The sequence below is a fragment of the Psychrobacillus sp. NPDC096426 genome, from assembly GCF_044762745.1.
Taxonomy (GTDB): Bacteria; Bacillota; Bacilli; order Bacillales_A; family Planococcaceae; genus Psychrobacillus.
Genome location: NZ_JBIWEX010000029.1, coordinates 1 through 52,920, shown reverse-complemented (window position 1 = coordinate 52,920; position 52,920 = coordinate 1). Strand labels below are relative to the sequence as shown.

General features: G+C 37.7%; 53 protein-coding genes, 2 tRNA genes and 1 rRNA gene. 53 read left to right on the top strand and 3 right to left on the bottom strand.

The window, feature by feature from the left end; genetic code table 11:
* The 11 genes from rrf to rsmI form a co-directional block, all read left to right on the top strand.
* Positions 1 to 73, top strand: a 5S ribosomal RNA gene (gene rrf / locus ACIQYS_RS22435); the annotation flags it as partial.
* 383 nt (positions 74 to 456) lie between these two features.
* The gene (locus tag ACIQYS_RS19540; RefSeq protein ID WP_402983774.1) at positions 457 to 1,878 is read left to right on the top strand and encodes an aminotransferase class I/II-fold pyridoxal phosphate-dependent enzyme; all 1,422 of its coding nucleotides are present in this window, start codon (positions 457 to 459) and stop codon (positions 1,876 to 1,878) included.
* A gap of 2 nt (positions 1,879 to 1,880) precedes the next feature.
* Positions 1,881 to 2,522 carry a dTMP kinase gene (tmk, locus tag ACIQYS_RS19535; RefSeq protein WP_402983771.1) on the top strand — a complete coding sequence of 214 codons (642 nt, stop codon included), beginning with the start codon at positions 1,881 to 1,883 and terminating at the stop codon, positions 2,520 to 2,522.
* Between the two features lie 48 nt (positions 2,523 to 2,570).
* Complete coding sequence (locus ACIQYS_RS19530; protein ID WP_093276576.1) at positions 2,571 to 2,900, top strand: cyclic-di-AMP receptor; 330 nt, start codon at positions 2,571 to 2,573, stop codon at positions 2,898 to 2,900.
* Positions 2,901 to 2,924: 24 nt separating this feature from the next.
* Complete coding sequence (locus tag ACIQYS_RS19525) at positions 2,925 to 3,365, top strand: YaaR family protein (RefSeq protein WP_402983768.1); 441 nt, start codon at positions 2,925 to 2,927, stop codon at positions 3,363 to 3,365.
* Positions 3,366 to 3,459: 94 nt separating this feature from the next.
* Entirely contained in the window at positions 3,460 to 4,467 is a 1,008-nt protein-coding gene (holB, locus tag ACIQYS_RS19520; protein ID WP_402983765.1) for a DNA polymerase III subunit delta', read from the top strand.
* The gene (locus tag ACIQYS_RS19515) at positions 4,460 to 5,287 is read left to right on the top strand and encodes a PSP1 domain-containing protein (protein WP_402983762.1); all 828 of its coding nucleotides are present in this window, start codon (positions 4,460 to 4,462) and stop codon (positions 5,285 to 5,287) included. The genes holB and ACIQYS_RS19515 overlap by 8 nt, the downstream gene beginning before the upstream one ends.
* Before the next feature lie 15 nt (positions 5,288 to 5,302).
* Positions 5,303 to 5,656 carry a DNA replication initiation control protein YabA gene (gene yabA / locus ACIQYS_RS19510; protein ID WP_402983759.1) on the top strand — a complete coding sequence of 118 codons (354 nt, stop codon included), beginning with the start codon at positions 5,303 to 5,305 and terminating at the stop codon, positions 5,654 to 5,656.
* Between the two features lie 336 nt (positions 5,657 to 5,992).
* Positions 5,993 to 6,739: a tRNA1(Val) (adenine(37)-N6)-methyltransferase gene (locus ACIQYS_RS19505; protein ID WP_402983756.1), complete on the top strand. Its 747-nt coding sequence runs from the start codon at positions 5,993 to 5,995 to the stop codon at positions 6,737 to 6,739.
* Positions 6,726 to 7,028, top strand: coding sequence for a GIY-YIG nuclease family protein (locus ACIQYS_RS19500; RefSeq protein ID WP_402983753.1), 303 nt, complete (start codon positions 6,726 to 6,728; stop codon positions 7,026 to 7,028). The genes ACIQYS_RS19505 and ACIQYS_RS19500 overlap by 14 nt, the downstream gene beginning before the upstream one ends.
* The gene (gene rsmI, locus ACIQYS_RS19495) at positions 6,991 to 7,869 is read left to right on the top strand and encodes a 16S rRNA (cytidine(1402)-2'-O)-methyltransferase (RefSeq protein ID WP_402983781.1); all 879 of its coding nucleotides are present in this window, start codon (positions 6,991 to 6,993) and stop codon (positions 7,867 to 7,869) included. The genes ACIQYS_RS19500 and rsmI overlap by 38 nt, the downstream gene beginning before the upstream one ends.
* A 41-nt stretch (positions 7,870 to 7,910) precedes the next feature.
* On the opposite strand, the gene ACIQYS_RS19490 is transcribed toward rsmI, so the two are convergent.
* Positions 7,911 to 8,186 carry a transition state genes transcriptional regulator AbrB gene (locus ACIQYS_RS19490; RefSeq protein ID WP_093276543.1) on the bottom strand — a complete coding sequence of 92 codons (276 nt, stop codon included), beginning with the start codon at positions 8,184 to 8,186 and terminating at the stop codon, positions 7,911 to 7,913.
* A 350-nt stretch (positions 8,187 to 8,536) separates the two neighbouring features.
* Between ACIQYS_RS19490 and metG the strand changes: the two genes are divergently transcribed.
* The 26 genes from metG (at position 8,537) to ACIQYS_RS19360 (ending at position 33,213) form a co-directional block, all read left to right on the top strand.
* Entirely contained in the window at positions 8,537 to 10,489 is a 1,953-nt protein-coding gene (gene metG / locus ACIQYS_RS19485) for a methionine--tRNA ligase (protein ID WP_402983749.1), read from the top strand.
* 127 nt (positions 10,490 to 10,616) lie between these two features.
* On the top strand, positions 10,617 to 11,396 hold the full coding sequence (locus tag ACIQYS_RS19480; RefSeq protein WP_402983746.1) for a TatD family hydrolase: 780 nt from the start codon (positions 10,617 to 10,619) through the stop codon (positions 11,394 to 11,396).
* Between the two features lie 123 nt (positions 11,397 to 11,519).
* A complete protein-coding gene (locus tag ACIQYS_RS19475; RefSeq protein ID WP_402983743.1) occupies positions 11,520 to 12,719 on the top strand; it encodes a resuscitation-promoting factor in 1,200 nt (399 codons plus the stop codon).
* A gap of 84 nt (positions 12,720 to 12,803) precedes the next feature.
* Positions 12,804 to 13,364 (top strand): ribonuclease M5, encoded by a 561-nt coding sequence (gene rnmV, locus ACIQYS_RS19470; protein ID WP_402983741.1) that lies wholly within the window; start codon positions 12,804 to 12,806, stop codon positions 13,362 to 13,364.
* 3 nt (positions 13,365 to 13,367) lie between these two features.
* On the top strand, positions 13,368 to 14,246 hold the full coding sequence (rsmA, locus tag ACIQYS_RS19465) for a 16S rRNA (adenine(1518)-N(6)/adenine(1519)-N(6))-dimethyltransferase RsmA (RefSeq protein ID WP_402983738.1): 879 nt from the start codon (positions 13,368 to 13,370) through the stop codon (positions 14,244 to 14,246).
* Positions 14,247 to 14,400: 154 nt separating this feature from the next.
* The gene (gene veg, locus ACIQYS_RS19460; RefSeq protein ID WP_053591096.1) at positions 14,401 to 14,664 is read left to right on the top strand and encodes a biofilm formation stimulator Veg; all 264 of its coding nucleotides are present in this window, start codon (positions 14,401 to 14,403) and stop codon (positions 14,662 to 14,664) included.
* Between the two features lie 133 nt (positions 14,665 to 14,797).
* Entirely contained in the window at positions 14,798 to 14,971 is a 174-nt protein-coding gene (locus ACIQYS_RS19455; protein ID WP_082461123.1) for a small, acid-soluble spore protein, alpha/beta type, read from the top strand.
* A gap of 288 nt (positions 14,972 to 15,259) precedes the next feature.
* A complete protein-coding gene (gene ispE, locus ACIQYS_RS19450) occupies positions 15,260 to 16,126 on the top strand; it encodes a 4-(cytidine 5'-diphospho)-2-C-methyl-D-erythritol kinase (RefSeq protein ID WP_402983733.1) in 867 nt (288 codons plus the stop codon).
* Positions 16,127 to 16,181: 55 nt separating this feature from the next.
* Positions 16,182 to 17,033 (top strand): pur operon repressor, encoded by an 852-nt coding sequence (gene purR, locus ACIQYS_RS19445; protein ID WP_402983730.1) that lies wholly within the window; start codon positions 16,182 to 16,184, stop codon positions 17,031 to 17,033.
* Positions 17,011 to 17,382 (top strand): RidA family protein, encoded by a 372-nt coding sequence (locus ACIQYS_RS19440; protein ID WP_402983728.1) that lies wholly within the window; start codon positions 17,011 to 17,013, stop codon positions 17,380 to 17,382. Before purR ends, ACIQYS_RS19440 begins: the two co-directional genes overlap by 23 nt.
* Before the next feature lie 640 nt (positions 17,383 to 18,022).
* The gene (spoVG, locus tag ACIQYS_RS19435; protein WP_402983725.1) at positions 18,023 to 18,313 is read left to right on the top strand and encodes a septation regulator SpoVG; all 291 of its coding nucleotides are present in this window, start codon (positions 18,023 to 18,025) and stop codon (positions 18,311 to 18,313) included.
* Positions 18,314 to 18,490: 177 nt separating this feature from the next.
* Positions 18,491 to 19,861, top strand: a complete 1,371-nt coding sequence (gene glmU / locus ACIQYS_RS19430; protein WP_402983722.1) for a bifunctional UDP-N-acetylglucosamine diphosphorylase/glucosamine-1-phosphate N-acetyltransferase GlmU — start codon at positions 18,491 to 18,493, stop codon at positions 19,859 to 19,861.
* A 22-nt stretch (positions 19,862 to 19,883) separates the two neighbouring features.
* Complete coding sequence (locus tag ACIQYS_RS19425) at positions 19,884 to 20,843, top strand: ribose-phosphate diphosphokinase (protein ID WP_402983720.1); 960 nt, start codon at positions 19,884 to 19,886, stop codon at positions 20,841 to 20,843.
* A 130-nt stretch (positions 20,844 to 20,973) separates the two neighbouring features.
* The gene (locus tag ACIQYS_RS19420; protein ID WP_402983717.1) at positions 20,974 to 21,576 is read left to right on the top strand and encodes a 50S ribosomal protein L25/general stress protein Ctc; all 603 of its coding nucleotides are present in this window, start codon (positions 20,974 to 20,976) and stop codon (positions 21,574 to 21,576) included.
* A gap of 204 nt (positions 21,577 to 21,780) precedes the next feature.
* Positions 21,781 to 22,344, top strand: coding sequence for an aminoacyl-tRNA hydrolase (gene pth, locus ACIQYS_RS19415; RefSeq protein ID WP_402983714.1), 564 nt, complete (start codon positions 21,781 to 21,783; stop codon positions 22,342 to 22,344).
* A 45-nt stretch (positions 22,345 to 22,389) separates the two neighbouring features.
* The gene (locus ACIQYS_RS19410; RefSeq protein ID WP_402983711.1) at positions 22,390 to 22,620 is read left to right on the top strand and encodes an anti-sigma-F factor Fin; all 231 of its coding nucleotides are present in this window, start codon (positions 22,390 to 22,392) and stop codon (positions 22,618 to 22,620) included.
* An 88-nt stretch (positions 22,621 to 22,708) separates the two neighbouring features.
* Entirely contained in the window at positions 22,709 to 26,233 is a 3,525-nt protein-coding gene (gene mfd, locus ACIQYS_RS19405; protein ID WP_402983708.1) for a transcription-repair coupling factor, read from the top strand.
* A 95-nt stretch (positions 26,234 to 26,328) separates the two neighbouring features.
* On the top strand, positions 26,329 to 26,865 hold the full coding sequence (gene spoVT / locus ACIQYS_RS19400) for a stage V sporulation protein T (RefSeq protein ID WP_142540949.1): 537 nt from the start codon (positions 26,329 to 26,331) through the stop codon (positions 26,863 to 26,865).
* A 468-nt stretch (positions 26,866 to 27,333) separates the two neighbouring features.
* Positions 27,334 to 28,944 carry a putative polysaccharide biosynthesis protein gene (locus ACIQYS_RS19395; protein ID WP_402983705.1) on the top strand — a complete coding sequence of 537 codons (1,611 nt, stop codon included), beginning with the start codon at positions 27,334 to 27,336 and terminating at the stop codon, positions 28,942 to 28,944.
* A gap of 12 nt (positions 28,945 to 28,956) precedes the next feature.
* The gene (gene yabN, locus ACIQYS_RS19390; RefSeq protein WP_402983702.1) at positions 28,957 to 30,414 is read left to right on the top strand and encodes a bifunctional methyltransferase/pyrophosphohydrolase YabN; all 1,458 of its coding nucleotides are present in this window, start codon (positions 28,957 to 28,959) and stop codon (positions 30,412 to 30,414) included.
* A 7-nt stretch (positions 30,415 to 30,421) separates the two neighbouring features.
* Positions 30,422 to 30,712, top strand: coding sequence for an RNA-binding S4 domain-containing protein (locus ACIQYS_RS19385; protein ID WP_402983699.1), 291 nt, complete (start codon positions 30,422 to 30,424; stop codon positions 30,710 to 30,712).
* A 94-nt stretch (positions 30,713 to 30,806) separates the two neighbouring features.
* Positions 30,807 to 31,109, top strand: a complete 303-nt coding sequence (yabP, locus tag ACIQYS_RS19380) for a sporulation protein YabP (protein WP_402983684.1) — start codon at positions 30,807 to 30,809, stop codon at positions 31,107 to 31,109.
* A complete protein-coding gene (yabQ, locus tag ACIQYS_RS19375; protein ID WP_402983680.1) occupies positions 31,106 to 31,603 on the top strand; it encodes a spore cortex biosynthesis protein YabQ in 498 nt (165 codons plus the stop codon). Before yabP ends, yabQ begins: the two co-directional genes overlap by 4 nt.
* Before the next feature lie 24 nt (positions 31,604 to 31,627).
* The gene (locus ACIQYS_RS19370) at positions 31,628 to 32,023 is read left to right on the top strand and encodes an FtsB family cell division protein (RefSeq protein ID WP_402983677.1); all 396 of its coding nucleotides are present in this window, start codon (positions 31,628 to 31,630) and stop codon (positions 32,021 to 32,023) included.
* Between the two features lie 138 nt (positions 32,024 to 32,161).
* Positions 32,162 to 32,593 (top strand): S1 domain-containing RNA-binding protein, encoded by a 432-nt coding sequence (locus tag ACIQYS_RS19365; protein WP_142540929.1) that lies wholly within the window; start codon positions 32,162 to 32,164, stop codon positions 32,591 to 32,593.
* Positions 32,594 to 32,763: 170 nt separating this feature from the next.
* Positions 32,764 to 33,213, top strand: coding sequence for a DinB family protein (locus ACIQYS_RS19360; RefSeq protein ID WP_402983673.1), 450 nt, complete (start codon positions 32,764 to 32,766; stop codon positions 33,211 to 33,213).
* A gap of 160 nt (positions 33,214 to 33,373) precedes the next feature.
* Here ACIQYS_RS19360 and ACIQYS_RS19355 read toward each other — a convergent pair.
* Positions 33,374 to 33,445 (bottom strand) — tRNA-Glu (locus ACIQYS_RS19355).
* 91 nt (positions 33,446 to 33,536) lie between these two features.
* A tRNA-Met gene (locus ACIQYS_RS19350) sits at positions 33,537 to 33,610 on the bottom strand.
* A 393-nt stretch (positions 33,611 to 34,003) separates the two neighbouring features.
* Here ACIQYS_RS19350 and ACIQYS_RS19345 point away from each other — a divergent pair.
* From ACIQYS_RS19345 to lysS, 16 genes are all read left to right on the top strand, one after another.
* Entirely contained in the window at positions 34,004 to 36,370 is a 2,367-nt protein-coding gene (locus ACIQYS_RS19345) for a SpoIIE family protein phosphatase (protein ID WP_402983777.1), read from the top strand.
* 106 nt (positions 36,371 to 36,476) lie between these two features.
* Positions 36,477 to 37,862 carry a tRNA lysidine(34) synthetase TilS gene (tilS, locus tag ACIQYS_RS19340; protein WP_402983671.1) on the top strand — a complete coding sequence of 462 codons (1,386 nt, stop codon included), beginning with the start codon at positions 36,477 to 36,479 and terminating at the stop codon, positions 37,860 to 37,862.
* Positions 37,863 to 37,881: 19 nt separating this feature from the next.
* On the top strand, positions 37,882 to 38,424 hold the full coding sequence (gene hpt, locus ACIQYS_RS19335) for a hypoxanthine phosphoribosyltransferase (RefSeq protein ID WP_402983668.1): 543 nt from the start codon (positions 37,882 to 37,884) through the stop codon (positions 38,422 to 38,424).
* Positions 38,425 to 38,522: 98 nt separating this feature from the next.
* The gene (gene ftsH, locus ACIQYS_RS19330; RefSeq protein ID WP_402983665.1) at positions 38,523 to 40,523 is read left to right on the top strand and encodes an ATP-dependent zinc metalloprotease FtsH; all 2,001 of its coding nucleotides are present in this window, start codon (positions 38,523 to 38,525) and stop codon (positions 40,521 to 40,523) included.
* 815 nt (positions 40,524 to 41,338) lie between these two features.
* On the top strand, positions 41,339 to 42,121 hold the full coding sequence (locus ACIQYS_RS19325; protein WP_402983662.1) for a type III pantothenate kinase: 783 nt from the start codon (positions 41,339 to 41,341) through the stop codon (positions 42,119 to 42,121).
* Complete coding sequence (hslO, locus tag ACIQYS_RS19320; protein WP_402983659.1) at positions 42,122 to 43,003, top strand: Hsp33 family molecular chaperone HslO; 882 nt, start codon at positions 42,122 to 42,124, stop codon at positions 43,001 to 43,003.
* Positions 42,987 to 43,916, top strand: a complete 930-nt coding sequence (locus ACIQYS_RS19315) for a peptidyl-prolyl cis-trans isomerase (protein WP_402983656.1) — start codon at positions 42,987 to 42,989, stop codon at positions 43,914 to 43,916. Before hslO ends, ACIQYS_RS19315 begins: the two co-directional genes overlap by 17 nt.
* Before the next feature lie 239 nt (positions 43,917 to 44,155).
* On the top strand, positions 44,156 to 45,079 hold the full coding sequence (cysK, locus tag ACIQYS_RS19310; RefSeq protein ID WP_402983653.1) for a cysteine synthase A: 924 nt from the start codon (positions 44,156 to 44,158) through the stop codon (positions 45,077 to 45,079).
* 110 nt (positions 45,080 to 45,189) lie between these two features.
* Complete coding sequence (locus ACIQYS_RS19305) at positions 45,190 to 46,602, top strand: anthranilate synthase component I family protein (RefSeq protein WP_402983650.1); 1,413 nt, start codon at positions 45,190 to 45,192, stop codon at positions 46,600 to 46,602.
* Positions 46,599 to 47,189, top strand: coding sequence for an aminodeoxychorismate/anthranilate synthase component II (gene pabA / locus ACIQYS_RS19300; RefSeq protein WP_402983648.1), 591 nt, complete (start codon positions 46,599 to 46,601; stop codon positions 47,187 to 47,189). Before ACIQYS_RS19305 ends, pabA begins: the two co-directional genes overlap by 4 nt.
* Complete coding sequence (pabC, locus tag ACIQYS_RS19295) at positions 47,190 to 48,026, top strand: aminodeoxychorismate lyase (protein WP_402983645.1); 837 nt, start codon at positions 47,190 to 47,192, stop codon at positions 48,024 to 48,026. It begins immediately after the preceding gene.
* Positions 48,023 to 48,880 carry a dihydropteroate synthase gene (gene folP / locus ACIQYS_RS19290; protein WP_402983643.1) on the top strand — a complete coding sequence of 286 codons (858 nt, stop codon included), beginning with the start codon at positions 48,023 to 48,025 and terminating at the stop codon, positions 48,878 to 48,880. Before pabC ends, folP begins: the two co-directional genes overlap by 4 nt.
* A gap of 5 nt (positions 48,881 to 48,885) precedes the next feature.
* A complete protein-coding gene (gene folB, locus ACIQYS_RS19285) occupies positions 48,886 to 49,251 on the top strand; it encodes a dihydroneopterin aldolase (RefSeq protein WP_402983640.1) in 366 nt (121 codons plus the stop codon).
* Positions 49,248 to 49,760, top strand: coding sequence for a 2-amino-4-hydroxy-6-hydroxymethyldihydropteridine diphosphokinase (gene folK, locus ACIQYS_RS19280; protein ID WP_402983637.1), 513 nt, complete (start codon positions 49,248 to 49,250; stop codon positions 49,758 to 49,760). Before folB ends, folK begins: the two co-directional genes overlap by 4 nt.
* 35 nt (positions 49,761 to 49,795) lie before the next feature.
* Positions 49,796 to 50,821 (top strand): tRNA dihydrouridine synthase DusB, encoded by a 1,026-nt coding sequence (dusB, locus tag ACIQYS_RS19275; RefSeq protein ID WP_402983634.1) that lies wholly within the window; start codon positions 49,796 to 49,798, stop codon positions 50,819 to 50,821.
* A gap of 186 nt (positions 50,822 to 51,007) precedes the next feature.
* Positions 51,008 to 52,498 (top strand): lysine--tRNA ligase, encoded by a 1,491-nt coding sequence (gene lysS, locus ACIQYS_RS19270; protein WP_402983631.1) that lies wholly within the window; start codon positions 51,008 to 51,010, stop codon positions 52,496 to 52,498.
* Positions 52,499 to 52,920 lie beyond the last annotated feature (422 nt).

Below are 52,920 nucleotides of genomic sequence, written 5' to 3'. Positions count from 1 at the left end.
ACACGGAAGTTAAGCTCTTTTGCGCCGATGGTAGTTGGGGGTTTCCCCCTGTGAGAGTAGGACGTCGCTGGGCACAAATAAGAAGTCGTTACCGAGTAATCGGTAGCGACTTCTTTTTATTTGTAGAATAATTAATCATTGGTGAGAATAATCACTATTAAAAATAAGCCATCTCTATTTGATTACTACCATAGGGAGTCCGGTTGCTCTCAACATAAATCAGTGGCTTATAAGGTCGGTTTGATTGCCCTAAACTGTTTATTTCCAAACTAGCCCCTATTTTATTAGATAATTGACTTGGATAGTAGTCTAATCTCATTTCGTTGCTAAAATCTATTATCCATGCAATATTTTATAAAGGAGTTTCATCATATAAGAAAGAGGGAAACATAAAAAAGCTCGATTCATGTATAATAAAAGAAGAGAATTAGAAACAATATTGTGAGGTAGTATAACATGCTGGAAAAAAGGCCGTTAGTCGAGGCATTAGAGAACTTTCATAAACAGAGAAGTATTTCTTTTCATGTACCAGGACATAAAAACGGACTCTTATCAAACTTGCCAAAAGTAATGAAAGAAACCATGCGATATGACTTAACCGAGCTATGTGGATTAGATGACTATCATCATCCAGAAGATGCAATCAAAGAAGCAGAGCGGCTACTTTCAGATACATATGAAACGCAGAAAAGCTTTTTTTTAGTAAACGGAACGACTGTAGGAAACTTGGCTATGATTTATGCTACTTGCCAGTTTGGCGAGCAAATTATTGTACAAAGAAATGCTCATAAGTCTATTTTTCATGCGATCGAATTAGTCGGAGCGGAGCCTATCTTTGTATCACCAGAATGGGACGAGCGAACGAAAACCGCATCTTATGTTCCATTGGAAGTGATAAGTAAAGCAATACATCAATATCCTATGGCTAAAGCTGTTATACTCACCTATCCTAGTTATTATGGTGTTGCATCTTCTGAATTAAAAGATATTATTGACTTGTGTCACGTGAATAATATACCGGTATTAGTCGATGAAGCTCATGGAGCACATTTCCGTGCGAATAAGGGATATCCGAAATCTGCATTAATGTACGGAGCAGACGTAGTTGTTCAATCGGCTCATAAAACATTACCTGCATTAACGATGGGCTCTTTTTTACATTTTAATTCGAACTTTCTCGAAGTGAGTACGATAAATAAGTACCTGAGAATGCTACAATCTAGTAGCCCCTCCTATCTTTTACTTGCTTCACTAGATGATGCAAGAAGTTATGTGGACAGCTACAATGAAGTAGATTTTAAATATTTTATGGATAGAAGAACGTTATTTATGAATTCGTTGGAAACCATTCCTTGTCTGGAAGTAGTACAAGTAGATGATCCACTTAAACTGTTAATACGAGTAGGAAAGTATGCCGGTTTTCAAGTACAAAAAGCATTTGAAGCGCAGAATATTTATGTAGAATTAGCCGATACACATCAAGTATTATTTATTTTGCCTTTATTGAAGGGAGAGCATGAATACCCTTTTGCAGATATTAGGAAGCGTATAAAGTACGCAGTAGATGAATTACGAAAAGAAGAACCAAATAGTCCAAGTGAAGTCCAACCAATTATTCAACACTCTATTTCAACATTACATATGAGTGTAGGCGTATTAAGTGGAAAGCGAGGAGAATGGATTCCTTATGTCCGTTCAATCGGAAGAATAGCAAAAGCGATGGTGATTCCCTACCCGCCTGGAATTCCGCTTATAATAGCAGGAGAGAAAATTACTGTTTCCATGCTAACTGAATTAGAAGAATGGTTAGAAAAGGGTGCGGTATTTCAAGGAGAACATCGACTTGCGGAAAAGTTAATATATGTAGTGGAGGATTGATTGTGCAAAAAAGAGGGTATTTTATAACTAGTGAAGGTCCTGAGGGTGCTGGAAAAACAACAGTAATGAATTTACTTGGAGATAAATTAACAGAAGAAGGCTATGATGTTGTGATGACAAGAGAGCCAGGTGGGATTATGATTTCTGAAAAGATTAGAAACATAATTTTAGATAACGAGCATACAATGATGGAGAGTCGTACGGAGGCTTTACTATATGCTGCAGCTAGGCGACAGCTTTTAGTTGAAAAAGTACAGCCTGCTATTGAGGCTGGTAAAATAGTTATATGTGATCGTTTTATAGATAGTTCACTTGCTTATCAAGGTTTTGCAAGAGGGATCGGTGTAGAACAAATACTAGCTATAAATAAATTTGCAATTGGTGATACAATGCCAAACAAAACGATTCTTTTCGATATTGAACCAAGCGAGGGACTCGCCAGAATTAATGCGCATAAAGCTCGCGAAAAAAATCGTTTAGATGTAGAAAGTCTATCGTTCCATGAAAAAGTGAGAGAAGGGTATTTATCGTTAGTTGATCAGTTTCCAGAACGTATTGAAGTAGTTGACGCTTCCCGTTCTGTGGACGAAGTATTAGAAGATGTCTACAAATTAATAAAAAGTGAATTAGAAATAATTAGATAATTAGTGTTATAATAAAAAGAATAAAATATAAAATAGGAGTGAGTATCGATGAAATTGATAGTAGCGGTAGTACAGGATCAAGATAGTAATCGGTTGTCTAATGCTTTAACGAAAGCGAAGTTTAGAGCGACAAAACTGGCGAGTACAGGTGGTTTTTTACGATCTGGAAATACTACATTTTTAATCGGTACAGATGACTCATTAGTGGCTTCAGCTTTAGAATTGATCAGAGATAATTGTCGAGCACGAGAACAAATGGTTGCGCCAGTCTCTCCAATGGGAGGAAATGCAGATTCATATATTCCATACCCTGTTGAGGTTGAAGTAGGAGGAGCTACAGTATTTGTTCTACCGATTGAACAATTCCATCATTTTTAATAATGAAGGAAGGGGTAGAAACAGTTGAAGATAAACCAAGATTTACGAGTAGGGATAGATAAAGTTAGAAAAGATTCTATACAAAATGGCCCACGCTCTGCAAACTTCGGACAAATGGTTTCTAGGCATGAGCAAAGAATGCAGACTGAAACAATAACTAAACTACTAGGAGATATTTCGACGGCAGGAGATCGTCTTGCACGATCTAGAAATTTACGGGATATGGCAAAGTTTAAAATGCTAATTCGAAAGTTTCTACAAGAAGCCGTAGATTTTGGGATGGGATTAAAACAATCTCATACATGGAATCGTTATGGTGAAGGTAGAAAGTTGAAGATTGTTGAAACAATCGATGAGAAGTTAGTGGAACTAGCCGAAGAGATTTTAGACCAAGAGAAAAACTCTATTGATCTTTTAGACAAAATTGGAGAGATAAAAGGTCTACTTATTAATCTTTACACGTAAATTACCCGTGTTTTCGCCACCCGCGAGACACGGGATTTTTTAGAGGAAGATAAAGAAAAGATAAAAGCATTTGATAATAGAGAAGGTGAGATTTATGGAAAACTGGTCAATTGATGGAGTGGATAAATTACAACCCGTGGCAATTAAGCAGATACAATCAATTGTTCAGAAAAACCGTATTGGGCACGCATATATTATTGAAGGGGCAAAAGGTACTGGAAAAGTAAAGGTGATGCAATTTTTTGTCCAACTCATATTATGTGAAAACCCGATCGAAAATGTTCCATGTGAAACATGTCGAAGTTGTAAAAGATTAAAATCAAATAATCATCTTAACTTTAAGGAACTCGAGCCAGATGGACAATTCATTAAGCGAGGTCAAATAGATGATTTAATTCATGAAATGAGTAAAACTGCCATTGAAACTGGACGTAAAATATACGTTATTCATCAAGCAGATCAACTGAATGCTAGTGCTGCCAATACATTACTGAAGTTTTTAGAAGAACCGCAAAGCGAAATAACGGCAATACTTTTAACTGATAGAATGCATGCACTAATTCCAACCATTCGTTCTAGATGTCAGCATATAAGCTTAGCAGCCATGCCGCAATCGCTTTTAAAACAAAGGCTTGTAGAAGAGGGGATTACCGATTCAATGGCTTCAACTGTTTGTCGGATGACGAATCAAGTCGAAGAAGCGATTAGATTAGCGAAGGATGAGCATTTTGGACTTGCGAGGAAATCAGTGTTAAAATTGGTTGAAGCGAGTGGAAAAAGTGTTCAAGATGCATTAATGTGTATTCATGAAGATTTTGGACCATTGTTAAAAGAGAAGGAACATGCAGAACAAGCATTAGATTTACTACTATTCGCTTATCGTGATATAGTAGCTATAAAAGCAAGTAACGTCGCAGTCTGTACTTATCCGGATATGATACATTATTGGAAACAAATTGCTTTACATACTACGTATGAACAATTATCCAAGCAATTAGAAATAATTTTACATGCAAAACAAAACTTGCATAAGAACATGAACCGGACACTGATGATGGAGCAGTTAATGCTAAACTTGCAGGAGGTATTTACTTTTGTATAATGTTGTAGGAGTTCGCTTTAAAAAAGCGGGTAAAATATATTATTTTGATCCAGTTGATTTTGCGTTAAAGAAGGACGATTACGTTATTGTAGAAACTGCTAGAGGGGTCGAGTACGGTAAAGTTGTTGTGCCAATCAAACAAGTAGGCGAGCATGATGTTGTTCTTCCTTTGAAACAAGTAGTAAGACCTTCTACGGAGAAGGATCGTATCCAAGTAGAAGAAAATCGCTTAGAATCTGTACAAGCCCTAGCTTTAGGAACGGAGAAAATCTTAGAAAGAGCTTTAGAGATGAAACTGGTGGATGTTGAATATACATTTGACAGAAACAAAATTATTTTTTACTTTACTGCGGAAGGTCGGGTAGATTTCCGCGATTTAGTAAAGGACTTAGCTTCTGTATTTAGAACTCGTATTGAACTTAGGCAAATTGGAGTTCGCGACGAAGCTAAAATGCTAGGGGGCATTGGTCCATGTGGACGTATGCTCTGTTGTTCTACGTTTTTAGGTGACTTTGAACCAGTATCTATTAAAATGGCAAAGGACCAAAATTTATCGTTGAACCCTTCTAAGATATCAGGTTTATGTGGACGTTTGATGTGCTGTTTAAAGTATGAAAATGATGAATATGAAGAAGCAAGAGAACAGATGCCGGATATCGGAGATAAGATCGAAACGCCGGATGGTCTTGGAAGAGTAGTAAGTATGAATATTTTAGAGCGGGTTTTGCGTATAGAGTTAAATGATCCCCAAAGAGTATTAGATTACACGTTAGAAGAAATTATTAGCCATACGGAAAATCCGGTACAATGGTCGAGGTAATGAGGTGAATGTGTGATGGACCGAAATTTTTTAGATACAATTATAGAATTTGAAAAACAATTAGAGTCCACGCAGCTGCAATTTCGAGCTTTAAAAGAATTTGTGGCGATAATGGTAGAGGAACGTCAAACGCTACAACAAGAGAATAGCCATTTGAGACAGAGACTCGATGAAATGCATGAAAAAGAAGCATTAAATGAGAAAGTTCGAGAAGAAAGATTAAACAAAGCAGATATCGGAGAAGGTCATGATAATTTAGCGCGACTTTATCAAGAAGGCTATCATGTTTGTCATGTGCATTTTGGAAGTTCTCGTAAAGAGGAAGATTGTCTATTTTGCTTATCATTTTTAAATAAACAAAACGTATGATCAATTGACTGATGCCACTCCAAAAGTGGGTGTCAGTCTTTTGTTTTGATAGAAGAAAGTATAAACTTTTTTTACTCAGTATCGATCTAGATTCAGCGCCTTGCTCCTGCGCAAAGCTCGTCGCAGAAAAACCGTTGCTCCTGCGCAAAGCTCGTCGCAGAAGAATGCAACCCCTCGGGGGCAAATGTGATAAGGTTGCCTTCTAGGCCTGCACGATGCGGGTCATGTCTGCTTTGCCACAGGATGTGGCGCACTTTGCAGACCTACCCCTTCCCCATTTACCGGAAGGAGCAGACATAGGCGCTTACGCTTTTCTAATGCTTGGAGGAATCAATTATGGAACAATGGTTAAAGGATGACGAACGACTCGATTATTTATTGGCAGAGGATTTACGGATTATTCAAAGTCCTTCTGTATTTTCTTTTTCATTGGATGCTGTTTTATTAGCAAGATTTACATATGTACCGATTAAAAAGGGAAAAATTATGGACTTATGCACAGGAAATGGGGCAATCCCATTATTTTTAAGTGCAAGAACGAAAGCGGAAATAATAGGGATAGAATTGCAAGAAAGACTAGCCGATATGGCCACAAGAAGCGTGGAATACAATCAGCTTTCAGAACAAATTACGATTAAGCAAGGCGATGTAAAAGGAATTGCTGCACAAATTGGATCGGAGAAACATGATGTTGTCACTTGTAATCCCCCTTATTTTCCAGCTCATGAAGCAAGTGAACGCAATTTAAAAGAGCATTTGGCTATTGCAAGGCATGAGATCCACCTTACGCTAGAAGAAGCAGTCGTTTCTGCAAGTGAATTGTTAAAACAAGGTGGGAAAGCTGCATTTGTTCATCGACCTGGAAGATTACTTGATATCGTAACGGCGATGAGAGCAAATCGACTAGAGCCTAAGCGTATTCGATTCGTCTATCCGAAAGAAGGGAAAGAAGCAAATACACTTTTAATAGAAGGAATTAAAGATGGAAAGCCTGATTTAAAAATTTTACCGCCTTTATATGTATATGGAGCAGATGGACAATATACAGAAGAAGTAAAAGAGATGCTTTATGGAAAAGAATGAAAAAGCTCATACTTTTTACGTTTTAGAATGTAATGATGGTTCATATTATGCAGGTTATACGAATGATTTAGCAAATAGAATTAAGGTGCATAATGAAGGAAAAGGGGCAAAATATACACGAGCAAGACGCCCAGTTGCCTGTATATATAATGAAATATTTGAAACAAAACGTGAGGCAATGCAGGCAGAGTATGCTTTTAAGCAGTTATCGAGGAAGCAAAAAATTTATTATATGGGAGTACAAATAAATGATGAAATCTCAGAAATCGACGGAACACGAACAAAGTAGTTGTCTGTACTTAGTCGCAACGCCAATTGGTAACTTAGAAGATATGACGATGCGTGCGATTCGAATATTAAAAGAAGTAGATATAATAGCAGCGGAAGATACGCGCAATACGAAAAAGCTTTGTAATTACTTTGAGATATCAACGCCACTAATGAGCTACCATGAACACAATCAGCTAGCTGGGGGCGAAAAGATATTAGATTTATTAAGGGGGGGAAAACGTATTGCTTTAGTGAGTGATGCCGGACTTCCTTGCATTTCAGATCCTGGAGCAGATATTGCAGCAAAAGCAGTCGGTGAAGGGTTTGCAGTCATTCCAATCCCCGGAGCAAACGCAGCACTAAGTGCATTAATCGCATCAGGATTAACAACACAGCCTTTTTTCTTTTATGGATTTTTAAGTAGAAATAAAAAAGAAAGAAAAGCAGAGATTACACAACTCCAAAAAAGACAGGAGACTATTATTTTTTATGAATCTCCACATCGGTTAAAGGATTCCTTAAAAGATATGCAAGCAATTATGTATGGCACTCGTCAAATTGTATTAGCTAGAGAGCTGACGAAAAAGTTTGAAGAGTTTATTAGAGGGACAATTGATGAAGCAGTAAGCTGGGTAGAGCAAAATGAAATTCGTGGTGAATTTTGTATCGTATTAAATGGGAATGATGAAGCGCCATTAGATGAATTAGATGCTCCGTGGTGGGAAAAACTAAGTATAGAAGAACATGTGAATAATATTATAGAAGAAAAACAATGTACCACGAAGGAAGCTATTAAAGAAGTGGCGATCCAAAGAGGTTTACCAAAAAGAGACGTTTATCAAAACTATCATGTAGAATAAGTAAAAACATCCATATTCTAAAAAGAATACGGATGTTTTTATTATTTTAAGTTATTTTGTATCTCTTTAATTAGTAATTCTGCACCTTCAGCGCTTAGAATTAATTTACCACCAACAAGACGAAGATTGTCATCTGACACTTCACCAGTAACAGCGCAAGTCATGTTAGGCATGTATTTTTTCAGGATGATTTTGTCGTCATCTACATAGATTTCTAGTGCATCCTTTTCTGCAATACCTAATGTGCGACGAAGTTCAATCGGAATAACTACGCGTCCTAATTCATCAACTTTACGAACAATACCTGTAGATTTCATAATAGTTTTTCTCCTCTCAAGAGTAAAAATTTTTCATCAATATTCGACATAAATCACTTTCATACATATAATTATACCAAGTACTACCATTTTCGTCAATAATTAAATCATAAAAATAGTTGCGCTATATATTAAAAATTTGATTATTTAATAGGTAAATAGATAAAAAAGTGATTAATAAAATTAAAAATAGTTATTATTTTGAAATATTAACCGTTTTATTTAATAATTTAGTTAGTTAAATAATATTGGATAACTTATGCATTGGATTTATTAATTATTTGAAACAAATACTTTGTTTAGATAGAATAGAATATAAAGCAGATTTTCGCATTGGAGGCAATTTTACATTGAAAGATCAACAAAAAACATTTTATTTAACAACGCCTATTTACTACCCAAGTGGCAAGTTTCATATTGGTACTGCATACACAACAGTAGCATCCGATGCAATGGCACGTTACAAAAGACTAAGAGGCTATGATGTCAGGTTCCTTACGGGAATGGACGAGCATGGTCAAAAAATTCAAGAAAAAGCACAAGAAGCTGGTATGGAGCCCCAAGCATATGTAAATGAAATTGCGGATACAGCGAAAAAAGTATGGGCTTTAATGGACATTTCGTATGATGATTTTATCCAAACAACAGAGGAGCGTCATACAAAAACGGTAGAAAAAATATTTCAACGTTTTTTAGATAATGGAGATATTTACAAAGGCGAGTACGAAGGTTGGTATTGTACACCTTGTGAATCGTTTTTTACAGAAAGTCAGTTAGTAGATGGAAACTGTCCAGACTGTGGCCGACCTGTTCATAAAGTAAAAGAAGAGTCATATTTCTTTAATATGAAGAAATATGCAGATCGTCTATTAGCTTATTATGAAGATAATCTAGAATTTATTGAACCAGAGTCTAGAAAAAATGAAATGATTAATAATTTTATCAAGCCTGGTTTAGAAGATTTATCTGTTTCCAGAACATCATTCGATTGGGGAATTCGTGTACCTGGCGATCCGAAGCATGTTATTTACGTATGGGTAGATGCTTTAACGAATTACATTACTTCACTTGGTTATTTATCAGAAGACGATACGTTATTTAAAAAGTATTGGCCAGCAGATGTACATGTTGTAGGAAAGGATATTGTAAGGTTCCATACAATTTATTGGCCAATTTTCTTGATGGCATTAGATTTACCACTTCCTAAAAAGGTATTTGCACATGGCTTTATCATGATGAAAGACGGCAAAATGTCTAAATCTAAAGGAAACGTTGTTTACCCGGAAATGTTAGTAGAACGATACGGGTTAGATGCAACGCGCTATTTCTTACTACGTGAGCTACCATTTGGACAAGATGGCGTATTTTCTCCTGAATCGTTTGTGGAACGTACAAACTTCGATTTGGCAAATGATTTAGGTAACTTGTTAAATAGATCGGTTTCGATGGTTAATAAATATTTCAATGGAAAAATTCCAGCAAATCAAAGTGAGCCTACGGAATTCGATGCAGCTCTTCAGGAATTTGCAAAAGAAACAATAGAAAAGTATGAAGCGAGCATGGAGAAAATGCAGTTTAGCGTTGTATTAAGCGATTTATGGGCTTTCATCTCTCGTACGAATAAGTACATTGACGAAACACAACCATGGGTACTTGCAAAAGAAGAGGCACTTCGAGGTCAGTTGGCAGCGGTAATGACCAATTTAGCAGAAAGTTTGCGTCAAATTGCAACACTAATCCAACCTTTTATGACGAACAGTCCAAAAGAAATGATGAACCAGCTTGGATTGACAGAAGAATATTTGGAATGGGATAAGCTAGGGGATTTCCATGTAATTGGAGATGGAATAGAAGTAATCCAAACGGGCGTGCCAATATTCCCTCGTCTAGATGTAGATGTGGAAGTAGCATATATTCGTGATCAAATGCGCGGATCAGTACAAACACCACAAGAAGAAGTAGAAGAGGAAGTTCAATCGGAAGAGATTACAATCGATGATTTCTTTAAAGTTGATTTGCGAGTAGCTACTGTTATGGAATGTGAACAGATTCCAAAGGCAGATAAATTATTAAAGCTTCAACTGGACATGGGCTATGAAAAACGTCAAGTTGTATCAGGAATAGCGAAGCACTACAAGCCAGAAGATCTTATTGGAAAGAAAGTAATTGTAGTTGCCAATTTAAAACCAGTTAAACTTAGAGGAGAGCTATCCCAAGGGATGATTCTCGCAGGTGAAAAAGATGGTTATTTGACATTAGCAACAGTAGACGAAAAGCTTGAAAATGGCGCACAAGTGAAATAACTAGTTAAAATAAACCTGTCGCTTAAAAGTGACAGGTTTATTTAAGTTAGCGTCTGTTAGGTTAGTTGAATACTATTTAAAAATACTATCTAACGCAATGTTTGTGGTAATAAAGGAGGAAATTAGGATGTTTATAGACACACATGTACACTTAAACGCCGATCAATACGACGAAGACTTACAAGAAGTAATTGATCGCGCATTACAAGCAAACGTAAAGAAAATGGTTGTGGTTGGTTTTGATCGTAAAACAATCGAGCGAGCAATAAAGCTGGCAGAAGAATATTCATTCATTTATGCGGTCGTTGGTTGGCATCCTGTAGACGCAATCGATTGTACGCCCGAAGACTTAAAATGGATTGAGGAACTTGCTGCACATGAAAAAGTAGTAGGAATTGGAGAAACCGGCCTGGATTATTACTGGGATAAATCACCAAAAGATGTTCAACAAACATTATTTCGAAAACAAATTCGCTTAGCTCAAAAAGTAAATTTACCGATTATTATACATAATCGAGAAGCAACTGAAGACGTTATTCGCATTTTAAAAGAAGAGGATGCTTATCTAACAGGTGGAATTATGCATTGTTTTGGTGGAAGTGTCGAAACAGCCCGACAATGTATTGATATGAACTTCATGATATCCCTTGGGGGACCCGTAACATTTAAAAATGCAAAAAAGCCGAAAGAAGTAGCTACTGAGATCCCTTTAGAGCATTTATTAATTGAAACAGATGCACCCTATTTGGCACCTCATCCTTATCGAGGAAAAAGAAATGAGCCTGCACTTGTACCACTTGTTGCGGAAGAAATTGCACGGTTAAAAGGGCTACCGATTGAACAAGTAGCGGAAGCAACAACGAATAATGCAGAACGATTTTTTCGCATAGTAGATCAGAAAAAATAAACTTTACTATACCTTTATCATTGTTGGCTTAAATTGTGTTTGAATAGTGTGAAAAAACACAAACGGTTGACAAGATGTCGAGTACTCTATATAATCACTCGAGTGAACAAGGAGGCGTTTTTCATGTCAAATAATACCATGAAAAACCTGTTCTTTCATTCATTGAGGAGCAAGCAAACATTAGTAACAGTTGCATCTTTACTATTGTTTCTTGCAGTCGTTTCTTTCGTTTTATTCGAAGGAACTAAGAAAACTGTTGCTTTAACAGTTAACGGTGAACAACAAGAGATTTTAACACATGCAAATACAGTCGGAGAACTACTACAACAACGTAATATAGTAGTTGCAAAGGAAGACTTTTTACAACCCTCAGTGAACACTTCAATCAAAAATAATATAGCGATTGAGTGGGAGCAGGCTAGACAAATAGAAATTACAGTAGATGGTGAAATTCAAACAATCAACACTACTGAACATTTAGTTTCAGAAATACTCGCAAAAGCGAATGTTCCAATAAATGAACACGACGCTATAACACCTGCTGCGGATGCAGAGGTTGGACCGAATAACAAAATTGCGATTGAAAAAGCGTTTGAAGTCACGCTTTTAGATAGTAACGAAGAGAAGAAGGTATGGTCCACTTCGACTACGGTCGCTGACTTTTTAAAACTACATAACATTCAATTGAATGAATTCGACCGAGTAGAACGGCAAATGGAAGACTTAGTAGTTCCAGATTCCGTTATAAAAGTGGTGCGAGTAGAAAAGGTCACCGATGTAGTTGAGGAAGCTACAAACTTTGCAGTAGAAACGAAAAAAGATGACTCGCTATTAAAAGGGAAAGAAAAAGTAGTGCAAGCAGGTGAAAAAGGAACTGTTTCACGAACCTATAATGTGGTAAAAGAAAATGGGGTAGAGGTATCCCGAAATATCATCAGTGAAAAAGTGATAAAAGAGCCCACGAAAAAAGTAGTTGCGGTTGGATCAAAAGTAGTAACTGCTAGTGTATCTCGTGGAGAAACAGATAGTGCAGAAAAAGAGTTTTATGTAACAGCGACCGCTTACACGGCTTATTGTAATGGTTGCTCTGGTGTGACTACAACTGGAATTAATCTAAAGTCTAATCCAGATGTGAAAGTAATTGCGGTGGATCCTAAAGTAATTCCACTAGGTTCTAAGGTGTGGGTAGAAGGCTATGGTTATGCGGTAGCTGGAGATACTGGTGGTGCCATCAAAGGAAACAAGATTGACTTATTTATGCCTTCCAAATCGAAAGCATATGACTTTGGGCGTAAGAAGGTACGCATTAAAGTACTTAATTGATATTGAATAGCTTCCCTTTCGTTGATAGGGGAAGCTTTTTTGCGTTATGATAAGGAGTAATAAAGTAGAAAAGAGGAAGTACCTTTGCGAATAAAAGAAGTAATTGTTGTAGAAGGTAAAGATGATACAACTGCTATTAAGCGTGCTGTCGATGCAGATACGATAGAAACGAACGGATCCGCTATTTCTAAAGAAACACTGATGAAAATTCAACATGCACAGGATAAAAGAGGGGTCATCGTATTTACCGATCCAGATTACCCAGGGAGACGTATTCGTGCAATTATCGAAGAGCATGTTCCTGGTGTGAAGCATGCATTTTTATCAAAAGAAAAAACGATTGCTAAAAATGGAAAAGGACTAGGGATTGAACACGCAAAAGACGAAGATATTCGAGTTGCACTTGCAAGTGTTTATACCCCTAAGTCTGATACAGATGCAGGAGAGGATATACCAATAGATATCTTGGTAGAAGGAAAATTGATCGGACATCCAAATTCCAAAGAGCGAAGAACAAAACTTGGTGAACAATTGAAAATTGGTTATACAAATGGGAAGCAATTGCAAAAGCGACTTTCCGTTTTTCAAATAAGTAGACAGCAGCTAGAGGAAGTAATTTCACAGCTGGATATGGAGGATAAATAATTTATGCAAAAAGATATAGCTACCCCAGTTCGGACGCAAGAAATATTAAAAAAATATGGCTTTTCCTTTAAAAAAAGTTTAGGTCAAAACTTTTTAATCGATCCGAATATTTTACGAAATATCGTAGGACATGCTGAGCTAACAAAAGACTCTGCAGCAATTGAAATTGGACCTGGAATTGGTGCTTTAACAGAACACTTAGCAAGAGCAGCAGGAAAAGTAATTGCTTTTGAAATTGACCAACGCCTGCTACCAGTATTAGAAGACACGCTATCCCCTTATGATAATGTAGAAATTGTCCATTCGGATATATTAGAAGCAGACGTGAAACAACTATTTGCAGATAAGCTAGAGGACTATAAAGACGTTATGGTCGTGGCGAATTTACCTTACTATGTAACAACACCTATCTTGTTAAAACTGTTAATGGATCGTCTTCCCATTCGAGGAATGGTTGTTATGATGCAAAAAGAAGTAGCGGACCGAATTACAGCAAAACCTGGAACAAAAGCATACGGATCACTTTCTATAGCCATTCAATATTATATGAAGGCAGAAGTAGCCATGATCGTTCCAAAAGCAGTTTTTATGCCACAACCTAATGTAGAATCTGCTGTTATTAAGCTAACGCGTCATGAAACACCACCGGTACATGTAATTGATGAAGATTTTTTATTTAAAGTATCAAGAGGATCGTTTGTGCAAAGAAGAAAAACGATTATCAATAATCTGCAATCGTCTTTACCAAATGGGAAGGAGAAAAAAGAGTTAATCCTACAATCTTTAGAAAAAGTAGGTATTAATCCGACTAGAAGAGGTGAAACTCTATCTATCGAAGAGTTTGGTCGTTTAGCGGATGAATTATATATCCATTTTCATTAATGCTACTTGTTACAATATTAGTAATGTTTATAAACGAAAGTAGTCGTAGGATGAAATAAAAACGTTGACAAATAGTGCTTTCGGTTGTTAAAATGTTTTGTTTGACAAAAAAATAAATAGATGGTATAGTAATATTCAGTGAGGTGTAAGCGGAATGCCAAAAACTTTAGCTGATATTAAGAAGTCATTAGATCATCATTTAGGCAAGCGTTTGCAGTTAAAAGCAAACGGGGGACGCAAGAAAACAATCGAGCGAGCTGGTGTATTAAGAGAAACTTATCACGCTGTATTCGTTATCGACTTGGATCAAGATGAAAATTCTTTTGAACGTGTATCTTATAGTTATGCAGACATTTTGACAGAAGCAGTAGAAATCACTATTTTTGATGAAGCAAATAATTTAATCGTTGTAAAATGAGTATTTAGAACTTTTATTTTTATTTTTATATTAGAAAAAACTCTTTCTCTGTTCTTTTGGAACGGAAAAAGAGTTTTTTTCTTTTTTCAGGACATACTATAAAAGCTAGTTGTTAAAAAGGAGGATTCACCACATGGCTAGAAAAGGTATTATGTCTAATGAATTAAAAGAAGAGATAGCAAAAGATCTTGGAATTTATGATGTAGTCAAAACCGAGGGCTGGGGTGGAATTAAATCACGCGATGCAGGTAACATGGTGAAACGAGCAATTGAAATGGCCGAACAACAAATGAAATCACCAAAGTAAAGCGAGATTCTCAAATGAGAACAATTAGCAACTAGAAAAGGCAGAGAAATCTGCCTTTTCTTTTTTCGAAAGTTAAGAATGTAAGACCCTTTTACTCAATATCGATCCAGCTCCTGCGTAAAGCTCGACGCAAACCAAATCGCTTGTGGTGGCTGTGGAGCTGCCTCCTAGGCCCGCATGATGCCTACCATCCCCATTTGACTATCGGGGTAGACATAGGCGCTTCCGCTTTACTTATGTCCTGTGGTAAAATAGGGGACAGCATATGTTGGAAAAGGAGCAGATGGGATGTACTATGTAAAAGCACCTGCCAAAATAAACCTAACCCTTGATGTATTACATAAACGACCAGACCGGTATCATGAAGTCGAAATGATTATGACGACAGTTGATCTAGCAGACCGTATTGGATTGGAAGTAAGAGAAGATGGAGAAATACATATTTTATCGGTCGATCGATTTGTTCCAAACGATCATCGTAATCTAGCGTATCAGGCTGCGAAGATATTACAAGAAATGTATCATGTGAAAATTGGCGTATCTATAAAAATTGAAAAAAACATTCCGGTTGCGGCTGGACTAGCTGGAGGAAGTAGTGATGCAGCTGCAACGTTAAGAGGCTTAAATATTGTATGGGATTTAGGTCTTACACTAGACGAGCTTGCGCAAATAGGTACTAAAATAGGCTCGGATGTAGCTTTCTGTGTTTATGGTGGAACGGCACTTGCCACAGGTAGAGGAGAAAAAATTCAAGCGCTACCGTCTCCTGCCAATTGTTGGGTCATTCTTGCAAAGCCAACACTCGGTGTTTCGACTGCCGATATTTACGGAAACTTAAAAATAACCGACATCATGCATCCAAATACAGAGCAAATGATCCAAGCCATTAAGAAGAAAGATTTTAATCTAATGTGTGCATCTGTAGGAAATGTGTTAGAAGAAGTGACATTGAAACTATATCCGGAAGTAGCTGTACTAAAAGATCAAATGCAAAAATTTGGGGCAGATGCAGTATTAATGAGTGGTAGTGGTCCAACTGTATTTGGGTTAGTAAATCAGGAATCGAGAGTACAACGAGTGTATAACGGGCTTCGTGGGTTTTGTGATGAAGTATATGCTGTTCGACTTATCGGAGACAGAGACACACTTGCTTAAATACGGATGATTGTGTTAAGTTTTTTATAAAATATTCGTATTTGGAGGTGATTGAATGAAATGGAAAAGAAGTGAACGGCTAGTAGACATGACGCAATACTTAATGGAACATCCTCATAAATTAATCCCTTTAACATTTTTTGCTTCTTTATATGAATCGGCTAAATCTTCCATAAGTGAAGATTTAACGATTGTGAAAGAAACATTTGAAGAAAGAGGAAGAGGTTTACTTGTAACTGTACCAGGAGCAGCTGGTGGAGTGAAGTTTATTCCAACGATGACCAATGAAGATGTAAAAGTAGTAGCGGAAGATTTGATGGAACAACTTTCTAGAGCTGAACGGTTATTACCGGGTGGTTATTTGTATATGACCGATTTGTTAGGGAATCCAACCCTGATGAATAAAGTAGGGAAAGTGTTTGCCTCAGCTTTTGCAAATGAAAAAATAGATGCGATTATGACGGTTGCGACAAAGGGAATTCCTATTGCACATGCTATAGCGAGACACTTAAATGTACCGGTAGTCGTTGTTCGAAGAGACAGTAAAGTAACAGAAGGCCCAACAGTTAGTATTAATTATGTATCTGGATCTGCAAGACGCATTCAAACGATGGTTCTTTCTAAGAGAAGTATGGAAAAAGGGCAACGCGTGTTAATCACAGATGACTTCATGAAGGTCGGAGGAACAATTAACGGGATGAAGAGTTTGCTCGAGGAATTCAATTGTGAGCTAGCAGGTATCGCTGTATTGGTAGAAGCAGAGCATGAAGGTGAGCAGTTAGTGGATGATTATTTGTCTCTTGTGAAACTACACGAAGTAAATGAAAAAAGTGGTACAATTGCTTTATCCGAAGGGAACTATTTTGTGAAGGGTGGAAGTTTAGATGAAGGTAGTATCAACAACTAATGCACCAGCAGCAATCGGGCCTTATGTACAAGGAGTTATTGTAAATGGAATGTTTTATAGCTCCGGTCAAATTCCATTAACTCCGGGGGGAGAAGTTGTAGAAGGTTCTATTACAGAACAAACAGCACAAGTATTTGAGAATTTAGAGGCAGTGTTAACAGAAGCGGGCTCTTCCTTATCTAAAGTCGTAAAGACATTGGTGTTCTTAAAGGATATGAATGATTTTGCAGAATTCAATGATGCTTACGAAAAACATTTCGCAGGTCATAAACCAGCTCGATCTGCGGTAGAAGTGGCAAGATTACCTAAAGACGTAAAAGTGGAAATTGAATTAATTGCAGTAGTTTAAATAAGTATGTTTTCTTCGGAAAACATGCTTTTTTTATATTTAAGTAATTAGAAAATGCTGTTCCAATAAAAGTGGAGCATTTATTAGGATAAAGTTTGCGTTTTTCTGCTGATTATTAAAATATCCCTAGTGATTATTTTAGTTCACTCTAGGTAAACTTGTTATTTTTTTAAGAATTGATTGCTTTCACTACAATTAGGTCTCTAGTGTTAGTTTAGTTGCTTTCCAAGTAGAACTGATTACTATCAGTGACTGGTTTGTTGCTCTGTCACTTACTGGATTTATTGTTAGAAATACTACATTAGATTGAATTGAAGTAATGACGTTGATCAGTCAGCAAATAATGTAGATTTTCGCGGAAGGACGGCGACTCTAGCGGGATCAGGTGAGACAGATGAAACTTCACAGCGTATGCGTAGCGTCGGTGAAGGTTCATCGCTCACCCCGCAGAAAACGTCCGTCCTGTAGTGAAAATCATTGCGGACACTTTATTCAACTTACTATGACGCATTATTCTTTTATAGTGGTGATATTTGTTTTAAAATATTAAAAATATTCTTATATAAAAGAAGGAAAAATGATATTCTTGTGGAATAGTAATTGAGAGAGACTGTTGCAACTATGGAAAAGGGGTGATTAAATGGAAGTAACTGACGTGAGGTTACGCAAAGTACTAACGGATGGTCGTATGCGGGCTATCGCTTCCATTACACTGGACAACGAATTTGTTGTGCATGATATTCGAGTGATAGATGGGAATACAGGGTTATTTGTTGCGATGCCTAGTAAAAGAACTCCAGAAGGTGAATTTAGGGATATTGCCCATCCGATAAATCCTGGAACTAGAAACAAAATTCAAGAAGCGGTATTATATGCATATCATTTAAGTGGCGACGCAGATGAAGAGAAACTGAAAGAGGCAAGCATATAATAATATAAAAATGCACAACAAAACCATTTCTATACCAGAGATGGTTTTTTTTGTGCAGGAAAAATGCCTATAATACTTGCTTTGTCATGTATTTGTCAAGAGATATTTCCTTGAAAAATCGCTCCATTTCCGCTATAGTCAAAAGAGGAAATTAGCCCACTGGAGGGAAATCGGAAAATGACAAATACTTTTGCGGTTGTACTAGCAGCTGGTAAAGGAACTCGTATGAAGTCAAGTCTATATAAAGTACTACATCCTGTCTGTGGAAAGCCTATGGTGGAACATGTTATCGATAACATGGAAAAACTAGGCGTTGAAAAAATCGTGACAGTCGTTGGTCATGGTGCGGAAGTTGTGCAAAGTGAACTTGGAGATAGAAGTGAATATGTACTTCAAGCAGAGCAACTAGGAACAGCGCATGCAGTTTTACAAGCAGAAACAACACTTGCAAATCAATCTGGAACGACTATAGTGATTTGTGGGGATACGCCACTTATTACGGCGGAAACAATGAATGATTTATTGAATCATCATAAACAAACAGGAGCTAAAGCTACGATTTTAACTGCAATTGCTAATGATCCAACCGGGTATGGAAGAATTATCCGTGCAGAAAGTGGAAATGTAAAAAGCATTGTAGAGCAAAAAGATGCATCCGCAGAAGAACAGCTTGTAAATGAGATTAACTCAGGTACTTACTGTTTCGATAATGAAGCATTATTCAAATCGTTAAAATTAGTGAAAAACGAAAATGCACAAGGTGAATATTATTTACCTGATGTAATTGAAATTTTGCAAAAAGAAGGAGAAGTAATTTCTGCTTTTGCAGCAAAAGACTTTGATGAAATTCTTGGGATAAACGATCGAATCGCACTTTCTCAAGCAGAACAGATTATGCGATCCCGTATTGCTCATCATCATATGCGTGAAGGTGTAACGATTATTGATCCCCAAAATACATACATTAGTAGCAATGCTATCATTGGGGCGGATACAATTATCCAACCAGGAGTGATGATCGAAGGAAAAACAACGATCGGAGACAACTGTACGATCGGTCCAAATAGTCATATCGTAGGTAGTATTATTGGAAGTGGAACGACTATTCATTCTTCCGTTGTATTATCAAGTGAGGTCGGTGATCAAACCACAATTGGCCCATTTGCACATATTCGACCACAATCTGAAGTTGGAAATGATGTGAAGATCGGTAACTTTGTTGAAGTGAAAAAATCGACCGTAGGAAATGGAAGTAAGATTTCTCACTTAAGTTATATGGGGGACGCTTCGATTGGCTCAAATGTTAATATTGGGTGTGGAACGATAACGGTAAATTATGATGGGAAAAATAAATTTGTAACAACAATTGAAGACGATGCTTTTGTTGGTTGTAACTCCAATTTAATTGCACCAGTTACGATTGGCAATAAAGCATACGTTGCTGCAGGCTCTACTATTACAAAAAATGTGCCTGGAGAAGCTCTAGCCATTGGACGTGCACGACAAGAAAATAAAGAAGGCTATGTAACTAGATTAAAATTAAAATAACCCACTATCCAGGAGGATTATCATGCCAGAACAATACGAAAACTCGAAGTTGAAAATATTCACGTTAAATTCCAATAAAGAATTAGCAGAAGAAATCGCAAAAGAAGTAGGCGTTCCACTTGGAAAATCTACAGTAACTAGATTTAGTGATGGCGAAGTCCAAATCAATATTGAAGAAAGTATTCGTGGATGTGACGTCTTTATCGTCCAATCAACTTCTGCACCTGTAAATGAACATATTATGGAATTATTAATCATGCTAGATGCTTTAAAACGTGCGTCTGCTCGTACAATAAGTGTGGTATTACCGTACTACGGATATGCTCGTCAAGATAGAAAAGCACGTGCTCGTGAACCAATTACAGCTAAACTTGTAGCAGATCTTTTAACAACAGCAGGTGCAACTCGTGCAATCGTATTAGATTTACATGCTCCTCAAATTCAAGGATTCTTTAATATTCCAATCGATCATTTAGTAGCAGCACCGATTTTATCAGATTATTTCTTAGAAAAAGATATCGATCCATCTGAATTAGTTATCGTATCTCCGGACCACGGTGGAGTTACTCGTGCTCGTAAAATGGCAGATCGCTTAAAAGCGCCGATTGCTATTATCGATAAACGTCGTCCACGTCCAAATGTTGCAGAAGTAATGAATATTGTCGGAAATGTAGAAGGTAAAACGGCTATTTTAATCGATGATATTATTGATACTGCTGGTACTATTACCATTGCAGCACAAGCGTTAATGGAAAGTGGCGCGAAAGAAGTATACGCTTGCTGTACGCATGCAGTATTGTCAGGTCCAGCTATTGAACGTATCGATAACTCAGTGATTAAAGAATTGGTTATTACGAATTCTATCGAATTGTCAGAAGAAAAAACGTCTCCAAAAATTAAAGAATTATCTGTAGCAAAATTATTAGGTGACGCAATCGTACGTGTTTTTGAAGAGAAATCTGTTAGTACTTTATTTGATTAACTATAACTTAAACAGCAGGGAGTCCAAACTCCCTGCTGTTTTCAATTATACTGTTGCGAAATTAATATGTTTGAAAACTTCCGGTAGTGGGTATAAATAGTGATAGAACCTATCGGGAGGATGAGAATAGATGAGTACAATTGTAAAAGCGCAAACAAGAACGACAAAAGAGAATACAAAGTTAAGAAATAGTGGACATATTCCGGCAATTGTTTATGGTTTTCAAATGGAATCGCAACCAATATCGGTTGACGAGAAAAACTTATCCAAAACACTTCGAGAAGTAGGTCGTAATGGAGTTATGAAGCTAGAAGTTAATGGGAAAACGATTAACGTTGTAATGAGTGATTATCAAATGAACATACTAAAAGGTCAAATGATTCATGCAGACTTTTTAGCGATTAACATGAAAGAAGAATTAGAAGTAAATGTTGTCATTCATGTTATAGGTACTTCAGTAGGCGTTTCGGAAGGTGGATTATTGCAACAGCCAAATAGAGAAGTGACAATTACAGTAAAACCAACGGATATTCCTGAGGCTATCGAGGTGGATGTTTCAGAAATGGCGATTGGCGATACATTGACCGTTGCAGATGTTCGAGACAAGATAGACTACACCATTACCAATGAGGATGATTATACGTTAGTTACCGTATCAGCTCCTAGAACAGAAGTAGAACCAGAAGAAACGGATACTGATGCAGGCGTAGAAGATACAAAAACAGAAGAATAATAAAATGAAAGAGATTGTCTCAAGGCAATCTCTTTCATTTTTTTTAAAAGATAAAATGTCCTTTCAAATATTTTTTCATTTTGCCACGAGCTTTGCGTAGGGTCACTACGACGTCGAGAACTTAGCCTGTATTCCTCTAATACAGGCGCTTGCGCTTTTCTTATGATAAAATAAAGGAAATACGTATTAAAGGAATGGAAATGAATGAAAATTATTGTTGGTCTAGGAAATCCGGGTAAGCAATATGAAGCAACGAGACATAATATTGGTTTCCATGTAATAGACGAGCTTGCAAATCGCTTCAACATACCGCTCACACAATCAAAGTTTAATGGCATGTACGGTATTTCCCATGTCGGTACGGAAAAAGTAATGCTCTTGAAACCGTTAACATACATGAACTTATCAGGTGAGTGTATTGTACCAATGATGAACTATTTTGAAGTAGACGACGATGACCTCGTAGTTATTTATGATGATTTAGATTTACAAGTAGGAAAGCTTCGACTACGTCAAAAAGGAAGTGCTGGAGGACATAATGGCATTAAATCGATTATTCAACATCTCGGCACGCAGGTGTTTAACAGAATTCGTATCGGAATCGATCGACCTATGAACGGGATGAAGGTTCCAGATTATGTCCTATCCAAATTCAGTGACGATGAAAGAGTCGAAATGGGAGCAGCGGTGAAAAAAAGTGCCGATGCATGTGAAGATTGGTTATCGAAAAGTTTTTTAGAAGTGATGAATACATACAACGGTGCATAAATTTTAACGAAAAGACCTATACTTCCTAAAAGGAGGTTGATGGTTATGCCGATTCATTATAAATGTCGCCATTGTGAAACAGAAATTGGTCAATTACCATTTGATAATATAGATGAGCAGTTTCTAACTAAACATGAAATAACAGCAGAAGAACAACATGAATACATAGTAAATGGAGCTGAGGGAGAGTTTACCGTACAATGCATATGCGAAGAATGTCAAAATTCTCTTCAAGCATTTCCAAATTATTATGCATTAAAAAAATGGATACAGTAAAGATGCTTTGGCACGATTTCGTGCGCAAAGCCTTTTCTATTTTGTAATCATCCGAAGTTCTTTTGTTTGTTGGATAGGGGAGGATTGAATGGAACTTTTAAGCAATCTATTAATCGAAGATACACATATTAAAAAACTAGTAAAAGAATTAGAGAGTGGAAATGATAAACAACTAATAACTGGACTTACTTCTAGTGCAAGAGCTGTCTTCACAGAAATGTTATATAAGGCTCGTCAGAAAGCTATTTTAATCGTTACTCCAAATTTGCTGCATGCTCAAAAACTGACGGAAGATTTAGTAAAGTTAGTTGGAGAGGATTTAGTCCGACTATATCCGGCAGACGAACTTATAGCTGCTGATATATCCATTACGAGCCCAGAGCTTCGTGCACAACGTTTGGAAGCATTAGATCATATGCTAACGAAAAAAAATGGAATTTATATAGTCCCGATCGCTGGGATGAAAAAGCATATGCCGAACATAAGGGATTGGAAAAAAAGTACAATCTCAGTTGTAGAAGGTGAAGAGATTGTACTGGAAGCATTACTCCAAAAATTAGTCGATATGGGATATGTGAGGCAGCCAATGGTTACCGCTCCGGGTGAGTTTGCTTTAAGAGGTGGAATCATCGATATTTATCCCTTGTATTTAGAAAACCCGATTCGTATCGAGTTATTTGATACAGAAGTGGATTCCATTCGAACTTTCTCTGCAGAAGATCAACGTTCTTTAGAAAAGTTGAAGGATATTCGAATATTACCAGCTACCGAGTACGTTTTAACAGAAAGTAAAAAGAAGTTACTTGCACAAAAATTAGAGCAATCTTTAGCGGAAAGCTTAAAAAAAGTGAAAATACAAGAAATAAAGGACCAATTTTATCAAAACATTCAACATGATATCGACCTTTTAAAACAAGGCGAGCAACCAAAAGAGTTTATGAAATACGTTTCATTATTAGATGAAGATAATAGCTTCTTAGGGAACTATTTCGATCAAAATGGGATGGTTTTATTTGACGAGCTTGGAAGAATTCAAGAAGTAGCAGAAACGTTAGAAAGAGAAGAAAATGACTGGTTCTTATCGCTACTGGAAGAAGGAAAGACAGTTCATGATGTAAAGCCTTCGTTTCATTTAAAAGAAATTATTCAAATGCTTCTGAATGAAAAAGTCTATTTTTCTTTGTTTTCACGTACATTTTCAGGCATTACAATTAAAAAAAATGTAAGCATTTCTTGTAAACCAATGCAAAACTTTCATGGACAAATGCATTTATTGAAAAATGAAATGGAGCGGTTTATGCAAGGGAAGTTTCGCGTTGTTATTCTAGCGGACGGAAAAGATCGCGTTCAAAAAATTCATACCGTTCTAGAAGATTATGAAATAGTTTCCAAGATAGGAGCCTCTACGCAAGATCTACAAAAGCCCGGTATATTTGTCGTAGAAGGGGATTTAGATGCAGGTTTTGAGTTACCTCTTCAACGAATAGCTGTCATTACAGATGCTGAATTGTTTAAACAAAAGCATAAGAAAAAAGCAAGAGGACAAAAAGTTTCAAATGCAGAAAGAATTAAAAGCTATTCCGAAATAAAACCTGGAGACAGTGTCGTACATATACACCATGGGATAGGGAAGTATATCGGAATAGAAACGTTATTAGTTAACGGAATTCATAAAGACTATTTGCATATTCGATATCGAGGCGAGGATAAATTATTCGTACCGGTAGACCAAATAGATCTCATCCAAAAGTACGTTGCTTCCGGGGAAAAGGATCCAAAGCTTCATAAACTAGGTGGAGCGGACTGGAAGAAAACAAAAACAAAAGTATCCGCTGCTGTTCAAGATATTGCAGATGAGCTCATAAAACTATATGCAAAACGAGAAGCAGAAGTAGGATATGCGTTTGAGCCAGATGGTGAAATGCAGCAATCATTTGAGGCAGCCTTTCCTTATGAAGAAACCGAAGACCAACTTCGTACCATTCGTGAAGTGAAGCAGGATATGGAGAAAGCCCGTCCAATGGATCGTTTAGTATGTGGAGACGTGGGATATGGGAAAACAGAAGTAGCTATTCGTGCGGCATTTAAAGCAGTAATGGAAGGAAAACAAGTTGCGTTTCTCTGTCCAACAACTATTCTTGCGCAACAGCATTATGAAACGATGCTAGAACGTTTTCAAGACTTTCCGATTGAAGTCGGTTTACTTAGTCGTTTCCGTTCGAAAAAACAACAAACCGAAACAATCAATGGATTAAAAAAAGGGATGGTAGATGTCGTAGTAGGAACGCATCGAATTTTATCAAAAGACGTTGTATACCATGATTTGGGACTACTTGTTGTCGATGAAGAACAACGATTTGGTGTAAAGCATAAAGAAAAGATTAAACAATTAAAAACAAATGTAGACGTTATGACGCTTACAGCTACACCAATTCCGCGTACATTACATATGTCGATGATTGGGGTACGAGATCTATCTGTCATTGAAACACCACCTAAAAACCGTTTTCCTGTACAAACATATGTCATGGAATTTAATGGTGCACTCGTCCGGGAAGCAATTGAAAGAGAGCTTGCAAGGGGAGGACAGGCATTTTATCTATATAATCGCGTGGAAGATATTACGCGAAAAGTAGATGAAATTCAAATGCTTGTGCCAAGTGCAAGAGTAGGATTTGCACATGGACAAATGTCAGAGACGGAGCTTGAATCGGTTATTATTAGCTTTTTAGAAGGCGAATACGATGTTTTAGTAACGACGACGATTATTGAAACGGGTATCGATATACCAAATGTTAATACACTCATCATCCATGATGCAGATAAAATGGGGTTGTCCCAGCTGTATCAATTACGGGGACGTGTAGGGCGATCTAACCGAGTAGCATATGCTTATTTAATGCATCAAAGAGATAAAGTGCTAACAGACGTAGCAGAAAAAAGATTACAAGCGATTAAAGAATTTACCGAGCTTGGTTCCGGCTTTAAGATTGCCATGCGCGATCTTTCTATTCGGGGAGCAGGTAATTTACTTGGATCTCAGCAACACGGGTTTATTGATTCGGTTGGGTTCGATTTGTATACACAAATGCTAGAAGATGCAATAGAAGAGAAAAGAACAGGAATTAAAAAAGAAGAAGTCCCAGACCTAGAGATTGTATTATCAACCGATGCTTATATTTCAGATGAGTACATTCCAGATGGGTATCAAAAAATTCAAATGTATAAACGTGTGAAAGCCATGGAAAATGAAGAAGAGTATTTGGATCTAGTGGACGAACTACAAGACCGTTTTGGTGATTTGCCGCTTGAGGCAGAGAAATTATTACGCATTGCACGGATGAAGGTTTATGGTAAATCTGCCGGAGTTGAATCCATTAAAGAAACAAATAAAATTGTTTCTATTCGTTTTAGTGCAGAAGGTACACAAAATATAAATGGTGCCTTCCTTGTAGAAAATTCAATGAAATACGGTCGTGCAGTTGGGTTTACAATGGATAACGGTAATTTGGTTATTACGATAGATGAACGGAAAACAGGGAAGTTTAATTCATTTGATGTATTAGAAGAAATGATGATGGTTCTTCCAGAAGCAAAAAAAGAAATAGCGTAAGCTAAATCCCGCTTTGCATATTTTTGGGTAATGTGATGCATACTATGGCAGAAATGAACTTTAGTTTCCAATCTGTCGAAAGTGAGGCAAATTACATGAAAGCAACTGGCATCGTACGTCGTATTGATGATTTAGGTCGAGTCGTTATTCCGAAAGAAATACGTCGAACACTTCGCATCCGAGAAGGAGATCCGTTGGAAATTTTTACGGATAGAGATGGGGAAGTAATTTTAAAGAAGTATTCACCTATAAGCGAGCTTGGAAGTTTTGCAAAAGAGTACGCGGAAACTTTGTATGAAACGTTAGGAACTCCGGTTCTAATAAGTGACCGTGATGAAATGATTGCAGCAGCTGGGTTATCGAAAAAAGATTATTTAAATCGTAGGTTAAGCCCAGATGTAGAGGAAATAGTAAGTAAGAGATCTGTTGTGATGGAAAAGCATGAAAACTCTGTAGAGTGGGTACCGGGAATTTTTGAAACAGTGAAGTCCTATTGTATCGCACCAATAATTGCATCTGGAGATCCAATTGGAGCAGTATTTTTAATATCAAAAGTGCATTTTATCGGGGAAGCGGAATTAAAAGCAATTGAAACCGCTGCAAATTTCCTCGCAAAACAAATGGAAAGCTAAAAAGATCTTCCTCTTTTACAAAAGAGGAAGATCTTTTTGGCCTGTAGGAAATTATAAAGTAGATGGTATGCCATTAGTTATGAATACTGCGTTCTTAAGGATAGGATCTTCGGATTTGTCGTGCTCGGGGTAGTCTTTGTCGCGTTCGCAGTGGATTTTGTCTCGTTCGACCATATACTGTAAAACTCGAAATTGATTAGTTAGGGCGGCGACTCCACTCCAGTGGGATCAAGTGAGTAAGATGAGTCTTCACAACGTACGCGCAAGCGTCGGTGAAGGCTCATCACTCACCCCACGGAAAGCGTCCGCCCTGCAGCGAAAATCATAGTGGTCTGCGCAGCTTCCCCGAGGCTTGGGAGAACAAGATACCTATAAAGGTTATTTATATTTTTTTATTGTCCAGCTTCGGCGTCTTGCGTTTTTCTTGTGTATAATAGATGCATTGCTGGATGGAAGAAGGATTTAATAATGAGTAATGATTGGAATATGAAGACGTATATGAAAGGCGCTGCGATGCTCACTGTTGCAGCAATTATTGTGAAGCTGCTAAGTGCAGTGTACCGAGTACCTTTCCAAAACCTAGTAGGCGATGAAGGATTTTATATTTATCAGCAGGTGTATCCGTTTATTGGCATTATTACAACGTGGACTTCCTATGGTTTTGCCGTAGCATTATCGAAAATATTATCCGACTATAAAGCAACAGGAAAAGAACATGCAATACCGCAAGTTAGGCAAATTGCTTTTTTTTATATTGGGATATTATCTATATTATTTTTTATTGGTTTATATTTTGGAGCAAATTTTATTGCGGAAGCGATGGGGGATGCAAATTTAGCTTACTTATTAAAAGCTGGCTCGTATGTCATTTTATTAATACCAATGCTTGCAGTATTAAAAGGACAATTTCAATCTAACGGCCACATGCAGCCTGTAGCGTATGCACAAATAGTAGAGCAAGCAACCCGAGTTGCCGTTATATTACTCGGTACATGGATTGTTATATCTAAGAGCTTCGACTTATATAAAGCTGGAAGTATGGCAATGTATGGTGCGGTAGTAGGTGAACTTACAGGTGTGTTATTTTTGGCATATATTTATTGGAAAACAATTGGACGAAAGAAAAAGCATAACAAACAGAAAGATGTGCAGCTTTGGCTAATAATAAAAGATTTAACGATGATTAGTATTGGTGCCAGTATAAGTGCGTTACTATTTTTGCTGTTACAGCTGGTAGATTCATTTACCGTTTTTCAAATACTACTAGAAAACGGTATGGAGAAGCAAGAGGCGATGGAGACAAAAGGGATCTATGATCGTGGCCAACCGCTTGTGCAGCTAGGTATTGTTATTGCTTCTACATTATCATTAGCGATCGTCCCACTTGTGGCGCATCGAATGAATAAAGAAAAAGGTCGAACGGCAATTCCATTTATGCAGCTTACGTTTCGCGTAGCTTTCACATTTAGTATTGCTGCAGCATTAGGTCTAATTGTAGTACTCCCATTTGTGAACGAAATGCTTTTTCAAACAAGAGAAGAATCGATCACTTTAATGGTATTTTCTTTTCAAATTGTATGGATGTCTTTAATTCTCACGTTGATGGCGATGCTTCAAGGAAGTGGAAGAGTAAAGCTGCCTACACTGTTTTTATTGCTAGGTGTGTGTAGTAAATGGCTCGTAAATGGTATGCTTGTACCAGTATATGGTGTATTAGGGGCTGCTATAGCGGGAAATATTAGTTTAGTAATTGTTTTTGTATGCATGTTTTATTATTTTAAAAGAAGTTGGAAGATACGTTTTGCTTCTTTCGCATTTTACAAAGGAATTGCCATTTCGTCTATAATGATGGTCGTGGGCGTTGCGGTTTACAGTTTAGTAGCGGATGCGTACTTATTTGATTGGTTACCTAGTCGCATAGAGGCACTAGTGATATCTCTGAGTGCCGTAACAATCGGAGCAGCCATTTTTTTAATTATTTTAGCGAAAAGACGTGTTATAGCGGAGAAAGAGTGGTTTTTATTGCCATTTGGTAGAAGAATGGCCACTTTCCAGCTGTGGTTAAATAAAGAAAAATAAGGGTGTGAGCAGATGAATGAAATAATGATTATTGGACTTGGAGCAAGTGATTTAGATCAGCTGCCTTTAGGTATATATAAAAGACTAAAAATAGCAGAGCATTTATATGTTCGTACAGAGCAGCACCCAGTATTGCAGGAGCTGAAAACAGAAGGTCTCACTTGGACGAGCTTTGATACAATATATGAAAAAAATGATGAATTTGAAGCGGTTTATGAAGAAATAGTACAAACGTTACTAAATCTAGCAAAGGAAACACCCGTTACATACGCAGTGCCTGGGCACCCTCTAGTGGCAGAACAAACAGTTCAGTTATTAATCGAAGCGGAGCGAAAAGGAAATGCAAAGATTCGAATCGAAGGTGGACAAAGCTTTTTAGACCCAATTTTTGCGGCTTTACGTATTGATCCGATTGAAGGGTTTCAATTAATTGATGGGACTAGTTTTAAACGAGACGAAGTTCAAATGGGATCGCATGTATTAATCGGACAGGTGTATGATTCATTTAGTGCGTCTGAAGTAAAGTTAACGCTGATGGAAAAGTATCCAGATGATTATGAAGTGATTATTGTAACAGCTGCAGGATCGACGCAAGAAAAGCTAACAAAAGTACCTTTATATGAATTAGATCATGTTATGGAACTTGATAATTTAACGACTTTGTACGTTCCACCAATTCAAGCCAAGGAAAAACGATTGAAGGAATGGCAAACGCTGCGTCAAATCGTTGCAGATCTACGGGGTCCTAATGGATGTCCATGGGATAAGGAACAAACGCATGTAACATTGAAGAAATATGCAGTAGAAGAAGTATATGAGTTATTACAAGCAATAGACGAGGAAGACGATGATCATATTGTAGAAGAGCTTGGGGACGTCCTTTTACAAGTGTTTTTACACGCCCAAATTGGAGAGGACAGTGGATACTTCAGTATGGAAGATATACTAAACTCCATTTCGGATAAAATGATTCGAAGACATCCCCATGTATTTGGTGATGTTATTGCTAATAGTACGGAAGACGTAATGCGCAATTGGCAGCAAATAAAAGCGGAAGAGAAAGGTGAGTCCGCAGAGTCATTATTAGCCGGTGAGATGCGTTCTGACTCCACGCTTCTTACATCTTTCAATTATCAAAAGAAAGTGGCGAAAGTTGGTTTTGATTGGCCAGATGTTTCTGGTGCTTGGGAGAAGTTCACAGAAGAGCTAGCAGAATGGAAAAAAGAATTACTATCGGGCACAAAAGAAACTCAGGTGGATGAGCTAGGGGATGTGCTATTTACAATTGTTAACTTAGCACGTTTTTACGGATTATCTCCAGAGCAAGCAATGATACAGGCAAACGAAAAATTTAAAAGAAGATTTCAATTTATCGAATCAAGTGTTAAAAATGGCAAAGGTAACTTTTCAGAATATAATTTAGAGGAGCTCGATGGGTTTTGGAAAGAAGCAAAGAAACTAGAGAGGTAGTGTGGATATGAGATTAGATAAGTTTTTAAAAGTTTCGAGATTGATTAAACGAAGAACACTTGCAAAAGAAGTCGCAGACCAAGGTAGAATTACGATTAACGGAAAAGTGGCAAAAGCAAGCTCTGATGTCAAAGCGGGCGACGAGTTATCTATACGCTTCGGCCAAAAAGTCGTAATTGCTACAGTGGATATGATCAAAGATTCAGCGAAAAAAGAAGATGCTGCTTCCATGTTTACAATTATAAAAGAAGAACGACTAGAAAAAGTAGACCCAGCATTTATAGATGATGAAGATTAATATGAACAATAATTTATAAAAAAAGCATGACGCATTTGTCATGCTTTTTTTTTATGAGCATACAATGAATTAGGACAAGGAGAGGAGAGGGCATATGCAATATCAAGCAGAAAACCAAACAATTACTATTCCAACGGGGGACCACTTAATATCACTAAGAAATCGAAAAAGAATGGATTTAACTTCTGTAAAAGCAATTGAACGATTCGACCAACAAGAGTTTTATGTAAGAACTTCACAAGGATTACTTCTTATTAAGGGAGAAGAACTGAAGATTGTCCATTTAGATGTAGACAAAGGCCTGCTAACTCTAGAAGGAGTTGTAAAGGCAATACAGTATGACGAGGAACAGAATTCAGACGGTGCTAGAGGGTTACTTCATAAATTATTCGGATGACACTTTCTCTGCAATTTTATAGCTTATTATTAATGGTTTTAAGTGGGGTAGTAATTGGTGCGATAATTGAGGGAACACGCTTTGTAACAAATAGTTTTCCGAAGCGTACCTATGTTAATAAATACAGTATCGCTATAGAAATAATCGTTTGGATTTTGCTAGGATTAGGAACATTTTATATTCTTTTTAGAGTACGAGATGGTATATGGAGAATTTATGACCCACTAGCACAAGTGGTAGGTATTCTGTTATATGAACAATTGTTTCAGCCTATTTTTCGATTAGTTGGAAGGATTTTTTTACACATCGTTATCCAACCGATATGGTTTATTTTTCGCATATTTATATTAATCATTCATAAAATTTTTATATTAATCGGGATAGTTCTTGCAACTATAGTACGACCGTTTTATTTTTTGTATAAAAAGATATGGCATTTGGCCCTTAAGAAAATACCAAACTTCCGTTATAATAAAAAGTACACGAAAAATTGAGAAACTTTGACGGGAGAGAGCGAAATGGGAGAAAAACAAAGAAATGAATCCGCTAGGAAACAAGTTGCAGCAATTAATGCAGATTATGTTCGCTCTATTGAACGTCAAGAAAATCGTAAAAAAGCAAAAAAGATTCGTTTATTTAGACGTTTAGCTGCTTTTGGAATTATGTCCATGGCGCTTATAGGATTTTTGATATCAACTTTACTAAACAGTAATCATACATTAGAGGAAAAACGATTACAAAAAGAGAAAGTATCGGAAGAGTTAGCGAAAGTCCAAGAAGAACAAGAAATGCTAAAGCTTCAAATATCAAAATTAAATGATGATGAGTACATTGGAAAATTATTAAGAAAAGAATATTTCCTCTCAGAAGAAGGGGAAATCATCTTCACATTGCCGGATGCTAAAGAGAAATAAATTAAAAAAACAAGTGATAAAAGAGTAGTCTTATTGACACTCTTTTTTTGTTAGCTATAATAAAGGTAGGGTAAATATGAAAAATTCATATTCACTCGTTAAAGAGTCGCTTAAATTTTAAGGAGGAGCATTTTTTTTATGTCAATTGAAGTAGGCAGCAAGGTACAAGGTAAAGTAACAGGAATCACTAACTTCGGAGCATTCGTCGAGCTGCCAGGAGGCTCAACAGGTCTAGTTCACATTAGTGAAGTTGCGGATAATTATGTGAAAGATATTAATGAGCATTTGAAGGTTGGAGATGTTGTTGAAGTTAAGGTGATGAATGTTGAAGCGGATGGCAAAATCGGATTATCTATCCGAAAAGCAAAGCCTCAAGCTGAAAGACCAGAGAGACCAGAACGTTCTCAGCGTCCACGTAACAACAATCGCCCAAATGATCGTGATCGTCCGAGTAAAGAGAATTTTGAGCAAAAAATGGCACGATTCTTAAAGGATAGTGAAGATCGTTTGTCTACGTTAAAGCGTGCAACAGAATCTAAGCGCGGCGGCAGAGGCGCAAAAAGAGGATAATATGCTGTCTGTTTTATCGGTAGAAAAAATGTTTAATAGATGGAAGGCGTTCAGCGTAGCTGGCGCCTTTTTTGTACAATTTAACGTGATTTAGCAAATGGTTTGACGAGAAGCTTGGCTTTGACGAGGCGAAATGGATTTGTAAGTAAAGTAATATGGGAGGATAGAACATGCGCAAAGAGGAAATTTTAACATCACATTTAAATTATTTGCATTGGATAGACTCTCTTTATGAATTTAGTGAAGAAGAGGGAAATACGCCATATAGAATAGGAAAGTGGTCGCCAAAAGAAATAATTATGCATTTAGCGGAGTGGGATCGATTTACTTTAGAACAGCGTATGCCAAAAATGAGGGAAGGTGAAAAACATGAAGCATTTCCGAATTTTGAATCCTTTAATGCGAAAGCCGCAGCCCTTGCTCATGAACAAACATTTAAAGAAATCCTTGCTTATGCAAAACAGCAACGTAAAGCTATTATGGAGAAACTTGAACAAATAAATGAAGTAGAATGGGATCAAGTTTTCTTTATCGGACAACATCAAGTTACTATTCGTAGTTACTTTACTGATTTCATTGATCACGATAAACATCACGAAATGCAAATTTCAACGAAATAGAAAAGACAGTATGCCTTGAACTCTGCGTTCATGGTTTTTTTACCGCTAGGATGAAGTTGATAAACGTATTGCTCTATTTGTGTTCATCTTTATTCGTCCCTTTTCGATTATAAAAAAGCAGCTCCAAAAGATTTAACTTTTGGAACTGCTTCTAATTTGATGACCCCTACGGGATTCGAACCCGTGTTACCGCCGTGAAAGGGCGGTGTCTTAACCGCTTGACCAAGGGGCCATATTAAAATGTACCATTTTTAATCCGATAATTATGTAAAACATCCGACATTATCTGTGTATGTATAAGACAATAATCAATTAAAAGGGTATGGCGGCAGAGGGAGTCGAACCCACGACCTTTCGGGTATGAACCGAGTGCTCTAGCCAGCTGAGCTACACCGCCGTTTTAACGAACAATTAACATATTACAATCCTTTCGTTAAAGTGTCAATACTTCTTTTAAAAATTTATAAAAAGATATAATAAGAAAGTTTATTCTGACAAATTGCGTTTAGTTATTATCCTTCTATTGTGATTGCTATGGAGAAGTAAGAGATCTAATAAAGTCTTCTTTTACATCCATCAAACGGTGCTATCATTACATTTTGGCGCAACTCAATTTGACTAAAACATCCCCAATATAAATTCTGCAAGTAGATTTGCAAGTTTCAATTCATGACCGAAAGCGTCGAAAACTTTTTAACGGAAGATGTCAGAAAGAGACATACTTTTTGTGCGTGCTGTAGGTATACTTCCATCAATAGTTGAATACGGGGAGGTATATAATTTGAAAACAATGTATGAGCAAGAACAAAAAAGAGGTTTTTCTTTTAGAAAGGTAATAGAAAGTATACTAGCACGCAAAGTATCCATTTCACTAGCGATTATTTTCTTTGTTCTTTCCTTTTTTCTAGCACAAGTTGTATTATTCGAAGCTTCTGTACCATTTTTTCTTCCGATTTGGGCACTTGTTAGTTTACGATTTCCACGTTTTCTTCCATACACGATAGCGGGAGCTTTACTGGGTAGTATGACGTTAGGATTTGGACAAGTGGTGATCCATGCATTACAGGCACTTTTATTTCCTCTTTATTCGAAAAGGATTTTAAAGAAAATACCTGTACCCCTCTTTGTTTTAATGGACGTTGTAATCATCCAGTCTATATGGCAATACATTTCGTACGGTGGGGATATTCCTGGTACGGTTTGGTTAGCGATTGCATATGAAGGAGTTCTTGCTTTATTTATGACTATATTTTTGTTCCAACTTTTCCTTCCTATGCCGGATTTCATCCACAAAAGATGGACGGCCGAAAGAATGGGGGCGGCATTACTAATAGGGGCATTGGTATTAACTGGGATGTCTTCGTATATTTACGGATATGTTTCTGTTCCACTAATATTTACTCATTTAGTCATTGCGATATCAGCAGCGGTAGGTGGTGTTCAACTTGCAACGGTAGTTGCAGTACTCGCCGGAACGGTATTAAGTATTTCCAAGCTTAGCTTTAGTGGAATGATCGCTGTGTATGCACTAACTGGCTTTTTTGCGGGACTTCATAAACCTTTTGGTAGGTTGTGGCAGGCATTTGGTATGCTCGGGGCGACCTTTTTCTTTATACTATACGATAGGACCTTACCTTTAGATGCGGTTTATATTGGATCTTTGGTTACTGCTTCATTATTGTTTTTTATCATTCCATCTAGCTGGATTAAAACTTTAAAGGAACAACTATTTCCGGATACTTCAAATGTCCTTTTAAGAAGGCAAAAGTGGATGACGGAAAAAGTGAATCATCAACTTCAAGAGTTTCAGCATTTTGTTGACTTCATCACACGGTTTATATCGGATCGATTTGAACCGAAAGCTGCGGCTAAAAAAGGACAATCCTCCCCGTTACCCATCTGTCAGTCCTGTTTTCGTTATGAAACATGCTGGGGAGAAAAATCAAACGGAATTCCGGCATTGATGAAACAATGGGAGGAGCAACCTAATAAGACGAGATTCCAGATAGAAAAGAAAATGCAGTACAAGTGTATAAAGCCTGCTCAAATTATGAAAGAGCTAAAAGAGAAGGAAGCGAAAAAACAATTATCATATGAGATGCAACATGGCAAAAAAATGTTCGCACTAAAACTCAGGGATATGGGTAATCATATGGGAGAGCTCATGAGTAATTTAGAAAGTGATGTGACATTATATACATCACATGAAGAGGAAATTAAACAAAAGTTTCAGCAATGTAATATCCCGTTCTTCCAAATTGATGTATTAAATATTGAAATAGGTCAGATGGAGGTAGTATGTTGTTTACCGATAGAGTCAAAAGCAAAAATGACTGGCGAAAGATTGATTCTACCGATTTTATATGACTTGTGGAAAGAACCTTTCGAAATTATATCAATGAAAGAGATGCATCATCCGTATGAACACATTCAAATGACATGCAAATCATCTGTGCGCTTTGAGGTAACACATGATATTTATACTTCTTCTAGTAGAAATACCATTTATTCAGGAGATGCGCATGCTGTTTTCCAACTTCATCCTGGTTTACTAGCGGTTATTTTATCGGATGGAATGGGAAATAATGTAGAGGCGCACCGAGAGAGCAGAAGAGTGATGCAATTCATGCGTGAATGTTTGAATAAAAAAATGGATCCGGAAACAACTATGCATACGCTTCATTACATGATGAGCTTACAAGACGATACGGATAGTTATGCGACGGTGGACTTGGCGTTAATTGATTTACAAAACGGAGAACTTTGGTCTTGGAAGGCGGGAAGTATGTCAACGTATCTAATCAGAGGAAATGAAATGCGAAAAATAGAGAGTCAGCACGTGCCATTTGGATTTTTACCGACTTTTTCAATCGAAGCAAGAAAAGTGGATGTAAAAGATGGCGATGTATTAGTAATGCTTTCGGATGGAGTCTTCTCTACGAATACTTCGATTGAAAAACAAGAGATGTATTATAAGAAAATACTACAGGATCCAACGATGAATGCAGAGCGTTTTGTGAAAATGCTAGAAGAAACATACTCTTTGCCAGGAGACGATCGAACCGTTATTTTTATGCAAGTGAAACACGCTGTTCCAGAATGGTCCATTTTTTCACCACGCCAAGCAGCAAAATACCAAGAAAACATGGTACACTAAAAAGAAAAGCGGAAGCGCCTATGTCTGCCAAATGGGAAACAAGGCGCTAATTTAACACTAAGTAAAAATTTATTACTTTCTTACAATCAAGAAAAAAGGTGAGAAGATGCATTCATTCGTTCGGAAAGTAAAAGAATATATAGACAAGCATCAACTAATAAAAGCAGGCGATCGTCTCCTTGTTGCTTGTTCTGGCGGAGCAGACTCACTAGCTTTGGTTCATGTTTTAAATACTTTAAAAGAAACATATCATGTCGAAATAGGAATCGCACATACAGATCATCAGTTAAGAGGAGCAGAATCAGCAGAAGATAGTAAATTTGTCGAGCAAGTTGCGGCAAGTTTACATATTCCATTTTATGCAGCAACACTGGAAGTACCAAAACGGGTTGCTGCAGAAGGTGGAAATGTACAAGTAATATGTCGAGAAGAACGATACTCCTTTTTCGAAAAAACGATGAAAAACTTCCAATATCAAAAGTTAGTGCTCGGTCATCATGCTGATGATCAAATTGAATCTGTAATTATGTCATTAGCAAGAGGTTCTAATTCCTCCACGATCACAGGAATTCCTAGATCAAGACCTTTTGCGGAAGGGCACATCATCCGTCCATTTCTATGTGTAACGAAAAAAGAGATTTTCGAGTTTATTCATTCCAATGAGCTATCATTTAGACATGATCCAAGCAATGATAAACATACATATACTAGAAATCGTATTCGTCATACCATTGTTCCGCTTTTAAAAGAAGAAAACCCCAATATTAGCGACAGTATTCGCACATTTGTGGAGAAACAAAAGCAGGATGAGGACTTTCTCCAAAACATGGCGGAAAGAAAGTATGAACAGCTTGTGACAATTGATCAGGATGGCGTTTTTTTTCTAGATACAAAGTGCTTTATGGAAGTGCCCATCGCTTTACAAAGAAGAGTGATTCTACTACTATTAAAGTATCTATACAACAACTCCGAAATACTTCTTAATGATCACTTAATCGATTCCATTTTGGCTGCTTGCATTAAGGATGATGGCAATATTGTTATTTATTTGCCTCAGGGTTATTTCCTCGCACGTCATTACAATAAAGTTCAGTTTTTCTCTGGCAAACAACAACCTATCGTTACTAGGAATGTCGTAGAAGAGGATAGTTGGATCCATATTGGTGCTGGTTATTCCATCTATTTATCGAGAAACTTGACCAATGCTATGGCTGGTGAAAAGTGGTTTGTCCAACTGGAAAACGATTCTCTCCCATTATTGACACGTCAAAGAGAGGAAGGAGATCGGATCCAGATAAAAGGGATGATTTCTCCTAAAAAAGTATCTAGAGTATTTATAGATGAAAAAATTTCAGCACAGGAAAGATTAGAGTGGCCACTACTTGTGACATCAAAAAAAGAAATAATAGCAGTAATTGGACTTCGTTATGGAGAAAAATTTTCAAAGCAATATCACTCGCAAAACTATGTTTTATACATAAAGCGAGACTAATCATTAGGGGGGACTTAATATGTTAGAAAAAGACATACTTAACGTTTTAATAACAGAAGAACAAATTGAAGAAAAAGTACGTGAACTTGGTGAAACATTAACAACTGAATACAAAGATAAGTTCCCACTAGCTATTGGTATTTTAAAAGGGGCTATGCCTTTTATGTCAGATTTGATGAAGCGTGTAGACACGTATATTGAAATGGATTATATGGATGTTTCCAGTTATGGAAACGCTACCGTCTCTTCAGGAGAAGTGAAAATTATCAAAGACTTGAACACTAGTGTAGAAGGTCGCGATATATTAATCATTGAAGATATTATTGATAGTGGAATGACTTTAAGTTATCTAGTTGATTTATTCAAATATCGTAAAGCAAAATCCATCAAGCTTGTTACATTACTGGATAAACCAACTGGAAGAAAAGTAGATCTTAAAGCAGATTATGTCGGATTTGAAGTTCCAGATGCATTTGTTGTTGGTTATGGATTAGATTATGCAGAAAAATACCGTAATTTACCATACGTTGGCGTGTTGAAGAAGGAAGTTTATTCTTTTTAATTCAAATGTTACTCTAAAAGGCTTTTCATTGTACGTTAAAAAATTCGTGTGATAAGATTATCATTAGTTTTTCTGTTTACCTTGTGAGGAGGCTGGGAATGAATCGAGCATTGCGCTACGCTATATTATACTTATTGATATTTTTTGTAATTGTTGGGATATTTGCAACGTTTAATTCGGGCAATCAACCAACTAAAAATATTCGTTATGACGAATTTATGACTTCTCTTAAAAATGGAGAAGTGACAAGCTTTAGTATGCAGCCTGAACAAGGAGTCTACTTTGTTGAAGGTAAGATGAAGGGTTATAAAGAAGGGGAAACTTTCTTAACAAAGCTCCCACATGACTTTCAAGAAGCACAAACGAAAGTTTTATCATTAGCGGAAGCAAATGCAGTTCAAGTTGAAGTCATAGCAGCTCCGAAAACGAGTGGCTGGGTTCAATTTTTCACTGGATTGTTACCGTTTCTAATCATCATTATTTTATTCTTCTTCTTACTAAGCCAATCACAAGGCGGTGGTAACCGTGTGATGAACTTCGGTAAGAGTAAGGCAAAATTATATGATAATGAAAAGAAAAAAGTAAGGTTTACAGATGTTGCTGGTGCAGATGAAGAAAAAGCTGAACTAGTAGAAGTAGTTGATTTCTTAAAAGATCCACGTAAGTTTGTAGAAATCGGAGCGCGTATTCCGAAGGGAATTTTGTTAGTAGGTCCTCCGGGTACTGGTAAAACATTGCTTGCTCGTGCTGTTGCAGGGGAAGCTGGCGTACCGTTTTTCTCTATTAGTGGATCGGATTTCGTAGAGATGTTTGTCGGTGTCGGGGCTTCCCGAGTACGTGACTTATTTGAAAACGCGAAGAAAAATGCACCATGTATTATCTTTATCGATGAAATTGATGCGGTAGGTCGTCAACGTGGAGCTGGTCTTGGTGGTGGGCACGATGAGCGTGAACAAACACTTAACCAATTGCTAGTTGAAATGGATGGTTTCGGTGCAAACGAAGGTATTATTATTATCGCTGCAACGAACAGACCAGATATTTTAGACCCAGCACTTCTTCGTCCAGGTCGTTTTGACCGTCAAATTACAGTAGGTCGTCCAGATGTTAAAGGGCGTGAAGCGGTACTTAAAGTACATGCTCGTAATAAACCACTGGATGATTCAGTAGATTTAAAAGCGATTGCACAACGTACGCCAGGCTTCTCTGGTGCGGATTTAGAAAACTTATTAAACGAGGCTGCACTTGTTGCTGCTAGACGTAATAAGAAAAAAGTAGATATGAGTGACATTGATGAAGCAACAGACCGTGTAATTGCAGGTCCTGCTAAATCAGGTAAAGTTATTTCTGCGAAAGAGCGTAATATTGTTGCATTCCATGAAGCGGGACACGTAGTTATTGGATTGACACTAGATGATGCGGAAATCGTTCATAAAGTAACAATTGTTCCTCGTGGCCAAGCGGGTGGATATGCAGTAATGCTTCCAAAAGAGGATCGATACTTCATGACAAAACCAGAATTACTAGATAAAGTAGCGGGGTTACTTGGTGGTCGTGTAGCAGAAGATATTACATTCGGTGAAGTATCCACTGGCGCACATAATGACTTCCAACGTGCAACGGGTATTGTTAGAAGTATGGTTACCGAATATGGTATGAGTGACAAACTCGGTCCTATGCAATTTGGTCAAGCGCAAGGAGGTAACGTCTTCCTTGGACGTGACTTCAATTCAGAGCAAAACTATTCCGATGCCATTGCTTATGAAATTGACCATGAAATGCAAACAATGATTAAAGAGCAATATGAACGTACAAAACAAATTTTAACGGAAAGACGCGAATTATTAAATTTAATTGCGAATACGTTATTAGAAGTGGAAACGTTAGATGCTGCGCAAATCAAGCATTTAGAAGAACATGGCACTCTTCCGGAAAGACCATATGAAAAGTCGAATCAGGAAGCGGAAGTGAATCTTGAAAAAGAAGAAACAGCTGACGCGGTAGGGGCTCCTGCAGATCCATCTACTGGTGACTTACCAAAAGAAGAAGGTACTGCAAGCTTACCGGAAAACGGCATTCAAGAAGAACGAAGAGATTAATAGAATGTAAAAGCTGATTGTCTATCGCATATGTGCGAGGCAATCAGCTTTTTTTATTACCCTAGGAACTTAAATTTAGAGATAATGCATCATAAGGAAGTTTCCGCTCGGATTTCCGCTGCAGGGCGGACGCTTTCCGCAGGGTGAGCGATGAACCTTTACCGACGCTACGCGTGCGCTGTGAAGTTTCATCTGTCTCACTCATCCCGCAGGAGTCGCCGCCTGTTCGCTTCAATCCACTTAAATTGCTAGCTAGTTAGAATTACTGTTAAATTTAATCTTATGTAGTATTTCTTGAAAATAAAATCCAATAAATGGTTTAACGTGACATAACATGCTGTGAACGCGACAAACTACCTTCCGAATACGACAAAACACATCTCGAAAGTGACAAACAGGACGCTGAACACGACAAACAAGTCTAGCGGAGATGCTATATATAGCAATTCTGTCTTAATGATGCGATTACAAAGATTAATTTTACGTATATGCTCTTGATGTTGTGCTTAATTATATAATGTGTATAGGATGATTTTAACTCAGTCATGGCTAGGAGGATGTTGATAAACGTAGTACTTTATTCGATTTAGTTATTGATTAATCAGCAAGTTCTGTTGATTGAAGCGGAAATCGTCCGCCTGCAGCGGAAATCCTAGCGGTAAATTCTTTAAGACGCATTATCTCTAGATTGCGCAACATTACATTCAGCATTCCAAGTTGTTTGTCGGGGGAGGGACAAGCTACTGTGCTTTTGTTCGTGCCCCTATATATGGTATGATGTTTTGGAAAACTTACGAGAAGTGAGGACAAGCTAGATGATACTTGTGTTAGATACAGGGAATACGAACATCGTTTTAGGGGTATATGAAAACGATACGTTAATCCATCATTGGCGGATGGAAACAGATCGCCTGAAAACAGAGGACGAATATGGAATGCAAGTGAAAGCATTATTTTCACATGCAAATATTGCTTTTGAGCAAATAGAAGGAATTATTATTTCTTCAGTAGTACCTCCTATCATGTTTTCTTTAGAAGCGATGTGCAAAAAATACTTTGGTATAAAACCATTAATAGTAGGTCCCGGTGTTAAAACCGGCTTAAATATTAAATATGAAAACCCTCGTGAAGTTGGAGCAGATCGGATTGTAAATGCGGTTGCTGCTATCCACGAATACGGTGCTCCACTTATTATTGTAGATTTTGGAACTGCAACAACCTATTGTTATGTCAACGAAAAAGGAGACTATATGGGTGGTGCTATTGCTCCGGGTATCGGTATATCAACAGAGGCATTATTTACGAAAGCGAGTAAACTTCCTCGAATCGAACTAACGAGACCAGAACATATTATTGGCAAAAATACTGTATCGGCTATGCAAGCAGGTATTGTATATGGTTATGTAGGGCAAGTCGAAGGCATCGTGAACCGTATGAAAAAAGTCTCGAAGAAAAACCCGAAAGTAATTGCGACAGGGGGCATGGCTTCCTTGATCGGTGAAGAAACAACCGTAATGGACGTTATTGATCCTTTTTTAACGTTAAAAGGATTATATTTAATATATCAACGAAATATAGATGAAAGAGGTATGAAATAAATGAATGATTATTTAGTAAGGGCATTAGCTTTTGAAGGAAGTGTTCGTGCATTTGCTGTTCGAACAACAGATACAGTTGGAGAAGCACAACGTCGTCATGGGACATGGCCAACAGCATCAGCTGCACTCGGAAGATCGATGACTGCTACTGTAATGATGGGGGCAATGTTAAAAGGAGAAGACAAGCTTACAGTCAAAGTAGAAGGAAATGGTCCTATTGGTCCGATGGTAATTGATAGTAATGCAAAAGGGGAAGTACGTGGATATGTTACAAACCCGCAAACTCATTTTGACTTAAATGAAAAAGGAAAATTAGATGTTCGTCGTGCAGTAGGGACGGAAGGAACACTTACAACAGTAAAAGACCTAGGAATGAGAGATTTCTTTACAGGGCAAGTACCGATTACTTCTGGTGAAATTGCAGAAGATTTTACGTATTATTTTGCTGTATCAGAACAAGTCCCTTCGTCTGTCGGACTTGGCGTTTTAGTTAATCCAGATAACACAATTTTAGCTGCAGGTGGATTCATTATTCAATTGATGCCAGGTACGGACGATGAAACAATTACAATTATCGAAGAGCATTTAAATAAAATGGAACCAGTTTCTAAGTTAATCGAAAAAGGATTAACTCCAGAGGAATTGCTATTTGAAATTTTAGGGAAAGAAAATGTACAAATTTTAAGTACAATGCCAGTTGCATTTGAGTGCAATTGCTCCAAAGAAAGATTTGGAAGTGCAATTATCAGTTTAGGTGAAAGTGAAATTCGTGAAATGATTGCAGAGGATGGAGGCGCAGAAGCACACTGTCATTTCTGTATGGAAAAATACAACTACTCAGTAGACGAATTGGAGTCGTTTATCGATGAAATCAACGCGTAATAACGAAGATTCTCAACCAAAACGACGTTTAAAAACGAAACCAGTACTTCTTATGCTAGGCATCCTTTTACTAGGTAATTTACTATGGTTTATTGCTTGGTTAATACCGAATGAAAAAACTAGTGAAACGGAAGAGGAAGTTGCTTCAGTTGATGGTAGGGTTATTACGAAAAAACAATGGATGGCTTCGATGGAGTCGATGTATGGAAAAGAAGTTTTGCTAGACATGGTAAATGCAGCGGTAATGGAAGCTGCAGCAGAGAAAAACAATATCAAAGTAAGTGATGCAGAAATAGATTTGGAGCTTGCACTTATCCGGTCCACACAAGAAGGAGTGGATACATCATATCAATCATTCGATGAAGAAGTGATGCGTAAAAAAGTTCGTGCTCGATTAATTTTAGAAAAAGTATTAGCAAAAGATATTGTTATCCAAGATGCTGACATTAAAGCATTTTATGAGAATAATAAAAGTTTATATAACATACCAACTTCTTATCGTACAAGTGTTATTTATAGTTCAACAGAAGCTGAAGCGAAAGAAGTAGTAAAGGAACTTGAGAGTGGTTCCTCGTTTGAAGGGCTAGCAAGAGAACGATCCTCTGATATAAGTTCCGCAAGTTTAGGTGGAGATATTGGATATGTTGTGGAAGGTACAGAAACTGTAGATGAAGCGTTATGGAAAGCTTTACCGAAAATAGATGCAGGTAAATGGAGCGATGTTATTTCTTTATCGGATGGTCGTTTTGCAGTTGCTCAAGTGAATAGTATATTCAAGGGGCAATCTTTTTCGTTTTCTGATGTAGAAGATCATATTCGTAGAGAACTTGCACTAGATCAGTTGTCGCAATCAGTTACACAAGAAGCGTTCTGGGAAGAATTTAACGCGGATTGGTTTTATAGTGAAAAATAAAAGCATACTCTAAAGGGTGTGCTTTTTTACTTATTATCGATTCTTTTGTTGTTTGGAGAGCGTCCGCTGACTCCTGCGAAAGCTTCGGAAAACAATTTAGTGGACTACAGGTATCGCTTAACGGTAACTGCTAGATTTCTCGTTATTTATTTTAGAAGTATTATTGACAATGCTTCTCTATCATTGGTATGATAAAGAAAATAAAACCTATTAACTAAGTAGGGATTAGGAGTGGAACTATGACGAAGTTAGCACAATCCGTATTAGATTTAATTGGAAAAACACCGATCGTAAAATTAAACAGAGTAACGAACCCGGAAGATGCAGAAGTTTACGTAAAACTTGAATACTTCAATCCCGGTAGTAGTGTAAAAGACCGTATTGCATTTGCGATGATTGAAGCGGCTGAAAAAGAAGGTAAGTTAAAAGAAGGTAGCACAATCATTGAACCGACTAGTGGTAACACAGGAATAGGACTATCGATGATCGCTGCAGCAAAAGGATATAATGCCGTATTAGTAATGCCGGACACAATGAGCTTAGAACGAAGAAACCTACTTCGAGCGTATGGTGCCGAGTTAGTATTAACACCTGGAGCAGATGGTATGAAAGGTGCAATTGCGAAAGCGGAAGAACTAGAAAAAGAAAATGGATGGTTTATGCCACAACAATTTAATAACGCGGCAAATCCAGAAATTCACCGTCTAACTACTGGTCCGGAAATTGCAGAAGCATTCGATGAATTACACGGATTTGTATCAGGAATTGGTACTGGTGGAACGATTACTGGTGCTGGTGGCGTATTAAAAGAAAAGTTCCCGGATATTCAATTAGTTGCAGTGGAACCAAAAGATTCAAACGTTTTATCTGGTGGTAAACCAGGTCCACATAAAATCCAAGGAATCGGTGCTGGTTTTATTCCGAAAGTATTGGATACGGAATTATATGATTCCATTACTCAAGTATCGAATGAGGACGCATACGAAACATCCCGCGCGGTCGCAAAATCGGAAGGAATTTTAGGTGGAGTTTCTGCAGGAGCAGCTATTTATGCGGCGCTTCAACTCGCAAAACAACTTGGTAAAGGGAAAAAAGTAGTTGCAATTATTCCTGATAACGGAGAGCGCTATTTAAGTACACCGTTATACCAATTCGAAGATTAATAAATGAAAGTGGAGAGGAGGCAATTATTGCTCGCTCTCTTTTTTTGTGGCGAAAAGGAGTGCTTTCAAGTTAAGATGAAAGCAAACCGTTTTTAGGGGGATTTGAAAAAGTGGATTTACAACTTCAAACGCATGCATTTCAACTATCAAAAGAAGCGTTTTTTTATGCATATAAAGAAATAACAAAAGAGGAATCTCATCACTTATTTTTCGAAAGTGGGCGAGGAGGTCATTTGTCTGTTGCTGCCTGGAATCCTTTTGCTATAACTAAATCTAACGAAACTGGACTACACATCGAATGGCGAGATGGAAAGGTGGAAGATCGCCAAGGAGAGGCGTTGGAGGAGTTAGAAAAACTAGTTGCTTCGTACAAACTTCCATTTCGAGAAGACTTACCAGATTTCCAAGGCGGGGCTACTGGTTTTATTAGCTATGATTATGCAAGGAAAATAGAAGTATTACCAACAATAGCGGTAGATGATCTACATGTTCCAGATTTATATTTTTACTTGTTTGATGTTTGGGCAGTATTAGACGTGGAAACGGAAGTCATTACACTTATGAAATTATCTACGAGTAACGTAGATTTGGTGAAATTAGAAGAACAGTATAGATTGGCTGCGGAAACGGGTCTTGCATCAAGTATTTTTCAATCCGAATCAGCAGTGGAAGTAGCGGAAGACCATTCAGAATTACATGTATCTGTCAGTTCCTCTGAATTTGAAGATGCTGTTAGAAAAGCACAGCAATATATCGCGCAAGGGGATGTTTTTCAAGTAAATTTATCCGTCCGGCAGTCAAAACAGTTGAAGGCCGAACCGATTGTTATGTACGAATCATTACGTGCCTTTAATCCATCTCCCTATATGGCATTTATTCATTCACCGGAATTTGCCGTTGTATCTGGATCGCCAGAGTTATTAGTGAAGAAAAAAGATATAGAATTATCCACTCGTCCGATTGCAGGGACAAGACCACGTGGTAAAAGTGATGCGGAGGATATCAGTTTAGCAAATGAACTAATAGAAAATGAAAAAGAACGGGCAGAGCATGTAATGCTTGTAGACTTAGAGAGAAATGATTTGGGAAGAGTTTCTGCATATGGAACGGTCGAAGTGGACGAATTCATGGTTATTGAACGATACTCGCATGTTATGCATATCGTTTCGAATGTAAAAGGAATGCTGCGCTCAGGTACGTCGAATGCAGAAATTATTCGCGCAATGTTCCCGGGTGGAACGATTACAGGGGCACCTAAAATTCGGACAATGGAAATTATCGAAGAGCTTGAACCGGTTCGTAGAGGATTATATACAGGATCTATTGGCTGGTTAGGATTTTCAGGAGATTTAGAGCTAAATATTGTTATCCGCACTGCATTTATTCAAGAGGGGATGGCACATATTCAAGCTGGTGCCGGTATTGTTATTGATTCGATTCCGAGCGCAGAATATAGAGAGTCGTTAAACAAAGCAAAAGCGGTTTGGCAAGCGAAGGCAATGGCAGAGGGGGAAATCAGATGATTTTAATGATTGATAACTACGATTCTTTTACATATAATCTCGTTCAATATATTGGTGAAATAGGAGTAGAAGTAAAAGTTTTTCGGAATGATGCTGTGACGCTAGATACAATTGAACAGTTAGCCCCTCAAGTTATTGTTGTGTCTCCTGGACCTTGTACGCCAAACGAAGCGGGTATAAGCCTAGACGTAATTACGCATTTTGCCGGGAGAATTCCCATCTTCGGTGTTTGTTTAGGACATCAATCGATCGGACAAGCTTTTGGTGGAAAAGTTATTCGTGCTAAAAAGTTGATGCACGGGAAAATTTCTCCTGTTTTTCACGATGGAAAAGGAGCAAACGAACAGATGCCGAACCCTTTTCATGCGACAAGATACCATTCTCTACTAGTAGAAAAAGAGTCGCTGCCGGATTGTCTGGAAGTAACTTCTTGGACGGAAGAAGGAGAAATTATGGGATTGCGCCATAAAGAATTTGCGATTGAAGGGGTGCAGTACCATCCAGAATCCATTATGACGGAAGAAGGGAAAAAACTCATCCGAAATTTCATCGAAAAATATAGCATTGCTGCTAAGGAGTGTATATAAATGGATGCCTGGAAGAATGGTAAGTTATATCGCTCGGAAGAATTGACAGTTTCTGCTTATGATCATGGCTTTTTATATGGACTTGGTTTTTTTGAAACGTTTCGCACGTATGATGGCCAAGTGTTTTTATTCGATGAGCATTGGAAGCGTCTTTCTCACGCTTTGGCTGATTTTCGTATGGCAATGCCATATGATAAAGAGACTATTTTAGCTGCTATCAAAGTATTAACAAAAGAAAACGACGGGGAAGACGGCTATTTCCGATTAAATATCTCTGCTGGTATACACGATATTGGACTTCAGCCGTCTCATTACGAAAAACCTACCGTGATTTTATTCCGCAAAGCTTTGCATTTTGCACCTAGGGGGACGGAAAAAGCAGCCGTATGGTTGAAAACAGCTCGAAATACTCCAGAAAGTGCAGATCGTCATAAATCCCACCATTTCGCAAATAATATACAAGCAAGGTTTGAAGTAGAATCAATGGCGATGTATGAGGGAGTTTTTCTAACAGCCGACGGGTTTGTTGCAGAAGGAATTACATCCAACGTATTTTGGGCGAAAGACGGAAAAATTTATACACCGTCACTTGCAACTGGGATACTTCCTGGGATAACACGGGAATGGATAATACATAAGTTCCAAGTGGAAGAAGGCTTATTTACGAAAGAGCTACTTGAAACGGCGGATGAGGTATTTATAACAAATTCGGTACAAGAAATTGTCCCTATTAAAGAGATAGATGGTAAACCATTTTTAGGAAATAACGGATCTGTATATACGATGGTACATAATGCGTATGTAAAGTGTGTGCAGGAGGAAAGGACAATAAGATGAACTTACATTATCATTCCGGAGTCTTTGAGGCTGGAGGAGTTACATTAGATTTTAAAAAAGAAACGATTGTCATGGGGATCTTGAACGTCACCCCTGATTCTTTTTCAGATGGTGGGAAGTTTAATGAAATAGAAACAGCTGTTGCTCGTGCGAAGCAAATGGTCGCAGATGGAGCGAAAATCATTGATGTGGGCGGCGAATCAACTAGGCCAGGACATACAGTCATTTCAGACGAAGAGGAAATCGCACGAGTTGTTCCAGTTATCCAAGCAATTCGAGCGGAAGTGGATGCGGTTATATCCATCGATACGTATAAATCAGCAGTAGCTCATGCTGCAGTTCTTGCAGGTGCACATGTAATTAATGATATTTGGGGTGCCAAAAAAGATCCGAAAGTCGCACAAGTAGCTGCAGAACTAGGTGTTCCGATTATTTTAATGCATAACCGAGATAACGAAGAATATAGCGATTTCTGGTCAGAAGCTAAGCAAGACTTAGAAGAATGCATCCAAATAGTAAAAACTGCTGGAGTTCCCGACGAACATATTTGGTTAGACCCAGGTATAGGCTTCGGAAAAACGACCGAACAAAATATTTGGATGATGCAACATTTAGGTGACTTAGTCGATATGGGGTATCCTGTATTACTTGCAACATCTCGTAAACGTTTAATCGGCAACGTGTTGAATCTCCCCGTGGGAGAACGAATGGAAGGGACAGGTGCAACCGTTTGTTATGGTTTGCAGCTCGGTTGCCATATGGTACGTGTGCACGATGTGAAGGAAATTGCGCGCATGACGAAAATGATGGATGTGCTGACAGGAAAACAGATATACGAGGAAAGGGAGGATTAACTGTAGTGGATTACATTCATTTAAATGATTTAGAGTTTTACGGGTATCATGGTGCCTTGCCGGAAGAAACAAAACTTGGTCAAATTTTTCGAGTAACGATTACGCTAGCTTGTGATCTAAAAAAAGCGGGCGAAACCGATAATTTAGAAGAGACAGTAAATTATGCGGAAGTTTTTGAGTTATGCAAGGAAATTGTAGAGGGCAAACCATATTTATTGATAGAGGCAGTTGCCGAAAAAATTGCTTCGCATATTTTAGAGAACTATCAAGCGAAAGTTAGCGGTTGCCGTGTTCAGTTAGTGAAGCCTAATCCGCCAATTGCGGGACATTATGCTTCTGTTGCAGTTGATATTACGAGAGGTTCACTATGAATAGAGTGTATCTTTCATTAGGGTCAAATATTGGGGATCGCCTACTATTCCTTCAACAGGCAGTACGATCATTACAGGGTGTGAAAGGTGTAAAAGTGTCCCAAGTATCTTCGGTATATGAAACGGACCCGGTCGGATATGTAGATCAGGATGCGTTTTTAAATATAGTAGTGGAGCTCGAGACTTCAATGACCCCGCTTGAATTACTTAAAAAGTGTAACGAAATTGAGGCGGAACTTGGGCGTACAAGAGAAATACATTGGGGCCCCCGCACGGTAGACCTTGACATTTTGTTGTATAATGAAGAGGTTGTGGAAACGGAGAACCTCATTATTCCGCATCCAAGGATGTCCGAAAGAGGCTTCGTCCTCATACCATTAGTTGAAATAAACTCAGATTTAAGAGAACCTAGGACAAATCGTTCTTTCATAGAGCTTGCCCATACCCTAAAAGAAGGTGTCCATTTATGGCGACCCTCCAATGGAGTAGACGCATTCATGCGTTTTTGATATACGAATAGATAAATAGGAGGAAGGTGAATGTTATGGCAAATGCATCAACAAAACCATTTCAAATTGGTGATTTCGTGATGGATAACCGAGTCGTACTTGCCCCGATGGCTGGTATTTGTAACTCGGCTTTTCGTTTGACGGTAAAGGAGTTTGGAGCAGGACTAGTTTATGCTGAGATGATTAGCGATAAAGGGATTGTTTTAAAAAACGAGAAAACATTAAGTATGCTTTATATCGATGAGCGTGAAAATCCACTATCACTTCAAATTTTTGGAGGAGAGAAAGAAACGCTTGTAGCAGCTGCGAAATACGTGGATCAACATACGTCTGCGGATATCATTGATATTAATATGGGATGCCCGGTAAATAAAATTATTAAATGTGAAGCAGGGGCTAGATGGCTTCTAGACCCAGAAAAGATTTACGAGATGGTTTCTGCAGTAGTAGACAATGTGAAAAAACCAGTAAGTGTGAAAATGCGTACAGGTTGGGATGATGATCATATTTATGTAGTGGACAACGCTCGAGCGGTAGAACGTGCTGGTGGAGCGGCGGTTGCAGTACATGGTCGTACTCGTTTACAAATGTATGAAGGACATGCAAATTGGGATTTGATTCGCCAAGTGAAAGAATCAGTGAATATTCCTGTTATCGGAAACGGGGATGTAAATACTCCTCAAGATGCAAAACGGATGCTAGACGAAACAGGTGTTGACGCTGTGATGATTGGACGTGCAGCTCTAGGAGACCCTTGGATGATTTACCGTACAGTCGAATATTTAGAGACTGGTGAATTAAAGCCAGAACCAACTGTTCAAGAGAAGATTGATGTTTGTTTATTGCACTTTGATCGTTTAACTGCCTTAAAAGGGGAAGGGATAGCGGTAAGAGAAATGCGCAAACATGCTGCTTGGTATTTAAAAGGTATTCGTGGAAATGGGACAGCAAGAAATGTGGTTAACCAAACGGAAACCGCACAAGAGCTAAAGGATTACTTGCGTTATTTTGCAGAAGAAGCTTTGAAAGAAGATAGCGCTGTCGATTTAATTCTTGCTTAGTAGCAAAAGTAATAAGAAGGGCTGTCACGTTTAGTGACGGCTCTTTTAAGTTCCACTAGGTAATCTGAATAATGGAAAATATCGAACGATGAAGGAAAAAGATGAACAGAGCACAGAAATTGTGTACAATAAGTTCAATGTTATAAAAGATACTTGCGGATAGTAAGTAGTGGAGGAGTGACCGACATGTCTAATGTAGAAGAATTAAATGATCAACTTTTGGTGAGAAGACAAAAGATGACTGCAATACAAGAGAAAGGATTAGATCCTTTTGGTGGGAAATTTGAGCGTACACACTTAAGTAATCAAGTGATCGCTGAATTTGAAGAGTTTACAAAGGAACAATTAGAAGAAACAACACATGAAGTAGTTATAGCTGGACGTATTATGACGAAGCGTGGAAAAGGGAAAGCAGGATTTGCTCATATCCAAGACTTTGGCGGTCAAATTCAAATTTATGTGCGTAAAGATGCAATTGGTGAAGATGCATATGAATTATTTAACTCAGCCGATTTAGGGGATATTGTAGGAGTACGAGGAAATGTGTTCCGTACACAAGTAGGAGAGTTATCTGTTAAAGCGGTGGAATTCACATTTTTAACTAAATCACTACGTCCAATGCCGGAGAAATTCCACGGGCTTAAAGACGTCGAACAACGCTACCGTCAACGTTACTTAGATTTAATGACAAGCGACGAAAGCAAAACAACGTTTATCACTAGAAGTCGTATCATTCAATCAATGCGTCGTTACCTTGATGGACAAGGCTACCTAGAAGTGGAAACGCCGTTATTGCATTCTGTTGCTGGTGGAGCGGCAGCACGTCCATTCATTACTCATCACAATGCACTTGATATGGAACTATATATGCGCATTGCGATAGAATTACATTTAAAACGCCTGATCGTAGGTGGACTGGAAAAGGTATACGAAATAGGGCGTGTATTCCGTAACGAAGGCGTTTCAACACGTCATAATCCGGAATTTACGATGATTGAGTTATATGAAGCGTACGCAGATTATCAAGATATCATGAACTTAACGGAAAACTTAGTGTCACATGTTGCACAAGAAGTATTAGGTTCTACAACGATCATGTATGGTGACGATGAGATTAATCTTGCGCCAGGCTGGAGACGCTGGCATATGGCAGATGCAGTAAAAGAAACTACAGGAGCGGACTTCTGGAATGAGATGACGAAAGAAGAAGCGCACGCATTAGCGAAAGAACACGGAGTAGAAGTGAAACCATCTATGGAAGTAGGTCATGTATTAAATGAATTCTTCGAACAAAAAGTAGAAGAAACGTTAGTTCAACCAACCTTCATTTACGGACATCCAGTAGAAGTGTCACCACTTGCGAAGAAAAATCCTGAAGATGGTCGTTTCACAGATCGTTTTGAATTGTTTATCGTGCGTCGTGAACATGCAAACGCATTTACAGAGTTAAATGATCCAATTGATCAACGCCAACGTTTCGAAGCGCAGTTAGTAGAAAAAGAAGCGGGTAATGATGAAGCGCATGAAATGGATGAAGATTTCTTAGAAGCGTTAGAATACGGTATGCCTCCAACGGGTGGACTAGGAATAGGGATTGACCGTTTAGTAATGCTTTTAACGAATTCAGCTTCTATCCGGGATGTATTGTTATTCCCAACAATGCGACACAGAGATTAATTAATAATGATGTTGAAAAGGAGATGCTACTATATAGTAGCATCTCCTTTTTGTTCTTCTATATATAGTGTCTCAGAGAGTAATAGAAAATGATTTGAATTTTATTTCGAAAAGTACTTGTCAAAACAAATCCAAGGTGGTATAGTTATCAAGTTGTCATTTTCACTACTGATTTCACTTGAAAAATAAGTTGAAAAAAGTTGTTGACAAAGAAAAACAAAAATGTTAAGATATTAAATGTCGCTAAAACAAGACGACAACATGAACATTGAAAACTGAACATGCAAAACGTTAAGACATATAGCTTGATAGATTAACTTCAGTTAATCTGATAGCAAAACAATTTTGACATCATTTAATGATGATGCCAGCAAAACAAAATGAGCTTTTTAAGTTCTCTATTATGGAGAGTTTGATCCTGG

Coding starts and splice junctions, on each gene's coding strand:
- glmU (WP_402983722.1), top strand. CDS start 18,491: ATGACAAATACTTTTGCGGTTGTACTAGCAGCTGGTAAAGGAACTCGT.
- ACIQYS_RS19425 (WP_402983720.1), top strand. CDS start 19,884: ATGCCAGAACAATACGAAAACTCGAAGTTGAAAATATTCACGTTAAAT.
- ACIQYS_RS19440 (WP_402983728.1), top strand. CDS start 17,011: ATGAAGGTAGTATCAACAACTAATGCACCAGCAGCAATCGGGCCTTAT.
- yabA (WP_402983759.1), top strand. CDS start 5,303: ATGGACCGAAATTTTTTAGATACAATTATAGAATTTGAAAAACAATTA.
- pth (WP_402983714.1), top strand. CDS start 21,781: ATGAAAATTATTGTTGGTCTAGGAAATCCGGGTAAGCAATATGAAGCA.
- ACIQYS_RS19410 (WP_402983711.1), top strand. CDS start 22,390: ATGCCGATTCATTATAAATGTCGCCATTGTGAAACAGAAATTGGTCAA.
- folP (WP_402983643.1), top strand. CDS start 48,023: ATGAACTTACATTATCATTCCGGAGTCTTTGAGGCTGGAGGAGTTACA.
- yabN (WP_402983702.1), top strand. CDS start 28,957: ATGAATGAAATAATGATTATTGGACTTGGAGCAAGTGATTTAGATCAG.
- ACIQYS_RS19345 (WP_402983777.1), top strand. CDS start 34,004: ATGTATGAGCAAGAACAAAAAAGAGGTTTTTCTTTTAGAAAGGTAATA.
- ACIQYS_RS19530 (WP_093276576.1), top strand. CDS start 2,571: ATGAAATTGATAGTAGCGGTAGTACAGGATCAAGATAGTAATCGGTTG.
- yabQ (WP_402983680.1), top strand. CDS start 31,106: ATGACACTTTCTCTGCAATTTTATAGCTTATTATTAATGGTTTTAAGT.
- ACIQYS_RS19385 (WP_402983699.1), top strand. CDS start 30,422: ATGAGATTAGATAAGTTTTTAAAAGTTTCGAGATTGATTAAACGAAGA.
- ACIQYS_RS19475 (WP_402983743.1), top strand. CDS start 11,520: ATGTCAAATAATACCATGAAAAACCTGTTCTTTCATTCATTGAGGAGC.
- ACIQYS_RS19455 (WP_082461123.1), top strand. CDS start 14,798: ATGGCTAGAAAAGGTATTATGTCTAATGAATTAAAAGAAGAGATAGCA.
- ACIQYS_RS19365 (WP_142540929.1), top strand. CDS start 32,162: ATGTCAATTGAAGTAGGCAGCAAGGTACAAGGTAAAGTAACAGGAATC.
- spoVG (WP_402983725.1), top strand. CDS start 18,023: ATGGAAGTAACTGACGTGAGGTTACGCAAAGTACTAACGGATGGTCGT.
- pabA (WP_402983648.1), top strand. CDS start 46,599: ATGATTTTAATGATTGATAACTACGATTCTTTTACATATAATCTCGTT.
- hslO (WP_402983659.1), top strand. CDS start 42,122: ATGAATGATTATTTAGTAAGGGCATTAGCTTTTGAAGGAAGTGTTCGT.
- ispE (WP_402983733.1), top strand. CDS start 15,260: ATGTACTATGTAAAAGCACCTGCCAAAATAAACCTAACCCTTGATGTA.
- ACIQYS_RS19315 (WP_402983656.1), top strand. CDS start 42,987: ATGAAATCAACGCGTAATAACGAAGATTCTCAACCAAAACGACGTTTA.
- ACIQYS_RS19360 (WP_402983673.1), top strand. CDS start 32,764: ATGCGCAAAGAGGAAATTTTAACATCACATTTAAATTATTTGCATTGG.
- folK (WP_402983637.1), top strand. CDS start 49,248: ATGAATAGAGTGTATCTTTCATTAGGGTCAAATATTGGGGATCGCCTA.
- cysK (WP_402983653.1), top strand. CDS start 44,156: ATGACGAAGTTAGCACAATCCGTATTAGATTTAATTGGAAAAACACCG.
- tilS (WP_402983671.1), top strand. CDS start 36,477: ATGCATTCATTCGTTCGGAAAGTAAAAGAATATATAGACAAGCATCAA.
- ACIQYS_RS19505 (WP_402983756.1), top strand. CDS start 5,993: ATGGAACAATGGTTAAAGGATGACGAACGACTCGATTATTTATTGGCA.
- ftsH (WP_402983665.1), top strand. CDS start 38,523: ATGAATCGAGCATTGCGCTACGCTATATTATACTTATTGATATTTTTT.
- rsmI (WP_402983781.1), top strand. CDS start 6,991: ATGAAATCTCAGAAATCGACGGAACACGAACAAAGTAGTTGTCTGTAC.
- pabC (WP_402983645.1), top strand. CDS start 47,190: ATGGATGCCTGGAAGAATGGTAAGTTATATCGCTCGGAAGAATTGACA.
- hpt (WP_402983668.1), top strand. CDS start 37,882: ATGTTAGAAAAAGACATACTTAACGTTTTAATAACAGAAGAACAAATT.
- yabP (WP_402983684.1), top strand. CDS start 30,807: ATGCAATATCAAGCAGAAAACCAAACAATTACTATTCCAACGGGGGAC.
- ACIQYS_RS19500 (WP_402983753.1), top strand. CDS start 6,726: ATGGAAAAGAATGAAAAAGCTCATACTTTTTACGTTTTAGAATGTAAT.
- ACIQYS_RS19480 (WP_402983746.1), top strand. CDS start 10,617: ATGTTTATAGACACACATGTACACTTAAACGCCGATCAATACGACGAA.
- ACIQYS_RS19420 (WP_402983717.1), top strand. CDS start 20,974: ATGAGTACAATTGTAAAAGCGCAAACAAGAACGACAAAAGAGAATACA.
- ACIQYS_RS19540 (WP_402983774.1), top strand. CDS start 457: ATGCTGGAAAAAAGGCCGTTAGTCGAGGCATTAGAGAACTTTCATAAA.
- lysS (WP_402983631.1), top strand. CDS start 51,008: ATGTCTAATGTAGAAGAATTAAATGATCAACTTTTGGTGAGAAGACAA.
- ACIQYS_RS19370 (WP_402983677.1), top strand. CDS start 31,628: ATGGGAGAAAAACAAAGAAATGAATCCGCTAGGAAACAAGTTGCAGCA.
- rsmA (WP_402983738.1), top strand. CDS start 13,368: ATGCAAAAAGATATAGCTACCCCAGTTCGGACGCAAGAAATATTAAAA.
- ACIQYS_RS19395 (WP_402983705.1), top strand. CDS start 27,334: ATGAGTAATGATTGGAATATGAAGACGTATATGAAAGGCGCTGCGATG.
- mfd (WP_402983708.1), top strand. CDS start 22,709: ATGGAACTTTTAAGCAATCTATTAATCGAAGATACACATATTAAAAAA.
- spoVT (WP_142540949.1), top strand. CDS start 26,329: ATGAAAGCAACTGGCATCGTACGTCGTATTGATGATTTAGGTCGAGTC.
- veg (WP_053591096.1), top strand. CDS start 14,401: ATGCCAAAAACTTTAGCTGATATTAAGAAGTCATTAGATCATCATTTA.
- purR (WP_402983730.1), top strand. CDS start 16,182: ATGAAATGGAAAAGAAGTGAACGGCTAGTAGACATGACGCAATACTTA.
- ACIQYS_RS19490 (WP_093276543.1), bottom strand. CDS start 8,186: ATGAAATCTACAGGTATTGTTCGTAAAGTTGATGAATTAGGACGCGTA.
- holB (WP_402983765.1), top strand. CDS start 3,460: ATGGAAAACTGGTCAATTGATGGAGTGGATAAATTACAACCCGTGGCA.
- dusB (WP_402983634.1), top strand. CDS start 49,796: ATGGCAAATGCATCAACAAAACCATTTCAAATTGGTGATTTCGTGATG.
- ACIQYS_RS19325 (WP_402983662.1), top strand. CDS start 41,339: ATGATACTTGTGTTAGATACAGGGAATACGAACATCGTTTTAGGGGTA.